This is a genomic window from Nonomuraea monospora (assembly GCF_039531895.1).
Classification (GTDB): Bacteria; Actinomycetota; Actinomycetes; order Streptosporangiales; family Streptosporangiaceae; genus Nonomuraea; species Nonomuraea monospora.
Window position 1 is genome coordinate 339,624 of sequence record NZ_BAAAQX010000008.1, and the last position, 53,380, is coordinate 393,003.

The 53,380-nt window shown below is 71.9% G+C and carries 63 protein-coding genes, 4 tRNA genes and 1 pseudogene (2 of these 68 only partly in view); 31 read left to right on the forward strand and 37 right to left on the reverse strand.

From position 1 onward, the window contains the following. The 3 genes from ABD331_RS18730 to thrC all read right to left on the reverse strand — a co-directional run. A protein-coding gene (locus ABD331_RS18730; RefSeq protein ID WP_344476340.1) for a biotin transporter BioY crosses the window boundary here: on the reverse strand, positions 1–233 show its 5' portion. The gene continues 367 nt to the left of window position 1, outside the view; the window shows 233 of its 600 coding nt (coding positions 1–233); its start codon is at positions 231–233; its stop codon lies off the left edge, out of view. 65 nt (positions 234–298) lie between these two features. Beyond that, positions 299–940: a DNA/RNA non-specific endonuclease gene (locus ABD331_RS18735; protein ID WP_344476342.1), complete on the reverse strand. Its 642-nt coding sequence runs from the start codon at positions 938–940 to the stop codon at positions 299–301. A gap of 160 nt (positions 941–1,100) precedes the next feature. Next, positions 1,101–2,165, reverse strand: coding sequence for a threonine synthase (gene thrC, locus ABD331_RS18740; protein WP_344476345.1), 1,065 nt, complete (start codon positions 2,163–2,165; stop codon positions 1,101–1,103). Between the two features lie 64 nt (positions 2,166–2,229). Between thrC and ABD331_RS18745 the strand changes: the two genes are divergently transcribed. Continuing rightward, positions 2,230–3,045, forward strand: coding sequence for a MurR/RpiR family transcriptional regulator (locus tag ABD331_RS18745; protein WP_344476347.1), 816 nt, complete (start codon positions 2,230–2,232; stop codon positions 3,043–3,045). Positions 3,046–3,128: 83 nt separating this feature from the next. On the opposite strand, the gene ABD331_RS18750 is transcribed toward ABD331_RS18745, so the two are convergent. From ABD331_RS18750 to ABD331_RS18790, 9 genes are all read right to left on the reverse strand, one after another. Beyond that, positions 3,129–4,685, reverse strand: a complete 1,557-nt coding sequence (locus ABD331_RS18750) for a carboxylesterase/lipase family protein (protein WP_344476349.1) — start codon at positions 4,683–4,685, stop codon at positions 3,129–3,131. Between the two features lie 77 nt (positions 4,686–4,762). Next, the gene (locus ABD331_RS18755; protein ID WP_344476351.1) at positions 4,763–5,287 is read right to left on the reverse strand and encodes a GNAT family N-acetyltransferase; all 525 of its coding nucleotides are present in this window, start codon (positions 5,285–5,287) and stop codon (positions 4,763–4,765) included. Positions 5,288–5,298: 11 nt separating this feature from the next. Continuing rightward, positions 5,299–5,847, reverse strand: a complete 549-nt coding sequence (locus ABD331_RS18760; RefSeq protein WP_344476353.1) for a helix-turn-helix domain-containing protein — start codon at positions 5,845–5,847, stop codon at positions 5,299–5,301. Positions 5,848–5,908: 61 nt separating this feature from the next. Beyond that, positions 5,909–6,736, reverse strand: a complete 828-nt coding sequence (locus tag ABD331_RS18765) for a hypothetical protein (RefSeq protein ID WP_344476355.1) — start codon at positions 6,734–6,736, stop codon at positions 5,909–5,911. Continuing rightward, positions 6,736–7,290 carry an RNA polymerase sigma factor gene (locus ABD331_RS18770; protein ID WP_344476357.1) on the reverse strand — a complete coding sequence of 185 codons (555 nt, stop codon included), beginning with the start codon at positions 7,288–7,290 and terminating at the stop codon, positions 6,736–6,738. Before ABD331_RS18770 ends, ABD331_RS18765 begins: the two co-directional genes overlap by 1 nt. 61 nt (positions 7,291–7,351) lie before the next feature. Continuing rightward, positions 7,352–7,627 carry a DUF6204 family protein gene (locus tag ABD331_RS18775; protein WP_344476359.1) on the reverse strand — a complete coding sequence of 92 codons (276 nt, stop codon included), beginning with the start codon at positions 7,625–7,627 and terminating at the stop codon, positions 7,352–7,354. 12 nt (positions 7,628–7,639) lie between these two features. Beyond that, positions 7,640–8,278 (reverse strand): TetR/AcrR family transcriptional regulator, encoded by a 639-nt coding sequence (locus ABD331_RS18780; RefSeq protein WP_344476361.1) that lies wholly within the window; start codon positions 8,276–8,278, stop codon positions 7,640–7,642. 29 nt (positions 8,279–8,307) lie between these two features. Beyond that, the gene (locus ABD331_RS18785) at positions 8,308–9,072 is read right to left on the reverse strand and encodes a MerR family transcriptional regulator (RefSeq protein ID WP_344476363.1); all 765 of its coding nucleotides are present in this window, start codon (positions 9,070–9,072) and stop codon (positions 8,308–8,310) included. A 33-nt stretch (positions 9,073–9,105) separates the two neighbouring features. Continuing rightward, positions 9,106–9,702 (reverse strand): TetR/AcrR family transcriptional regulator, encoded by a 597-nt coding sequence (locus tag ABD331_RS18790; RefSeq protein ID WP_344476365.1) that lies wholly within the window; start codon positions 9,700–9,702, stop codon positions 9,106–9,108. A 127-nt stretch (positions 9,703–9,829) separates the two neighbouring features. Here ABD331_RS18790 and ABD331_RS18795 point away from each other — a divergent pair, with 127 nt between their 5' ends. From ABD331_RS18795 to ABD331_RS18835, 9 genes are all read left to right on the forward strand, one after another. Then, a complete protein-coding gene (locus ABD331_RS18795; RefSeq protein WP_344476367.1) occupies positions 9,830–10,645 on the forward strand; it encodes an SDR family NAD(P)-dependent oxidoreductase in 816 nt (271 codons plus the stop codon). Between the two features lie 225 nt (positions 10,646–10,870). After that, positions 10,871–10,943, forward strand: a tRNA-Leu gene (locus ABD331_RS18800). Positions 10,944–10,947: 4 nt separating this feature from the next. Continuing rightward, positions 10,948–11,020, forward strand: a tRNA-Glu gene (locus ABD331_RS18805). A gap of 1 nt (position 11,021) precedes the next feature. Further along, a tRNA-Arg gene (locus tag ABD331_RS18810) sits at positions 11,022–11,097 on the forward strand. A gap of 10 nt (positions 11,098–11,107) precedes the next feature. Further along, positions 11,108–11,181 (forward strand) — tRNA-Cys (locus ABD331_RS18815). Positions 11,182–11,449: 268 nt separating this feature from the next. Continuing rightward, entirely contained in the window at positions 11,450–12,274 is an 825-nt protein-coding gene (locus ABD331_RS18820; protein ID WP_344476370.1) for a nitroreductase/quinone reductase family protein, read from the forward strand. Between the two features lie 171 nt (positions 12,275–12,445). Continuing rightward, positions 12,446–13,840: an alpha/beta fold hydrolase gene (locus tag ABD331_RS18825; protein ID WP_344476373.1), complete on the forward strand. Its 1,395-nt coding sequence runs from the start codon at positions 12,446–12,448 to the stop codon at positions 13,838–13,840. A 7-nt stretch (positions 13,841–13,847) separates the two neighbouring features. Further along, on the forward strand, positions 13,848–14,924 hold the full coding sequence (locus tag ABD331_RS18830; protein WP_344476375.1) for a sensor histidine kinase: 1,077 nt from the start codon (positions 13,848–13,850) through the stop codon (positions 14,922–14,924). Further along, positions 14,918–15,577, forward strand: a complete 660-nt coding sequence (locus ABD331_RS18835) for a response regulator (protein WP_344476377.1) — start codon at positions 14,918–14,920, stop codon at positions 15,575–15,577. Before ABD331_RS18830 ends, ABD331_RS18835 begins: the two co-directional genes overlap by 7 nt. Here ABD331_RS18835 and ABD331_RS18840 read toward each other — a convergent pair. The 3 genes from ABD331_RS18840 to ABD331_RS18850 are packed head-to-tail and all read right to left on the reverse strand — an operon-like array spanning position 15,558 to position 18,009. Next, on the reverse strand, positions 15,558–16,550 hold the full coding sequence (locus tag ABD331_RS18840) for an aldo/keto reductase (protein ID WP_344476379.1): 993 nt from the start codon (positions 16,548–16,550) through the stop codon (positions 15,558–15,560). The two genes, ABD331_RS18835 and ABD331_RS18840, sit on opposite strands and share 20 nt — an antisense overlap. A 14-nt stretch (positions 16,551–16,564) precedes the next feature. Continuing rightward, complete coding sequence (locus ABD331_RS18845; RefSeq protein WP_344476515.1) at positions 16,565–17,440, reverse strand: aminoglycoside phosphotransferase family protein; 876 nt, start codon at positions 17,438–17,440, stop codon at positions 16,565–16,567. A 2-nt stretch (positions 17,441–17,442) separates the two neighbouring features. After that, the gene (locus ABD331_RS18850; RefSeq protein ID WP_425566010.1) at positions 17,443–18,009 is read right to left on the reverse strand and encodes a GNAT family N-acetyltransferase; all 567 of its coding nucleotides are present in this window, start codon (positions 18,007–18,009) and stop codon (positions 17,443–17,445) included. Between the two features lie 160 nt (positions 18,010–18,169). Between ABD331_RS18850 and ABD331_RS18855 the strand changes: the two genes are divergently transcribed. Further along, complete coding sequence (locus ABD331_RS18855) at positions 18,170–18,691, forward strand: hypothetical protein (RefSeq protein ID WP_344476383.1); 522 nt, start codon at positions 18,170–18,172, stop codon at positions 18,689–18,691. Between the two features lie 444 nt (positions 18,692–19,135). Here the strand turns inward: ABD331_RS18855 and ABD331_RS18860 are convergent, their stop codons facing one another. After that, positions 19,136–19,639 carry a MarR family winged helix-turn-helix transcriptional regulator gene (locus ABD331_RS18860; RefSeq protein ID WP_344476385.1) on the reverse strand — a complete coding sequence of 168 codons (504 nt, stop codon included), beginning with the start codon at positions 19,637–19,639 and terminating at the stop codon, positions 19,136–19,138. Positions 19,640–19,699: 60 nt separating this feature from the next. Here ABD331_RS18860 and ABD331_RS18865 point away from each other — a divergent pair, with 60 nt between their 5' ends. Further along, positions 19,700–20,242 carry a GNAT family N-acetyltransferase gene (locus ABD331_RS18865; protein ID WP_344476387.1) on the forward strand — a complete coding sequence of 181 codons (543 nt, stop codon included), beginning with the start codon at positions 19,700–19,702 and terminating at the stop codon, positions 20,240–20,242. Here ABD331_RS18865 and ABD331_RS18870 read toward each other — a convergent pair. The 3 genes from ABD331_RS18870 to ABD331_RS18880 are packed head-to-tail and all read right to left on the reverse strand — an operon-like array spanning position 20,205 to position 22,344. Then, the gene (locus ABD331_RS18870) at positions 20,205–20,447 is read right to left on the reverse strand and encodes an SDR family NAD(P)-dependent oxidoreductase (RefSeq protein ID WP_344476389.1); all 243 of its coding nucleotides are present in this window, start codon (positions 20,445–20,447) and stop codon (positions 20,205–20,207) included. The genes ABD331_RS18865 and ABD331_RS18870 overlap by 38 nt on opposite strands. Next, a complete protein-coding gene (locus tag ABD331_RS18875) occupies positions 20,444–21,424 on the reverse strand; it encodes an alpha/beta fold hydrolase (RefSeq protein WP_344476391.1) in 981 nt (326 codons plus the stop codon). The genes ABD331_RS18870 and ABD331_RS18875 overlap by 4 nt, the downstream gene beginning before the upstream one ends. After that, entirely contained in the window at positions 21,421–22,344 is a 924-nt protein-coding gene (locus ABD331_RS18880; protein ID WP_344476393.1) for a zinc-binding dehydrogenase, read from the reverse strand. Before ABD331_RS18880 ends, ABD331_RS18875 begins: the two co-directional genes overlap by 4 nt. A gap of 88 nt (positions 22,345–22,432) precedes the next feature. Here ABD331_RS18880 and ABD331_RS18885 point away from each other — a divergent pair, with 88 nt between their 5' ends. Further along, on the forward strand, positions 22,433–23,380 hold the full coding sequence (locus ABD331_RS18885) for a LysR family transcriptional regulator (RefSeq protein WP_344476395.1): 948 nt from the start codon (positions 22,433–22,435) through the stop codon (positions 23,378–23,380). Between the two features lie 220 nt (positions 23,381–23,600). On the opposite strand, the gene ABD331_RS18890 is transcribed toward ABD331_RS18885, so the two are convergent. Then, entirely contained in the window at positions 23,601–24,827 is a 1,227-nt protein-coding gene (locus ABD331_RS18890; RefSeq protein ID WP_344476397.1) for an MFS transporter, read from the reverse strand. A 136-nt stretch (positions 24,828–24,963) separates the two neighbouring features. Between ABD331_RS18890 and ABD331_RS18895 the strand changes: the two genes are divergently transcribed. Further along, positions 24,964–25,464: a MarR family winged helix-turn-helix transcriptional regulator gene (locus ABD331_RS18895; protein ID WP_148437391.1), complete on the forward strand. Its 501-nt coding sequence runs from the start codon at positions 24,964–24,966 to the stop codon at positions 25,462–25,464. Between the two features lie 194 nt (positions 25,465–25,658). Then, the gene (locus ABD331_RS18900; protein ID WP_344476399.1) at positions 25,659–26,147 is read left to right on the forward strand and encodes a CAP family protein; all 489 of its coding nucleotides are present in this window, start codon (positions 25,659–25,661) and stop codon (positions 26,145–26,147) included. 127 nt (positions 26,148–26,274) lie between these two features. Here ABD331_RS18900 and ABD331_RS18905 read toward each other — a convergent pair whose 3' ends face one another. Further along, complete coding sequence (locus tag ABD331_RS18905; RefSeq protein ID WP_344476401.1) at positions 26,275–27,195, reverse strand: aldo/keto reductase; 921 nt, start codon at positions 27,193–27,195, stop codon at positions 26,275–26,277. 188 nt (positions 27,196–27,383) lie between these two features. On the opposite strand from ABD331_RS18905, the gene ABD331_RS18910 reads away from it, so the two are divergent. Then, on the forward strand, positions 27,384–28,778 hold the full coding sequence (locus ABD331_RS18910) for a cytochrome P450 (protein ID WP_344476403.1): 1,395 nt from the start codon (positions 27,384–27,386) through the stop codon (positions 28,776–28,778). Between the two features lie 9 nt (positions 28,779–28,787). Next, positions 28,788–29,366: a TetR/AcrR family transcriptional regulator gene (locus tag ABD331_RS18915; RefSeq protein ID WP_344476405.1), complete on the forward strand. Its 579-nt coding sequence runs from the start codon at positions 28,788–28,790 to the stop codon at positions 29,364–29,366. A 6-nt stretch (positions 29,367–29,372) separates the two neighbouring features. On the opposite strand, the gene ABD331_RS18920 is transcribed toward ABD331_RS18915, so the two are convergent. Next, a complete protein-coding gene (locus ABD331_RS18920; RefSeq protein ID WP_344476407.1) occupies positions 29,373–30,035 on the reverse strand; it encodes a hypothetical protein in 663 nt (220 codons plus the stop codon). 70 nt (positions 30,036–30,105) lie between these two features. On the opposite strand from ABD331_RS18920, the gene ABD331_RS18925 reads away from it, so the two are divergent. Then, positions 30,106–30,672, forward strand: coding sequence for a TetR/AcrR family transcriptional regulator (locus ABD331_RS18925; protein ID WP_344476409.1), 567 nt, complete (start codon positions 30,106–30,108; stop codon positions 30,670–30,672). A 58-nt stretch (positions 30,673–30,730) separates the two neighbouring features. Continuing rightward, positions 30,731–32,581: an alpha/beta fold hydrolase gene (locus ABD331_RS18930; protein WP_344476411.1), complete on the forward strand. Its 1,851-nt coding sequence runs from the start codon at positions 30,731–30,733 to the stop codon at positions 32,579–32,581. Here the strand turns inward: ABD331_RS18930 and ABD331_RS18935 are convergent. The 5 genes from ABD331_RS18935 to ABD331_RS18955 all read right to left on the reverse strand — a co-directional run bounded on the left by ABD331_RS18935 (position 32,578) and on the right by ABD331_RS18955 (position 36,914). After that, complete coding sequence (locus ABD331_RS18935; RefSeq protein WP_344476413.1) at positions 32,578–32,970, reverse strand: hypothetical protein; 393 nt, start codon at positions 32,968–32,970, stop codon at positions 32,578–32,580. The genes ABD331_RS18930 and ABD331_RS18935 overlap by 4 nt on opposite strands. Before the next feature lie 19 nt (positions 32,971–32,989). Beyond that, the gene (locus ABD331_RS18940; RefSeq protein ID WP_344476415.1) at positions 32,990–34,114 is read right to left on the reverse strand and encodes a hypothetical protein; all 1,125 of its coding nucleotides are present in this window, start codon (positions 34,112–34,114) and stop codon (positions 32,990–32,992) included. 73 nt (positions 34,115–34,187) lie between these two features. Beyond that, entirely contained in the window at positions 34,188–35,333 is a 1,146-nt protein-coding gene (locus ABD331_RS18945) for an FAD-dependent monooxygenase (RefSeq protein WP_344476417.1), read from the reverse strand. A gap of 52 nt (positions 35,334–35,385) precedes the next feature. Continuing rightward, entirely contained in the window at positions 35,386–36,489 is a 1,104-nt protein-coding gene (locus tag ABD331_RS18950) for a winged helix DNA-binding domain-containing protein (protein ID WP_344476419.1), read from the reverse strand. Continuing rightward, positions 36,486–36,914 (reverse strand): VOC family protein, encoded by a 429-nt coding sequence (locus ABD331_RS18955; protein WP_344476421.1) that lies wholly within the window; start codon positions 36,912–36,914, stop codon positions 36,486–36,488. Before ABD331_RS18955 ends, ABD331_RS18950 begins: the two co-directional genes overlap by 4 nt. A gap of 97 nt (positions 36,915–37,011) precedes the next feature. Here ABD331_RS18955 and ABD331_RS18960 point away from each other — a divergent pair, with 97 nt between their 5' ends. Then, complete coding sequence (locus ABD331_RS18960) at positions 37,012–37,974, forward strand: helix-turn-helix transcriptional regulator (protein WP_344476424.1); 963 nt, start codon at positions 37,012–37,014, stop codon at positions 37,972–37,974. Here the strand turns inward: ABD331_RS18960 and ABD331_RS18965 are convergent. Continuing rightward, complete coding sequence (locus ABD331_RS18965) at positions 37,958–38,218, reverse strand: tetratricopeptide repeat protein (RefSeq protein WP_344476426.1); 261 nt, start codon at positions 38,216–38,218, stop codon at positions 37,958–37,960. The two genes, ABD331_RS18960 and ABD331_RS18965, sit on opposite strands and share 17 nt — an antisense overlap. On the opposite strand from ABD331_RS18965, the gene ABD331_RS18970 reads away from it, so the two are divergent. Next, positions 38,199–38,426: a carboxymuconolactone decarboxylase family protein gene (locus ABD331_RS18970; protein WP_344476428.1), complete on the forward strand. Its 228-nt coding sequence runs from the start codon at positions 38,199–38,201 to the stop codon at positions 38,424–38,426. The two genes, ABD331_RS18965 and ABD331_RS18970, sit on opposite strands and share 20 nt — an antisense overlap. A gap of 31 nt (positions 38,427–38,457) precedes the next feature. Next, positions 38,458–39,711, forward strand: a complete 1,254-nt coding sequence (locus ABD331_RS18975; protein ID WP_344476430.1) for an MFS transporter — start codon at positions 38,458–38,460, stop codon at positions 39,709–39,711. On the opposite strand, the gene ABD331_RS18980 is transcribed toward ABD331_RS18975, so the two are convergent. After that, complete coding sequence (locus ABD331_RS18980) at positions 39,690–40,487, reverse strand: helix-turn-helix transcriptional regulator (protein WP_344476432.1); 798 nt, start codon at positions 40,485–40,487, stop codon at positions 39,690–39,692. The two genes, ABD331_RS18975 and ABD331_RS18980, sit on opposite strands and share 22 nt — an antisense overlap. Positions 40,488–40,570: 83 nt before the next feature. Here ABD331_RS18980 and ilvD point away from each other — a divergent pair, with 83 nt between their 5' ends. From ilvD to ABD331_RS18995, 4 genes and pseudogenes are all read left to right on the forward strand, one after another. Continuing rightward, entirely contained in the window at positions 40,571–42,418 is a 1,848-nt protein-coding gene (gene ilvD / locus ABD331_RS18985) for a dihydroxy-acid dehydratase (RefSeq protein WP_344476435.1), read from the forward strand. A 107-nt stretch (positions 42,419–42,525) separates the two neighbouring features. Then, a pseudogene (locus ABD331_RS60955) lies at positions 42,526–42,660 on the forward strand (helix-turn-helix domain-containing protein); the annotation flags it as partial. Then, the gene (locus tag ABD331_RS18990; RefSeq protein WP_425566011.1) at positions 42,649–43,257 is read left to right on the forward strand and encodes a GbsR/MarR family transcriptional regulator; all 609 of its coding nucleotides are present in this window, start codon (positions 42,649–42,651) and stop codon (positions 43,255–43,257) included. The pseudogene ABD331_RS60955 and the gene ABD331_RS18990, both read left to right, overlap by 12 nt. Positions 43,258–43,338: 81 nt before the next feature. Then, positions 43,339–43,854: a DinB family protein gene (locus ABD331_RS18995; RefSeq protein WP_344476440.1), complete on the forward strand. Its 516-nt coding sequence runs from the start codon at positions 43,339–43,341 to the stop codon at positions 43,852–43,854. On the opposite strand, the gene ABD331_RS19000 is transcribed toward ABD331_RS18995, so the two are convergent. Together ABD331_RS19000 and ABD331_RS19005 are read right to left on the reverse strand one after the other, a co-directional pair. Next, entirely contained in the window at positions 43,855–44,967 is a 1,113-nt protein-coding gene (locus ABD331_RS19000; protein ID WP_344476443.1) for a PQQ-dependent sugar dehydrogenase, read from the reverse strand. A gap of 73 nt (positions 44,968–45,040) precedes the next feature. Next, positions 45,041–45,529, reverse strand: coding sequence for a hypothetical protein (locus tag ABD331_RS19005; RefSeq protein ID WP_344476445.1), 489 nt, complete (start codon positions 45,527–45,529; stop codon positions 45,041–45,043). A gap of 82 nt (positions 45,530–45,611) precedes the next feature. On the opposite strand from ABD331_RS19005, the gene ABD331_RS19010 reads away from it, so the two are divergent. After that, positions 45,612–46,067, forward strand: coding sequence for a MarR family winged helix-turn-helix transcriptional regulator (locus ABD331_RS19010; RefSeq protein ID WP_344476447.1), 456 nt, complete (start codon positions 45,612–45,614; stop codon positions 46,065–46,067). A 31-nt stretch (positions 46,068–46,098) separates the two neighbouring features. Here the strand turns inward: ABD331_RS19010 and ABD331_RS19015 are convergent, their stop codons facing one another. Next, a complete protein-coding gene (locus tag ABD331_RS19015) occupies positions 46,099–47,121 on the reverse strand; it encodes a zinc-dependent alcohol dehydrogenase family protein (protein WP_344476449.1) in 1,023 nt (340 codons plus the stop codon). Between the two features lie 206 nt (positions 47,122–47,327). Continuing rightward, positions 47,328–47,753, reverse strand: a complete 426-nt coding sequence (locus ABD331_RS60960; protein ID WP_425566012.1) for a hypothetical protein — start codon at positions 47,751–47,753, stop codon at positions 47,328–47,330. Here ABD331_RS60960 and ABD331_RS19025 point away from each other — a divergent pair. Next, complete coding sequence (locus ABD331_RS19025; RefSeq protein WP_344476452.1) at positions 47,676–48,002, forward strand: hypothetical protein; 327 nt, start codon at positions 47,676–47,678, stop codon at positions 48,000–48,002. The two genes, ABD331_RS60960 and ABD331_RS19025, sit on opposite strands and share 78 nt — an antisense overlap. A 295-nt stretch (positions 48,003–48,297) precedes the next feature. Here the strand turns inward: ABD331_RS19025 and ABD331_RS19030 are convergent, their stop codons facing one another. Then, on the reverse strand, positions 48,298–48,438 hold the full coding sequence (locus ABD331_RS19030; protein WP_344476454.1) for a hypothetical protein: 141 nt from the start codon (positions 48,436–48,438) through the stop codon (positions 48,298–48,300). Positions 48,439–48,892: 454 nt separating this feature from the next. Here ABD331_RS19030 and ABD331_RS19035 point away from each other — a divergent pair, with 454 nt between their 5' ends. Together ABD331_RS19035 and ABD331_RS19040 are read left to right on the forward strand one after the other, a co-directional pair. Continuing rightward, complete coding sequence (locus tag ABD331_RS19035; protein ID WP_344476456.1) at positions 48,893–49,120, forward strand: hypothetical protein; 228 nt, start codon at positions 48,893–48,895, stop codon at positions 49,118–49,120. 60 nt (positions 49,121–49,180) lie between these two features. After that, a complete protein-coding gene (locus tag ABD331_RS19040; RefSeq protein ID WP_344476459.1) occupies positions 49,181–49,867 on the forward strand; it encodes a hypothetical protein in 687 nt (228 codons plus the stop codon). 73 nt (positions 49,868–49,940) lie between these two features. Here the strand turns inward: ABD331_RS19040 and ABD331_RS19045 are convergent, their stop codons facing one another. The 3 genes from ABD331_RS19045 to ABD331_RS19055 form a co-directional block, all read right to left on the reverse strand. Then, entirely contained in the window at positions 49,941–50,810 is an 870-nt protein-coding gene (locus ABD331_RS19045) for a serine/threonine protein kinase (RefSeq protein ID WP_344476461.1), read from the reverse strand. A 151-nt stretch (positions 50,811–50,961) separates the two neighbouring features. Then, positions 50,962–52,068, reverse strand: a complete 1,107-nt coding sequence (locus ABD331_RS19050) for a glycosyltransferase (RefSeq protein ID WP_344476463.1) — start codon at positions 52,066–52,068, stop codon at positions 50,962–50,964. 1 nt (position 52,069) lies between these two features. Beyond that, the gene (locus ABD331_RS19055; protein WP_344476465.1) at positions 52,070–52,780 is read right to left on the reverse strand and encodes a TetR/AcrR family transcriptional regulator; all 711 of its coding nucleotides are present in this window, start codon (positions 52,778–52,780) and stop codon (positions 52,070–52,072) included. Between the two features lie 69 nt (positions 52,781–52,849). Here ABD331_RS19055 and ABD331_RS19060 point away from each other — a divergent pair, with 69 nt between their 5' ends. Continuing rightward, positions 52,850–53,380: the 5' portion of a recombinase family protein gene (locus ABD331_RS19060; RefSeq protein ID WP_344476467.1), read on the forward strand. The gene runs 3 nt beyond the window's last position; 531 of the gene's 534 nt are visible here — the first part of the coding sequence; the start codon lies at positions 52,850–52,852; the stop codon falls past the right edge of the window.

Here is a 53,380-nt window from a genome sequence, read left to right on the forward strand (position 1 = left end):
GCCGCCAGCGGCAGCCCGGCGGCGATCAGCACGAGCAGCACCAGGACGGCCAGCGCGGCCCGCCACGTGCCCAGGATCACCCCGGCCAGCATGACGCCCATCGTCTGGAGCGTGATGGGAACGGCGGCCCCGAAGACGTTCAACGTGCCCGGCACGCCGAGGACGGCGATGAGCGCCGCGAACACGGCCACCCTCGCCAGGGTCTGCGTCGCGATCCCGCGCTGTTTCTTCATGGAGTCGATCCCACACCACGCGGGTCACGGACGGGCATGGAGGGATCCCACAACTTTCCGGCGGATCATCTGCGAGTGATTGATACCGTCCGCACAGTGCAGCGGGCCTCCTGGAACGCCTTGGTGATCTTTTCCTGCCTGGCCTCGAAGTCCTTGACGGGCAGCGCGCGGTTCGGCAGGTCGAACTCCAGCTTCGCGGGGGCCGACAGGCTGATCGTGATCTGGTCGGGGGCGAGGGTGTCGCGGTCGGGGTAGCGCAGGCGCACCCGGTAGTCGGCCACGGTGCCCTCGCCGTCCAGGCAGGAGCGGGCGCCGTCCTCGACGCTTTTCATCAGGCCCTGGTTGATCTGCCTGCCCTGCATGGGGACGAGGTTGTAGCGCATGCCGACGCCGTCGAAGGAGGCGGCGATGAGGTGGCCGCCGTTCCAGTCGCCGCTGCCGCCCCAGTTGCCGACGATGCCCTGGCAGCCGGTGCGGGCGGCGCTCCTGTCGGCGAGCTTCCTGGCCAGGGCCTCGACGGGGCGCCCGGCGTCGTCGGTGGTGAAGGTGTGGTGGTGGGCGTGGTAGGTGTGGGCCGGCTTCAGGTGGCGCTCGCAGGGAGCGGTCTCCGGTGCGTACGCGGGTGCCGCCGCCCCGGCGGTGAGCAGCAGGGCGGCGGCGCTCGCGCGTCGCAGGGCAGGCAGGATCGGGGGCAGGATCGGGGGCACGGTGGCGTTCCTCTCGGGAAGGGAAGATCGCCGGCCAGGCGCGATACGCCGATGGAGGGGCAGGCATATGGCCGTATCGGCCGCCTCGTCGGCTTTGTCGCGACATTCGTGCCCGTGACCGTAGTCACATAACGTTGCCTAACGGTTACTGTTAGTTGTTTCAGGCGGCCAGGCGCAGGGCGCGGGCCACGTCGGAGGTGGCGGCCGAGGTCTCGGTGGCGGTGTAACCGTCACGCAGGGACGCGTCGAGGTCCTTCAGCCCGTTGCCGCTGAGCGTGATCACGATGCGCAGCCCGGGCTCCAGCCCGCCTCTGGCGTGCAGGTCGAGCAGGCCCGCCACGCCGGCCGCGGAGGCGGGCTCGGCGAAGACGCCGTCACGGCGGGCCACCAGCCGGTACGCCGCGAAGATCTGCTCGTCGGTCACCGCGGCGATGAACCCGTCCGACTCGTCGCGGGCGGCCAGCGCGCCGTCCCAGGTGGCCGGGTGGCCGATGTTGATCGCGGTGGCCGCCGTGCGGGGCGCGGCGACGGGCTCGCCGCGGACGAACGGGGCCGCGCCCGCCGCCTGGAAGCCCCACAGGCGCGGCAGCCGCGACGACAGCCCGGCCTCGCGGTAGTTGCGGTAGCCGCCCCAGGTGGCAGTGATGTTGCCGCCGTTGCCCACCGGCAGGCAGTGCACGTCGGGCGCGTCGCCGAGGGCGTCCACGATCTCGTACGCCACCGTGCGCTGCCCGGACAGGCGCAGCTCGTTGCCGACCGAGTTGACCAGCGCGATCGGGTGGTGGGCGGCCAGCTCGCGGGCCACCCGCAGGCAGTCGTCGAAGGTGCCGTCGATCTCCACGATCTCGGCGCCGTACCGGACGGCCTGGCTCAGCTTGCCCAGCGCGACGCCGCTCCTGGGCACCAGCACGGCGGCGCTCAGCCCGGCGCGGGCGGCGTAGGCGGCGGCCGAGGCGCTGGTGTTGCCCGTGGAGGCGCAGATGACGACCTCGGCGCCGGCCTCGGCGGCGCGGCTGATCGCCACCGTCATGCCGCGGTCCTTGAACGAGCCCGTCGGGTTCGCGCCCTCCACCTTCAGCCAGACCTCGCATCCCGTCAGCTCCGACAGGTGCGCCGAGCGCAGCAGCGGCGTGTTGCCCTCGTTGAGCGAGACGGACGGGGTGTCGGGGGTGACCGGCAGCCAGCGCCGGTACGGGCTGTCGATGAGGCCGTGCCAGGTAGTCATGGCGGCACCGTAACACCCGTTTCGTATATGTCGTCAAACGAGGGCTGATGTAACATTTGTCATTGTGGAGAACGATCCGATCGCGGCCCGCCTCGGCGCCGTCTATCCCGAGCTGCCGCCCGGGGAGCGCGCCGTCGTGCGCGTGCTGCTCGACGACTACCCGTTCGCGGCGCTCGGCTCGCTGCGCGCCCTGGCCGAGCGGGCGGGGGTGAGCCCGCCGACGGCCTCGCGGCTCTTCGACCGGCTCGGGTTCGGCGGGTTCGCCGCGTTCCAGGCGGCCGTGCGGCACGGCGCCCGCGACCGTTCCCAGCTCCTGGAGCACGTCGCGGGGCCCACGAACCTCGGGCAGGCGGCGGAGGACCTGCGGGCCGGGCTTGACGGCACGCTGGCCGCCGTCCCCGAGTCGCTCTGCGACAAGGTCGCCGCGCTGCTGGCCGAGGCGCGCACCGTGTGGGCGCTCGGCGGCCCGCTCAGCGAGCTGGCGGCCGAATACCTGATCCGCCAGCTCGCCAGCCTGCGGCCCGGCGCGCACCGGGTGCCCGGCCCCGCGCCCGCCCGCGCCCGTACGGTGCTGGACCTGGGGCCGTCCGACGTGGTCGTGGCCTACGACTTCCGCCGCTACTCCCCCGGCACCGCCCGCTTCGTGCGCGCCGCGCACGAGCGGGGCGCGCGCCTGGTGCTCGTCACCGACGCCTGGGGATCACCGCTGGCCGCCCAGGCGGAGGTGCTGATCAGCCTGCCGCGCGAGGCGAGCGGCCCGATCGCGCCGCTCGCCCACGAGATCGCGGTCACCGAGCTGCTGCTCGTCGCCGCCGCCGCGCTGCTCGCGCCCACCCGGCGCCTCGCCGACCTCGAAGAACTCACCCGCTCCCTGTCCTGAGCCGACCTCGACGAGCTCACCCGCTCGCCGTCCTGAGCCTGGACGAGCTCGCCCAGTCCCGTCCTCAGCCGACTGCGCCCAGCTCACCCGATCCCTGTGCTGAGGCGCGGCGTGGTGCCCAGCGACGCCCAGAACGCGCAGTTGCTCGCCTTCGCCGGGTCCACCGTGCGGATGCCGCCCGGCCCCGGCGCCAGGCTCAGCACGTCGCCCGTCGAGCGGTAGCGCGGCCAGCCCGCCGCCTTGGGACGGCCGGTGGCGGCGAACGACGTCCAGAAACCGACCATGGCGTCCGACAGCCGCTCCTGCTCGGCATTCAGCCCGGTGCCCGGCAGCAGGCCGGGGAACAGGTACTCCAGCTCCGAGGCGTGGTAGGCGCCCTCCTCGAACCCCGGCACGTCGATCAGCGACGGCGCCGTCCTGTCGGCGAACTGGTAGCCCCAGACCGGCACGCCGGAGCGCGCGAACAATCCGAGCGCGTCCAGATGGCCGCAGGTGGACAGGGGCGAGCCGAAGTCGGTCAGCAGCGTCGCGACCGCGATCCGCAGGTCCGGATAGGCCGAAGCAGGGTAGCGGGCCAGCACGGCCTCGGCGTCGTCGCCGTAGGTGGCGCGCACGAACCCCTCGTACTCCTCCACCGTGATCGGCTGCGGGAACTGCAGCGACAGGAACAGCCGCATCTCGTCCAGGGTGTTGCCGTGGATGATCGGCATGCGGTTGTAGCGCCCCGAGGCGAACGCCTCGTACGGCTGCGCGGGCAGCACGTGATCGGCCCCCGCGACGGCGTACGGGTTCTGCTCCTGGTAGCTCTCCAGCATCGTCGGCACGGGCAGCGCGCGCAGGCAGGCGGCGTCGGAGCAGCCCACGGCCGCCGCGAATTGGGCGCCCGCCGTCTCGGCCTCCTGCTCGGTCCTGGTCGGCCAGGCGCAGCTGTAGCTCTGCGGGATCGCGCGGTGGAACAGGCCCGCCGCCGTCGGCGAGGCCAGGTTGGCGCAGGTGTCGGCGCCGCCGGCCGACTCGCCGAACAGGGTCACGTTGCCGGGGTCGCCGCCGAAGGCCGCGATGTTGCGGCGCACCCAGCGCAGCGCCGCCTGCTGGTCGAGCAGCCCGTAGTTGCCGCTCTGGTAGCGCTCGCCGGCCTCCAGCGCGGGGTGGGCCAGCCAGCCCAGCACGCCGAGCCGGTAGTTGACGGTGACGACCACGACGCCGCCCTCGACGGCCAGCTTGGCGCCGTCGTACAGGGCGCTGTCGCCGGTGAGGTTGCCGCCGCCGTGCACCCAGACCATCACGGGCAGCCGTCCCGCGCGGCGCGGGACGGTGACGTTGAGGTAGAGGCAGTCCTCGGCGTACGTCGCCACGGGGCTGCCGAAGGGGTTGGCGGGTTGCGCGCACTGGCTGGCGAAGGCCGTCGCGTCACGCACGCCCCGCCACGCCTCGGCCGGTCGCGGCGCCTTCCAGCGCAGCTCGCCGACGGGCGGCGCGGCGTACGGGATGCCCTTGAACTCCCGGCGGTCGTCCAGCACCTGGCCCTTGACCACGCCCTTGTCCGTCCGCACCTGGTCGGGGGACCCGGCTTCGGCGGCGGCGGGGGCGGCGAGGAGGGTGGTGAGGAGCAGAATCGCTGCTGCGGGAATGAGTCGCACGGAGATCTCCTTCCGGCGGAGCGCCCTGACCGTACACGTGTGGGCGCCCTGACCGTACACGCGGGCGGCGCACGCGCCTAGGTGTCCGTCAGCCGCTTGAAGAAGAAGCTGCAGTCGCGCAGGGTGCCGTCAGGTGAGGCGGCGTAGTCGGGGACGATGCCGAAGCGCGTCCAGCCGCCGGACAGGTAGACGTGCTCGGCGGTGCTGCCCGTCTCGGTGTCCAGCATCAGCAGGCTGACCCCGGCGTCGAGGGCGGCCTGCTCGGCCGTAGCCAGCAGGGCGCGCGACAGGCCCTGGCCGCGTGCGGCGCGGTGCACCATCAGCTTGACGACCTCGGCGCGGTGCCGGGAGTTGGCCTTGACGGCCGGGATCAGGCTGACGGTGCCGGCCAGGACGCCGTCCACCCGGCACACCCACACGAGCTGGCCGCCCGCCGCCACCGCCGGCGCCTGCGCCCGCCACCACGCCGCCGCGGCCTCGTGGCGGAACGGGGTCACGAACCCCAGCGAGGCGCCGTCGTCCACGGCGTCGACCAGCAGGTCCGCCAGCTCCTTGACGCTGTGCTCGAACTCCTCCGCGGACAGGCGGGCGATGGTGCGCATGTGATCCCTTCTCACGGCAGGACTACGAAGATCGCGTAACGGGCCTGAACAGGGCCTGGGCAGCGGAAGCGGGAGGCGCCCCACAGGCGGAAGCGCAGGCAGTCGCCCGCCTCCAGCAGGTGCGTGCGGCCGTTCGCGGTGATCTCCACCGCTCCCTCGAGCGCCCAGATGTGCTGCTCAAGCCCCGGTACGGGCGGCGCGTCGTAGGAGATGTCGGCGCCCGGCCGCAGTGTCGCCTCGACGACCTCGCCACGCAGCCCGGGGTGCGGCGGGGAGAGCGAGCGGCGGACGAACCCCGACTCCTCGTCCCGCCACACCGGCTGCGCCCCGGCGGTCACGACCTGCGGCGGCTCTTCCTCGACCTCGGCCAGCAGCCGGGACATCGTCCGCCCGTACACTTCGCACAGCTTGCCCAGCAGGGCGGCCGTCGGGCTGATCTCACCGCGTTCCAGCCTGGACAGCGTCGAGCGGCTGATGCCCGAGCGGTGCGCCAGCTCCTCCAGCGGCCAGCCCCGCTCGACGCGCAGCTCGGCGAGACGGTCGGCGAGCCTCGCATCCATGTCTCCCACATTTGGGATGATATCCCATATCTGGGATGACAGATGGCCGCATGGATGGGGATCAGCAGCGGGACTCCGGCTTGCGCCGGGTGGCGGGCTCGGCGGCGACCAGCAGGAGCGCCTGGCCGTCGGCGCTCATGACGCCGTCGTGCACGAACCAGTCGCCGGGCGGCGCGAAACCCGGGAGCTTGCCGTAGGCGGTGTACGACGGCGTGACGCCACGCTCGCGCAGCAGGGCCGAGACCTCGGTGACGCTCTCGTTGACGAACTCCACGCAGTGCAGCGGCTCGCCGGGCAGGGCGATGCCGGGCGGCATCCTGTACCGCTCGCCGGGCAGGGCCCGCCTGCCGAGCGTGATCTCGGCCTTCTTGTCGAAGTCGACCGGCACCTTCACCCCGATGGGGCAGCCCGCGAACCGCTCGCAGGCGCCGGGGGCGTCGATCGTGGTGATCGGCCCCTCGACAGGCACTGCCTTGCCGGACATCAGCCGTTCCATGTCGTTGATCACGATGATCCGGCCCGTCATGCTGGGGGAGGTCGGCGCCAGGTCGAGCGTGATGTCCAGGCCTCTGGCCCGCAGCTCGCGCTGGTAGACCTCGGGCTCGGCCATCAGGTCCTTGACGGTGATCACGTAGTGGTCGTCGACCACCTCGATGTCCAGCGCGGCGGAGGCGGGCGCCTGCGCGACGCCCACGGACAGCAGGGCCGTCAGCGCGGCCAGCACCGGCACGGCCGCCCACCTGCGCGGCCGGGGCAGCGCCTGCCACCTGCGGCGGCGCTCGGGGACCGGAACGGAGACGATCTCCTCCAGCAACTCCCTGGCGATCGGCGTCGTGCCGGGGCCCGGATCGGGCGCGATGCCGGCCACCAGCCGGTCGATCTCGTGCATCACAGGATCCCCCTCGTCATGGCGACGGCGCGCAGGCCGATGCGGGCCAGGTCGATGCCGGCCGCGTCCAGGTGCCTGGCCAGCCGTTTGCGGGCCCGGTGCAGCCGCAGCCTGGCGTTGGGGCGCGAGCAGCCGAGCACGGTGGCGATGTCGTCGGAGCCCAGCCCCTCCCAGCCGGCCAGCGCGAGGATCTCCCGGTCGTCCGGGCTCAGCCGCCCGAACGCCTCCCGCACGCCCGCCAGGCTCTCGCGGGCCTGGGTGTGCTCCGCCCACACGGCGAGCTGCCGTCCGAGCCGCTCCACCAGCTCGCCGCGCCGTGACTCGGCGCGCCGGCCGTTGGCCAGCACGCGCCGGGCCACGCCGAACAGCCACAGGCGCGCGTCCGGTCCCTGCGGGAGGTCGTCCAGGCGGCGCCAGGCGGTGGCGAACGTCTCGGCGAGCGCGTCGGCGGCGTCCTCCGCGGACGTCGTACGGCGCCGGATGTAGGCGAGGATGTCGGCGTAGTGGGCAACGTAGATCACCTCGAAACGCTGCTTGCGGTCATGGTGGTGCACGCTGCCTTCTTTCATCCGATCGGTCCGACATCCCGTACCTGTCCGGACCGATCGGATAGTTTCACCCCGACTTGCGGCGAATTTTGATGTCCCGCAGGTCGGTCACCGCGAGCTTCAGGATCTCGTACGGGACCTGGTACGCCTCCAGGGCCGCCATCGCCCCGAGACCCGCGTCGTCCTCGTCGCCGTCGACCGGCACCTGGCAGCGGAAGGTGAACACCGACACGGTCGCGTCGTGCGTGAACGTCCCGGCCTCGGTGTACGCGGCTCCGGACGCCGCCAGCACGGCGGCCCTGCCCTTCTCGTCGAGCCCGTTGAACTTTCCTCTGATCGTCACCCTGAACACGATTCACTCCCCTCGTACGCCATAGGACAGGACCCGCTCGCCCAGCACGCTCTCGGCCGCGTCCAGCAGCTCCAGCACCGCCCGCGCGATCTCCTCGGGCCGCTCCCCCGCCGCCGTGCGCCGGCCGATCTCGGTCAGCACCAGCGCGTGCAGGCAGCCGATGTGCCAGGCCACCACGCGCGGCAGCGGATCGCCGGGGGCCGCGCCGCTCTCCTCGGCCAGCAGCTCGGCCAGCGCGTCGGTCATCTGGTGGCCGAGCGACTCCAGCCGGGCGGTGAGCGTGGGCGCCGCCCGCATCATCTCCAGCACCCGCCCGAACCCGGCCGTCAGGCCCACCCGGCGCTCGCGCCCGCGCACCTCCTGGCGCAGCCGGGCCAGCACCGCGCCGGCCGCCGACTGGCCGGGGGCGCGCTCGCGCACGATGTCGGCCAGGCGGTGCGGCGAGGCCTCCTCGGGCGGCAGCACCAGGTCCTCCTTGGCCTGGAAGTAGTTGTAGACGGTGTTCACCGACACCTCGGCGGCGGCGGCGACCTCGGCGATCGTGACGTGGTCGAAGCCGCGCTCGACGAAAAGGCCGATCGCCACCTCGCAGATGCGCTGCCTGGTCTGCCGCTTCTTGCGCTCGCGCAGTCCTTCGGTCATGAAGGTGAACTGTACTGCAATTTTGGAGTCTATTGCAGTTTTCTGCTCGCGATGAGGTGGGTGGCGCGGCGGACGACCTCCGCCTGCGCCGGGGCCAGCCCTTCCAGGAACGGCTCCAGTTGCGCCGGGTCCCAGCCGGGGCCCGGCCGCATGTCGTGCAGCACGTGCTCCACGCTGTAGTCCGCCAGCTCGGCGGCCAGCGGATCCACCCGGGGGTCGCCGGGCTCGGCGTCGGCCAATTCGTCCAGCCGGCGGTAGAACTCCTGGCCGCGCGCCGCCGTCGCGGGGTCGGCCGCCAGCGTGTCGAGCATGGCGAGCGTCCGCTCCCGGTTGTCCGCCGCCGACGTGCTGTCCATCAGCACCAGCAGGTCGCGGTCCCAGGCGGCGCTCCTGGACGCGGGCACGTCCACCACCCGCAGGAAGGCCACCAGGTCGGGCGAGGCGGTGTCGTCGGGGCCGAGCGTCCCGTCCTCGGCGCGGGCCAGCACCTGCGCCAGGCGGGCCCGGCGGCGGCCGATCTGCCGCTCCTGCGCGGCGAGGTCCGCGTCGATCTCTGCGAGGATCTCGGGCAGGTCCCTGGAGCGGTCCTCGGCGATGACGTCGCGGGCCTCGTCCAGGCTCAGGCCCAGCTCGACCAGGCGCCGGACGCGGGCCAGGGCGACGGCGTCGCGCATGCCGTACTCGCGGTAGCCGTTGGCCAGGCGCGGCGGCTCCGGCAGCACGCCCTGGTGGTGGTAGTGGCGCACGGTCCGGGTGGACACCCCGAGCAGCGCGGCCAGCTCTCCGATCCGCATGCACCCAGTTAAGACGTTGACGCGGCGTCAACGTCAAATCGGGCGCAGGGCCTTGAGGAAGAGGTCCACCAGCGCGTCGGCGTACTCGGGGGTCAGCGGGCCCGAGCGGTGCAGCCAGCGCTGGTAGAGGGGCGCGTACAGGATCTCCAGAGCCAGGTCGAGATCGGCGTCGGCGGCGATCTGACCGGCCCGCTGCGCGCTGCGCAGCCGGGCCTTCTTGGCCTCGTCCACCGGCGCGGCCAGCCGTTCCCGGTACTGCGCGGCCAGGTCGGGATCGTTGATGATCTCCGTGTTGAGCGCCCTGATCGGCGCCTCGAACGCCGGATCGGCGAACTCCGCCGCCGTCGCCCGCATGACGAGCTTCAGGTCGGCCTCGAGGTCGCCGGTGTCGGGCAGCGCCATGTCGCCGTCCGCGCCCGCCTCGCTCAGCGCGAGGAACGCGTCGAAGACCACCGCCCCCTTCGAGCGCCACCAGCGGTAGATCGTCTGCTTGCCCACGCCGGCCCGGGCGGCGATGGCCTCGATGGACACCTTGGCATAACCCACCTCGGAGACCAGCTCGCGGGCGGCTTCGAGGATGGCCTGGCGGGAGCGCTCGTTGCGGCGGGCGGGATCGGGGTGCTTCGGCATGCGAAGCAGCATAGCAGCCTGACGAGACGAGACGGTCCGTCTTGACAACGTGGCGGGCATGGTTCAGAGTTGGGGCATTCCGCGAGACGGTTCGTCTCGTCTCGCTTCTTGACCCAAGGAGAGAATCTTGACCCGAGTATGGTTCGTCACCGGTGCGTCGCGAGGCCTCGGACGGGCGTTCGCGGAGGCGGCGCTGGCCGCCGGAGACCGCGTCGTGGCCGCGTCGCGGAACGTGCAGCCGCTGGAGGAGCTGGCGCAGAAGTATCCCGGCCGGCTCGTACGGCTGCCGCTCGACGTGTCCGACCGCGCCGCCGTCTTCGAGACGGTCGAGCGCGCCGTGGCCGCGTTCGGCAGGCTCGACGTCGTGGTCAACAACGCGGGCAACCTGTTGTTCGGCATGGTAGAGGAAGCCACGGAGGAGCAGCTCAGAGCCCATTTCGACGTCAACTTCTTCGGCGCCGTCTGGGTCGCGCAGGCCGTCGTCCCGCATCTGCGGGCGCAGGGCTCCGGCCACCTCCTCCAGGTGACCTCGATGGGCGCGGGCGGCGGCTTCGCCTCGACCGGCATGTACGCGGCGGGCAAGGCGGCCCTCGACTCCGTCAGCGAGGCGCTGGCCATGGAGGTCGCGCCGTTCGGCGTCAAGGTCACCATCCTGCAGATGGGCGGCTACGACACCGGCCTGTTCACCACGGGCACCGTCACGACCGAGCCCGACCCGGCCTACGCGGAGCTGCGCGCCAAGCTGGCCGAGATGTGGGGCGACGAGGCCGGCCCCGACCCGAGCACCGCCGCGCCCGTCATCATGGAGCTGGTCGACCTGCCGGAGCCGCCGGTAAGGCTGATCGTCGGTAGCGCCTCCTACGACATCGTGCTGCAGATGGAACAGGCCCGTACCGAGCAATATCGCGCCTGGGAGCGGCTCAGCCGCGTCGCGGCGGGTTGATTAAAGGAGTGGCACGCCCGGCGGGCGGGTATTAATGTGAATGACAACTCCGGTCGATGAGGAAAGGCCAGCCATGCTTCGCACAGCCCTTGTGACAGAGCGGGAACGACGTCTCCCCGCGCTCGGCTGTGCGCTGCTCGGGACGGCTTCTGGATAAATCCGAGAAGGAGTATTCCGGAGGCCGCCAGGTGACCACCAGGCGGCCTTTTCTCTTTGCCCTGCCCGGCGTCCGTAGCCCAATGGGAGAGGCACCGGCCTAAGGAGCCGGACGGTGCGGGTTCGAATCCCGCCGGACGTACTGAGCCCCGTTCGTCCAGTGGTCAGGACACCCGGCTTTCACCCGGGAAATCGCCGGTTCGAATCCGGTACGGGGTACGGCCCCATAGCTCAATGGGATAGAGCGCCGGCCTACGAAGCCGGGTCTGTCGCAGGTTCGAATCCTGCTGGGGTCACGGTAGCCGTGGCGCAGTTCGCCGGTTGCGGAGGTCGGCCTGCAAAGCCGTGCCGTGCGAGTTCGACTCTCGCCTGCGCTTCCAAGAGTGGTGCCGCTTGACAGGTTCGCGCGGATGTGTGCGTAATAACCGTCGCGTCGCGTGTCGCCGGCCGGGAGGACGGCCGAGGCATGGAGGCGCCGAATCAAGGGGGATGACACCGTGGCCACTCACACTGCCGGTCGTGCCTGAGCGCACTGCGCCCGCGCGTCATCCCATGCCCTCGGCGGTGTCGTAAACCCGCTGCGCGTCGGCATGCCCGCGCGGGTTTCTCCGTTCTTTTTCCGACACCCGCCAGGAGCTTGAAAGCAGCATGCCGATAAACTTCAACCAGCAGATCATCGACGAATTCCGCGCCGGCAAGGGCCAGGTCGGCGGCCCCTTCGAGGGAGCCAGGCTGCTCCTGCTGACCACCACCGGCGCCCGATCCGGCGCCCCGCACACCACGCCGCTGGGCTACCTGCCCGACGGCGACCGCGTCCTCGTCATCGCCTCCGCCGGTGGCTCGCCCCGGCACCCCGCCTGGTACCACAACCTGGTGGCCGATCCGATGGTCACGGTGGAGGCCGGGCTGTTCACGTACCAGGCCAAGGCGGTGATCCTCGACGGAGAGGAGCGCGACCGCCTGTTCGCCCGCGCCGTCGAGCAGGACCCGGGCTGGGCCGCCTACGAGGAGCGGTCCGGGCGGACCCTGCCCGTGGTGGCGCTGCTGACGGTCGGCTTCGGCCCGCCCGCCGCCCGCATGGGCGACGCGCTGATCGCCATGCACGACGGCTTCCGCCGCGAGCTGGCCCTGATCCGCCGCGAGGTCGCCGCCTCCGGCCCGCGCCTGGCCGCCCAGCTCCGGGTCAACTGCCTGACCATGTGCCAGGGGCTGCACGTGCACCACTCGCGCGAGGACACCGGCATGTTCCCCGTTCTGGAGGAGCGTTACCCGGAAGTGGCGCCGGTGATCGCGCGGCTGCGGGACGAGCACGCGGTCGTCGCGCGGCTCCTCGGGGAGCTGCAGTCGCTGCTGCGCGACGACGGCTCCGACGTGGCGCCGGCGGACCTGCTCGCCGAGGTGGAGCGGCTCACCCGGGAGCTGGAGGCTCACCTCGACTACGAGGAGGAGCAGCTCGTCGCGCTGCTGAATTGATCTTTCGGGGTGTCCCTGTGGCAGAAGGGACAGGCGGGGTCGTATCCTGGTATGGCGTCCGGGCCCGGCGCCATATTCAGGGATTTCTCGCGACTTCGTCGCGCGCCCGCACCCCAGGATCCATCGAAGGATGGACGACCGGCGGCATGCCCCTCGGCCAGGCTGAGGGGCATGATCAAGACGATCTTCACCGTGCTCGGCACGCTGCTGCTCCCCATGGCGCCGCCCGCGACCGCGCTCTCCTGGCAGGACTGCGGGGACGGCCTGAGATGCGGCCGGATCACCGTGCCCGCCGACTGGGCCGCCCCCGAGGGTGCTCAGATCACGCTGGGGCTCGCCAAACTGCCCGCCAGGGACCCGGCCACCAGGAAGGGGACGCTCGTCCTCAACCTGGGCGGCCCCGCCCAGCAGATCTCGGTGCTGCGCGTGGCGAAGCAGGCCTTCGCCGAGCTGACCCGATGGTTCGACGTGGTGGTCTTCGACCCGCGCGGATTCGAGGCGAGCACCGGGGTGCGCTGTCCCGGCCGGGCGCCGTGGGCCGCCAACGCGGAGTGGGTGTTCCCCGACCGCGCCGCCTACGCCCGCTACACCGAGCAGAACCGCCGCTTCGGCCTCGGCTGCGCCCAGGCCGCCGGGCCGCTCGCGGGCCATGTCGACTCCGGGCAGGGGGCCCGCGACCTGGAGGCCGTCCGCGTGGCGCTCGGCGAGCGGAAGCTCACCTACTACGGCAACTCCTACGGCACCGTCCTCGGCGTGGCCTACGCCGCGGCGTTCCCCTCCCGCGTCGGACGCATGTACCTCGACAGCCCGATCGACCACACCACCCCGTCCTGGACCGCGTGGCTGCTGGCCAAGGCGAAGGTCAAGGAGGACAACCTGCGCCGCTTCGCCGCCTGGTGCGCCACCGACCCGAGTTGCGCGCTGCACGGCCGCGACGTGCTCAAGGTGTGGGACGAGGTCATGGCCCGCGCCGCGAAGCGGCCGATTCCCGCGCCGGGCGCCGGGGCCGGAGCGACGGCCGGTGCGACGCTGATCGCCTCCCGCGCGACCGTCACCTTCGACGCGACGTGGCCCGAGCTGGCCACGTCTCTGGCCGAGGCGCACGCCGGTGACGCCACCCGGTTCGCCCGGCCGTCCGCCGGGGTGGCCGACCCGGACTTCAGCAGGATCGCCAACTGCGCCGACTTCCCCTACCCGGCCGCGTACAGGCAGGTCAAAGCTCTGGAAGAGCGGCTGCGGCGGGACGCGCCGCGCATCGGCTGGACCGTGGCGTGGCCCATGGCCAACCTCTGCGCCGGGCTGCCCCACGCGATGGCCTTCCCGCCGCGTCCGGTGCGTCCGCGCGGCCTGCCGCCGATCCTGGTCGCGAGCGGTCTGTACGACGACGCGGCGCCGCCCGCCTCCGCCCGCCGGATCACGGCGCAACTGGACGGTGCCCGCCACCTGGCGGCCAAGGGCGGTCACGCGCTCTACCTGGCCGGCGATCCCTGCGTCCGCGAGCACGTCCACCGGTATCTGACCGCCGGGCAGCTCCCGCCCACGGGCACCACCTGCGGTCCGGCATGATCGTGACATGCGCCCGCTGAGGGAGGTCCTGCTCGTCGCCTGCGCCGCTTCGGCCGCGGTGCTGCTGACGGCGCTGCAGTCGTCGGCGCCTGTCGACGTCCCGCTGCTGATCACCTACAGCGTCGGCGTCAGCCTCCCGCTGCTCGTCAGGCGGACGCTGCCGCTGACCGCCGCGGCGCTCTCCGCGGTCGTCGCGCTGGCCGGGATGGCGCAGTCGCACCGCTGGGAGGGGATGCTGGTCACGATGGCCGTGTTCTGCACGGCCGTCTACCACCGGCCGCGGCGGCCCTGGCTGGTGCTGGCGATCTCCACGTGCTGGGTGGTGGGCACCAGCGTGGTGATCGGCGGGGCGACGGTGCCGGTGTTCGCCAACATGGCTCTCATGACCGCCGCCCCCGTGGCCACCGGCTACGCGCTGCGCCTGCACGTGCACCGGGCCGACCAGACGCTGCGCGTACAGCGGGCCGAGGCGGCGCGCGTCCTGGCCGAGGAGCGCACCTGGCTGGCCAGGAACGTGCACGACAGCGTGGGCCACCACCTGACCGCCATCCGGCTGCAGGCCGCGGCGGCCCGCCGGGCCCCCGACGAGACCTCGGCCGCCCGTGCCCTCGAGACGATCTCGGACCTCTCATCGTCGGCGCTCACCGAGGTCCGCGACCTGCTGCGGACGCTCAACTCGCATCCGGCCGCCGCGCAGCCCGGAGTCGCCGACCTGGAGCGGCTGGCCGGGCAACTCGCCTCCGACGACCGCACGATCGTGCTGCGCCGGTCCGGGACGGCGAGTGTCCTGCCGCCTGCGGTCGATCACACCGCTTATCGGGTGGTTCAGGAGGCTCTGACGAACGTCGTCCGGCATTCGACCGCGAGTGAGGTCACCGTCCATCTGCGGCAGGACGAGCGCGGTCTGTGCGTCGAGGTCCTCGACAACGGCGCCCCCGCGGGGGCGTCCGAGGCTGAGGGGCAGGGCATCCGCGGCATGCGGGAACGGGTACGGCTGCTCGACGGCACGCTGTCGGCGGGACCGGCCGAGACGGGCGGGTGGCGGGTTCGCGCCGACCTGCCCAGGGAGGGGAACGCGTGGTGACGATCCGGGTGCTGGTCGCCGACGATCAGGAGGCGGCGCGGGAGGCGCTGCGGCTGATCCTGGACGCCGAACCCGGCATCGAGGTGGTCGCGACGGCCGCCGACGGCGCCGAGGCGGTGCACCAGGCGCTGTGGCTGCGGCCGGACGTGGTGGTGATGGACCTGCGGATGCCCGGCATGGACGGCATCGCCGCCATCAGCCGTCTGGCCGGAGCCCCGGCCGCTCCCCGGGTGCTCGCGCTGACCACGTTCGACCTCGACGAGTACCTGTTCGGCGCGCTGCGGGCGGGCGCGGCCGGGTTCCTGCTGAAGGACAGCGACCCCGACGTGCTCGTGGCGGCGGTCCGCGAGCTGCACCAGGGCAGGGGGCTGATCGACCCGCAGGTCACCGGCCGCCTGATCAGCCGCTTCGCCGAGCTGTCACCCCGCCCCGCCACCCCCGAGCTCGACCTGCTGACACCCCGCGAGCACCACGTGCTGCGCCTGCTGGGCCAGGGGCTGACCAACGGCGAGATCGCGGCGGCGTGCACCATCGAGGAGGGCACGGTGAAGACCCACGTCAACCGCATCCTCACCAAGCTCGGGCTGCGGAGCCGCGTGCACGCCGCCATCTACGCCCACGAACACGGCCTCGTCACCCGTGACGCTCCATGAGCGGGGCGCGTTCGTCCAGCAGCTTCTCCCCGCGCAGATCAGACCACAACCCCGCAGGAACGCCGCCCGAGAACGCGGCGACATTGCGCACCACCTCCTGCTCCGACCGCATGCCGACCACGATGCCCGCGACCACCGGGTGGAGCAGCGGGAACGCCATGGCGGCCTGCGGGACGGTCACGCCGTGCGCCTCACAGACGTCGGCGATCCGGTTCACCCGTTCCAGCAGTTGCGCGTCGGCGGGCGCGTAGTCGTACCGCGCCCCCTCGACGGGCCGGTCGGTCGCCAGCAGGCCGGAGTTGAAGATGGAGGCGGCCAAGATCGACACTCCGCGTTCGGCGCAGACGGGCAGCAGCTCGTCCAGGGCGGACTGGTCGAGCAGCGTGTAGCGGCCCGACAGCATGACCACGTCCGCGTCGGTCTCCCGTACCAGGCGGGCCAGCTTGCCGGGGTGGTACATGCCCGCGCCGACCGCGCCGACCGTGCCCTCGGCACGCAGCTCTGCCAGCGCCGGATAGCCGTCGCGCAGGGCGTCCTCGAAGTGCTCCTCGGCGTCGTGCAGGTACAGCACGTCGATCCGGTCGACGCCCATGCGGGTCAGTGAGTCCTCCACGCTGCGGCGGACGCCGTCGCGGGAGAAGTCCCACACCCGGCGGTGGGTGGCGGGGACGGCGAAGCCCTCGTCCATCCGGCCCTGCGGATCCTGCGGCACCAGCAGCCGGCCGACCTTCGTCGACAGCGTGAACTCCGCCCTCGGCTTGCCGCGCAGCAGCTCACCGATCCGGCGTTCGGAATGACCGATGCCGTAGTGCGGCGAGGTGTCGAAGTAGCGGATCCCCGAGTCCCAGGCGGCTTCCAGCGCCCCCGCCGCGGTGTCGTCGTCCAGCGGTTCGAACAGGCCGCCCAGCGGCCCGCCTCCGAAGCCCAGCTCGGTGACCCGCACCGGGGTGCGTCCGAGGCGATGAGTGCGCATGCGGTGTGTCTCCTTCATGTCATGATGCGGTCGAGTGTCCGGCGGCCCATCGCGCTCATCGTGGGGTTGCTGTCGGCGTAGTACCAGACCAGCCCCATGGCCTGGACGAAGGCCCAGGCCCTGCCGCGTTCCCACTCCAGGTCATCGCTGCCCAGAGCCCGCCGGAGCACCTCGCGCGGCTGTGCCTCCAGCAGGTGCCAGGCGCCGACCAGATCCAGCGCGGGATCGGCCGGGGCGAAACCGCCGCCGTCCAGGACGCCCGCCAGGCGGCCCGCCGAGACCAGGACGTTGCCGGGGATCAGGTCGCCATGCGTCATCACGTCGTCGCCGTCGCGCGGCAGCTCTCGCAGGCGGCTCCAGAGGTGGCGGAGCCTGGGCACGTCCAGCAGCTTCTCGCTGCGCTGGAAGCACTCCTCCATCCAGGGGTCATGACGGGTGAGCTCGCCGCCCCGCCCTTCGCCGCTGAATCGCCGGCCCCCGGTCTCGGCCTTACGCAGAGCCGCGATGAAGGCCGCGAGGTCTTCGGCGAAGGCCTCCGAGCCGCTCGGGTCGGCGTCCGTGGCGGCCGTTCCCCGCAGCCACGTCTGCACCGACCAGGGCATGGGGTAGCCCGCGCCGGGCTCGCCCAGGGCCACGGGCTCGGGGGTGGGGAACGGTGAGATCCGCGCCAGCTCGGCGCTCGCTTCGGCTTCCCGTTCCAGAGCCGATCGGGTGGTGGCTGCCATGCGCAGGGGGAAGCGGGCGGCGAGGTCGTCCCCGATGCGGAAGATGGTGTTGACCGTTCCCGTCGAGCGCACCAGGCGGATCTTCAGGCCCCTCCACTGCGGGAACTGCTCCTCGACCAGGATGGCGACCGTCTCGGCCGTCACGTCCACCTGGTCGTCATGCATGGTCACGTCGTGCGCCTTTCGTAAGAGGGACACCACAATGATCGCCTTGGCGCCGGGGGCGTCGCACGCGGTTTTGCACCGGCCTCCTCACGCGGCCCTCTCCACGCGGCCCTCTCCACGCGGCCCTCTCCACGCGGCCCTCTCCACGCGGCGCGGTGGGGTGAGAAGGCAGGGAAGGCCCAGCCGGGGGGAAGCGCAGCGCCGTCCGCCAGCCGGGCGTCCCAGAACCCCTCCGTACGGTCCGCCCACCCGACCGCCGTGCCGCGGACGGCGTCGTAGACCTTCTCCAGCAGCGGCCGGGCCTCCTCACGGCCGAGCAGGCGGATCCCACCTTCGCCTTCGCCCTCGCCCTCGCCCTCGCCGAAGTCGGTGCCGGGGCGCAGGCCCATGAACCTCTTGTCTCCCTGGATCTCGGCGACGTGGCTGGCGATGCCGTAGCCGAAGCGGCCATAGATCGTCGCCTCGGCGGCGTTGAGCGCCGCGATCGGCTCGCCGCCCTGTTCGTGCCGGTCGGTGAGTTGCGTGCGCATCATCGCGGTGAGGATGCCGCGGCAGCGGTGCGTGGGCAGGACGGGACGGCGACGAGCGTGATGCCGGCGACGGGCAAGGTGGGGGTGCGGTGAGGGGTGCCGTCGCGCCGGGGATCGTCATGACGCGACCGTAGATCGACGCGCCGCCGAAGCATCCACAGGCGTTCAGGAAAAGGACGCGTTCACGTCAGGAGTTCTCGTGCGAAAGATCTTGGCAGTCCTGTGCACGCCGGCCCTCGCCGGCGCCGTCGTCGCGGCCACACCCACCGCCGCGTCGGCGACCCTCACCTTAGTCAACTGCGCCGGAACCACCACGGTGGAGTTCTCGCCCGCGCTCACCGACACCACGCAGACGGTCGCGGTCAGCGGCGCGGACGAGGGCGGCTGCGTGAGCCTCACCCATCCGGGCCTGAACGCCTTCACCGCCCCGTTCTCCGGCACCGCGACCCAGTCGTGCACCTCGTTCTTCGCCGGCGGCTCCGGCACCGAGACGCTGTACTGGAACGACAGCACCACCAGCGCCTGGAACTACACCAACAGCTTCTCCAACGTCAACGGCACCAAGGTCGGCACCTCGACCGGCACCATCGCCTCCGGAACCCTGGCCGGCGCCGATGTGACGCAGACGATCACGTTCGTCAACCTCAACCTGACCGCCTGCTCCACCACCGGACTGAGCGACATCAGCGGCACCTCCGCCTGGACATTCTCCGACCTGTGAGTCCGGTTCTGGCCGTTCCGCAGCACCCGCACCGATGCCTGCCGCGGCCTGCCTCCGGCCATTGAGGTTCGCGCATGGAAGCGCTGCAGGCAGTCGACGGTTCTCCTGACGTCACTCCGCCGTGTGCGAAGCCGCCCCGAATCGGCGCATGCGACGGCCACCCCAGAACCTCGCCACGAAATCGGCGACCGCGATCACCGACCCGTCAAACGCAACCATCAGCGCACGTTAGACAGCACTTCTGAGCGCGCGTCAGACGGCACTCCCCAGCGCGTGTCAGACGGCACTCCCCAGCGCGTGTCAGACGGCACTCCCCAGCGCGTGTCAGCCGGTACTTCTTAGCGCGTGTCAGGCCGTATTTCGTAGCGCACGTCAGACCGTCCTTCCTAGTGCACGTCGGACCGTCCTTCCTGGCGAACATCGAACCGTCCTTCGTCGGAGGCCTCAGCCCTCGCCCCCGCGCCCGCCATGTCCGGTCCTGGCAGCCTCGCGCGGGTCGCGCCGCAGGCGCTCCGCGTGATCCCGCTGGTTCCGCAACGCCACATCAAGGAACCTCTCGATCACGGCCAGCTCCGCCAGGCTGAACTTCCCCAGCTCCACCTGCGCATCCTCCACCACAGGCCCCCAGATCTCCGCACTCATCCGCTCCGCCTCCTCAGTCAGATGAACGAGAACGCGGCGGCGGTCGGCGGTGTCGCGGCGCCGTTCGGCCAGTCCGGCCCGTTCGAGCCGGTCGATCACGGTGGTCATGGCTCCGCCGGTGAGCCCGGCGGCGGTCGCCAGCTCGGTGGCCGTCAGTGGCCCTCGCGTGCTCAACCGGCTCAGACAGCGCAGGTCCGTGCGGTTGATGGCGAGGCGGCGGGCGGCGCGCTCGTCGAGGACGTCAGTGGCGTCCTGAAGGTCCTGTACGGCCTTGGCGACGGCCTCGATCAAGCTTTGCTTTGACAATCTAATCCTTAGAAAACTAAAGTAACTCCCGCCAGCATCCTACTCCCCGGGGAGACGAGCATGTCGGACAACCAGCACATCACAGTGCGCCCCGCCACAACGCACGACATCCCCGCCCTGCTCACACTCATGGACTCCGTCCTCACCTGGCTCGTCGCGCGAGGCCGCGCGGAGCAATGGGGCACTGTGCCATTCTCCCGCATCCCAGGCTTCCCCGACCTTTTCACGGGCTGGACCGCGCAAGGAGCCGTCACGACCGCCGAACGCGGCGACACGTGCGTGGGCCTCCTCGCTCTTGCCCCTGCGCCCCCGCCGCGCATCCCACGAGGGCTGATCCCGGACGACGCCGCGTTCATCCACACCGTCATGTCCGTACGGGGGCCGTCGGGGCGGGGCGTGGGCCGCGCCCTCCTGGAGGAGGCCGCCCACCGGGCCGAGGCGTCTGGAGCGCCGGCCTTAGGGCTGGATCATTGGGCCGGAAGCGCTGAGCTTGATCGCGTCTACGATCAGCACGGCTTCGTCAAGGTCGGCACGTGTGAGGACCACGCGAACGGTCGGCCGACGCTCAACACCGTACGCGTCCGCCCCCTCTTACCGAGCTGAAACGCGACGGTGGCAGCGCCGTCGGTGTCTGCCACTGGACCTTGTGGTGCGGGCCGAGCACGGCGGTGGCCTGGTCCACGCGTTGCCGGGTGCGGCCGGTGACGATCGCGTGGGCGCCCTCGGCGATGAGGCGGTGTGCGGCGGCCAGTCCCATGCCGCTCGTGCCGCCGGTGATCAGGGCGGTCTTGTCGGTGAAGCGTGTCATGCGAGTGCTCCGGAGATCCAGTCGGCGGCCATGGCCAGCCAGTCGGGGCGGGCGTTGCCGAGCAAGTGGTCGCCATGTGACAGGCACACGTAGTGCCCGTGCGGTGCCTGACGGGCCAGCGGCTCGCCGTTGGTCACGCCGGGGATGACGTCCTGGCCGCCGTCGATGACCAGCAGCGGGCAGGTGATCTGCGGGGCGAGGGCCGACAGGTCCACCTGGCCGGCGAAGCGGTGGGCCGCTTCCTCGCCACCGGCCCGCTGGATGAGGAGATCCCGTACGGGAGGTGGCAGGGCGTCCCAGTGCAGCCGGAAGGGGCCGCTGACGCTGACGGCGGCCATGACGCGACTCTCCAGGGCGGCGCTTTCGGCGACGTAGTAGCCGCCCAGGCTGAGCCCGACGAGTCCCACGTTCCGCGTGCCGATTGCGTCGATGACCTGGCCGATCACGTGGTGGTAGTCGGCGCGGACGGTGCTGGTGGCAGCGAGCGTGCCCTGTCCCGGCCCGTCCATGGCGAACACGGCAAGGCCCCGGTGCAGCAGGGCGGTGACGACGTCGTGGAATTCCTCCTTGCTGGAGTCCAGCCCCGGAACCACCACCACCGTCGCGGCGGCATCGGCTGGGCCTCGCAACCAGCCGGTGAAGCCCGGTCCTTCGATCCGGCGAGCCTGCGGCTCCAGCAGCTCCAGCGCCCGCCTCATGGCGGTGTCGGCCTCGGCCGCCGCGAGCGCGCTCTGGCGGTTCGGTCCCAGGGTGGCGAAGTGGAACCAGCGCGCCGCCGTCCGGAGGTGCTCGCCCGTGGAGATCGCCGTGGCCGCCTGCTCGGCGCGCGCCAAGTGCTCGCCTGCGGCGCGCATGAAGGTCTCGCCCCACTGGTCCGGGTCCGTCAGTTCGCCGGTGACGCGCAGGTACTCGTGCGGGTCCAGCCCGGCTCCGGTGGCGCGTGACAGGTTGGCGGCGGCGAGGTCCGCGGCGCTCATCGCGATGTTCCGATCGTCAGTACGGCCTTGCCGCGGATCCGGCGTTCCCGCAGGTCGACCAGGACGTCGGCGGTCTGGCTCCAGTCGGTGGTGCGGCCGATCTCGGGGTGCAGCCGCCCGCCGGCCGCCAGCCGTACCAGGGTGGCCAGGTCAGGACCGTACGGCGGGCCCGCGTAATGGAAGTGCCGGATCACGGCGTTCTGCGGCCCGGCCAGCAGGTCGAAGAAGTTCACCGTCGCAGGGGTACGGCTGGCCTGCCCGAACCACACGAGCAGGCCGGCCGGCGCCAGCCGGGCCAGCGCGGCCGGGAGCACGTTGCCGCCGGTGGACTCCAGCACCACGTCGAACGACCCGTCCGTCTCGTCCACGTCGTGCACGATCGCGGCGGCGCCCAGCTCGCGCAGGCGCGCGCCGCGCTCTGCCGTGGCGGTCACCGCGGTCACCTCCGCCCCGGCCGCGGCGGCGAGCTCGGTCAGGTAGTGCCCCACTCCGCCAGAGGCGCCGGTCAGCAGCACCCTCCTGCCCGTCACGGCGCCGGCCGCGCGGAGCAGCCGAAGTGCCGTGATCCCGGCCAGTGGCAGGGCGGCCGCCTGCACGGTGGTGAGCCCGCCGGGCATGACGGCGATCGAGTGGGTGGGCACGGCCGCGTACTCGGCCCAGCCGCCCATGGGTGGATGGCCCACCACCCGGCTGCCGGCCGGTGGGCCCGAGCCGTCGGCGGCGGCCTGCACGATCAGTCCCGCGACGTCCTTGCCCGGCAGCAGGCCGGGCTCCGGCGTCTCCAGCAGGAACGTCTCCCCGCGATTCGGGGAGAACGCGTCAACCTTGATCAGTACCTCGTCCGGGGCGGGCACGGGCTGAGCGGCCTGGGCGAACTCCACCGGCCGCGAGGCATCTCCTGTAGGGATCAATCTACGCATGCGGCCATGAAAGCGGCAGGCGGATCGCGTGATCCAACAACGGACGAGAGGAGCCGACAACCATGGGTTGTCGCCTATGGTGACAGCCGTGGACTTGGACCTGGCGCAGGTGCGCGCATTCGTACAGGCGGCAGAAGAGCTGCACTTCGGCCACGCGGCCGAGGAACTGTCGATCTCCCAGCAGGCCCTCTCGAAGCGGATCGCCCGGCTGGAGTCCACGCTCGGCAGGCGCCTGCTCGACCGCGGCGGCCAGGGGGTGCGCCTCACCGAGGCCGGCCGGCGTTTCCTGGAGCCCGCCCGGCAGGCGCTGGCCGCCGCCGACCTGGCCGTGGTCGCTGTGCTGGCCACGCACCGCCCGCTGCGGATCGACGTGTGGGGCCACCTGTACGCGCCCATGCGCACCCTGGCCCAGGTGGCGACCGGCGAGCCGCGGCTGGAACTCGGGCACGGCCGCGACCTGCCGTCGGTGATCACCGCGCTGCTGCACGGCGACATCGACGCCGCCTTCGGCCGCGTCCACGCGCCGCTGCCCGCCGGACTGACCCATCGCCTGGTACGGCTGGAACCCGTGGACGCCATCCTCCACGCCGATCACCCACTGGCGGACGCGCCCGCGATCCGTCCGGCGCAGTTGCGCGACGGCGTGCTGTGGACGCCCGGCGCGCTCCACCGGCTGGACTTCCTGCACCACTTCGCCATGGCCTTCGGCATCCACGCGCACGCCGAAGGCACGAACCTGGGGCTGGACCACTTCCTGGACGATCTGGCAGCCGACACGCACCGCTTCAGCCTGCTGCCCGCAGACCTACCCCTCCCGCGGCATCCGGCGATCCGCTCGGTCCCGCTGATCGACCCCACACCGCTGTACGCCTGGTCACTGCTCTGGCGCGGCAACGGCGGCCACCCGCTGCTGGACACCTTGACGGGCGCCTTCGTGACGGAGGCCGAGCGCAATCGGTGGCTGGACTACGATCCCACCCGCGATTGGCTACCCGAGGGTCACAGCACGGACGCCGGCGCATCGACGCCATCATGAGGAGCCTGGTCGGCCGGCGGGCCGAACGCGCCGCACGAAGGTTGGCGACGACGCGACCGCTCGGGCGGTAGGCCGCGTCGTACGCGACCGCTCGGGTGGTAGGCCGCGTCGTACGCGACGGGAGGTGGAACCGCAGGCGGGCAGCCATGGCAGGTGATCGCTGCGGTGGGCAGGAACGGCCACAACGTCTCCGGTCGTCGTGGGCGCCGCCGAGCCGGGCTCATCGGCTGGCGACCAGGTCCTCGTCACCGGAGGAAGGGGCGGAGGCGCGCGGGCCCCGCCGTCCGGTGGTGAGCGTCAGGAGGAGCGACGCCGCCGTCAAGGCCACCCCGAACCAGACGACGCTGGTGACGCCCAGGTGGTCGGCGAACAGCCCGCCGAAGAGCGCACCGAGCGCGATGGACGTGTTGTACGCCATCGTGTTCAGCGACATCGCCGCTTCGAAAGTGTCGGGCGCGGCCGTCTGCGTCATGTTGACCTGGCACAACTGCACGACGCCGAACGAAACGCCCCACAGGACCAGCGCCGCGATCGACCCGGCCTGCCCGTGTCCGATGGTGAGCAGCAACAGCAGGGAGACCACGAGCCCCGCGCAGCCGGTGATGAAGCTGCCTCGCAGGCTCCGGTTCACGGTGTGTCCGGCGAGGAAGTTGCCGATGGCGCCGCCGACGCCGTAGACCATCAGCACCACGGTGATGAACGCGGGCGAGGCGGACGTGTTGCCCTCCAGGAAGGGCCGTACGAAGGTGTACGCGCCGAAGTGGCCGAGCACGAAGAGCACGACGGTGCACAGCACCACCCGCAGCGGCACGTTTCTGAACGGCAGCGCGAACACGTCCCTGACCGGGACCGCGTTCGCCGACGGCAGTGACGGGACGGCGGTGGCCACGGCGAGGAGCACCAGCGCGCTGAGGCCGCTCCAGATGAGGAACGTGGTGCGCCAGCCGGTGAGGCTCTCCAGCACCGTACCCAGCGGGATGCCCACGACGGCGGCGATCGAGATGCCGGACATCACGACCGCGGCCGCCCTGCTGGCCTGCCGTTCCGGGACCAGGCGCATCGCCATGCTCACCCCGATGGCCCAGAACACGCCGCTGGCGAACCCCATGACCAGGCGGGTCGTCAGGACGAGCGGGAAGGTCGGCGCGACGGCGGTGACGCAGTTCCCGACGGTCAGGATGGCCAGCAGGGTGGACAGGAGCACGCGCCGGTTGACGCGTCTGGTCCAGGCCACGATGAACGGCACGCCCAGCCCGGCCGAGACGCCGTACAAGGTGACCATCAGCCCGGCGACGCCCACGGAGATGTGCAGGCTGGAGCTGACCGGGGTGAGCAGCCCGACCGGCATGAGCTCGGTGGTGAGAAAGACGAACAGGCTGGCCGTGATGGCCGCGACGCCCAGCCAGCCGCGCAGGGCGGAGTGGGCGGGGCCGTGTGGTGTTCCCATTTTTCCTCCATGTTGATAATCTCAACGTTGAGATAACAGCACGCTTCGAAGCTTAGCGTCAAGTAGATGAACGTTGAGATAGTTAGCGTTGAGAGGTCTGCGAGCGAGTTTGGCGAGCAGGCGTAAGGAGGGACCGTTGGGCGACGCGGTGGACCTGATCCTGGGTCAGTGGCAGCGCGAACGGCCGGACATCGACGCCTGGCCGATGGGCGTCATCGGGCGGATCAGCAGGCTGGCGCGGGTGCTGGATCGGGAGCTGAAGGAGTTCTTCGCCGCGCACGGGCTGGAGCGGTGGGAGTTCGACGTTTTGGCCACTCTGCGGCGGTCCGGCGCGCCGTACGAGCTGACGGCCGGGACTCTCAACCGGGCCGCCATGGTGACCTCGGGAGCGATCACCAACCGCATCGATCGGCTCGCCGCCAAGGGGCTGGTGGAGCGGCTGCCGGATGAGGAGGATCGGCGGTCGATCCGGGTGCGGTTGACGGCGCAGGGGCTGGCGAAGATCGATGAGCTTGTCGGGCCGCATGTCGAGAACGAGGCCCGGCTGCTGGCCGAGCTGGGGCCGCGGGAGCGTGATCAGCTCGCGGGGCTGTTGCGCGGGCTGCTGGAGTCGCTGGGCGACACCTCGCAGGAGTGACTGACGGTCAGGGGCGGCGCCGGTGGCTGCCTGTGTCCGGACGGTGGCTCCGTGTCCGATGTTGGACAGCCGCCGAACCTGGCGGACGCCCGTATTCGGCGGAACATGAGGGAGCAAGCGGCCGCGGCCGGGATGTGATCAGGAGGGATTCCGGTACGCGGCAGGCTCCCCAGCGCTACACGAAGGATGTCCCCATGACGACGACCCGCCCCGCCCTGCCCAACGCCACGACGCCGGAGTTCCAGGCCGAAGCGCTCGCGGAAGCCAACGCCTATCGGGCCAAGCACCACGCGCCGCCGCTGGCCATGGACCCGGAGCTGAACGCCTACGCGCTGGAACGGGCCTCTTCCCGCTCCGAGCAGGAAGGGCTCGCGGCCGGTCACACCGGTCTGCGCGCCCAGACCGGGGAGAACATCTTCTGGGCCGGCGGTTCCGAGGCCCTGCCCGGGTCGGCCGCGGTCAAGAGGTGGTACGACGAGATCAGCGGCTACGACTTCGCCGCGGCCCAGTTCAAGTCCGGCACCGGCCACTTCACCCAGCTCGTCTGGAAGGCCAGCAGCAAGATGGGGATCGCGCGCGTGGCGGGCAAGCCGGGCGAGTACTTCGAGACCTACATCGTGTTCGTCTTCGAGGAGCGCGGCAACATGCAGGGGGATTTCGCCGCGAACGTCCTGCCCGCCTGACCGGACCTGCGCCGGGGCCGGCGTCGGGACCTGCGCCGGCCCCGGCGCCGGGGCCTGCGCCGGGGCCTGCGCCGGGGCCGGCGCCGGGATCTGCGTCGTGGGAGGCGACGGCCCCGGCCAAGGTGTGTCAGCTGATCGCGTCCAGCCGCTTCATCTCGTCCTCCGTCAGCACCAGCGCGCCCGCCGCCACGTTCTCCTCAAGGTGGGCGGGATCGCCGGTGCCCGGGATGGCGAGCACATGCGCCCCCTGCCCCAGCGTCCAGGCCAGCCGTACCTGAGCGGCCGTGACCCCACGATCACGCGCGATGTCCAGCACGGCCTCGGGCTCGCCCGAGCCCGAGCCCGAGGTCGAGCCCGAGGTGGCGCCTGCACCCGCCTCGCGCCCCGCTCCGGCGATCGCGAAGAACGGCACGAAGGCGATCCCCTGCTCACCGCAGAGCCGCAGCAGCTCACGCTGCCCGGCCGGCGAGCCGACGCCGTAGGGGTTCTGCACGCACACCACCGGCGCGATGCCCCGCGCCTCGGCGAGCTGGGCGGGGGTGACGTTGGAGACCCCGAGGTGGCGGATGAGGCCGGCGTCGCGCAGGTCGGCGAGCGCGCCGAAGTGGGCGGCGATCGAGCCGGTCCGCTCGCTGGGCGGGACGCGCAGGTTCACCACGTCGAGACGGTCGCGGCCGAGCTGGCGCAGGTTCTCCTCGACCTGGCCACGGAGTTGCCCGGGGGTGGCCCACCACCACTCGCCGGACGGGTCCCTGCCGGGCCACACCTTGGTGGTGATGACCAGGTCATCGGGGTACGGGGCCAGCGCCCGGTTGATCAGCTCGTTGGCCGACAGGCGTGGCGAGAAGTAGAACGCGGCGGTGTCGATGTGGTTGACCCCGAGCTCCACCGCGCGCCGCAGCACGGCGATCGAGCGGTCGCGGGAGGCGCCGTCGCCGGTGGAGGTGAAGGCGGCGCGGCCGGTCAGCCGCATGGCGCCGAAGCCGACGCGGTTGACGGTGAGGTCACCCAGGGTCCAGGTGCCTGCGGTGTTCGTGTGAGCGGTCATGGGCGTCCTTGGCTGCTGAGGGTTTTCTGGCATGAAAAAAGCCTCCTCGGGCGCCGAATGATGATCGGGGCCGAGAAGGCTCAGCAGTCGGATGAAGACTATCAGGTTCCCGTCATTGACATACTGACCCCAGGTCAATAATAGTGACCTCAGGTCAATAGTGGCTACAAACCTCCGAGGGAGTCCACATGTCGATGGCAACGGACAGCGCGACGTCCGGTCTGCACCTGGTCGGCAAGCTTCTCGACCCCGCGTCGAGGCCCGACCCGTACCCCGTCTACGCCGAGTTCCGCGCCCTCGGCCCCGTCTGGGTCGAGGAGATCTCCGCGCTGGTGGTGCCGGGATACCGCGACTGCGAGACACTGCTGCGCGACCACCGGCTCAGCTCCGAGCGCTGGCGGCACTTCGACGCCGCCCGCGACGCCGACCCCTACCCGCCGGACGCCCCGCCCTCCGTCCGCCAGCCATGGTTTCTGTCGATGGACGCGCCCGACCACACCCGGCTGCGCCGCCTGGTCAGCAGCGCGTTCACCGCCCGCACGGTCGCCCGGATGGAGCCCTACGTGACGCGCCTGGTCGACGACCTCCTCGATGAGGCGTGCGAGCAGGACACGTTCGACGTGGTGTCCGGCCTCGCCTACACCCTGCCCATGACGGTCATCTGCCACCTGCTCGGCGTGCCCACGGCGGACGAGCGGCTGTTCCACGGCTGGTCCGCGCAGCTCACCCGGCAGCTCGACGGCTTCTCCGCGCCGGGCGACGGCGAGGAGGAGCTGTGGGCGGGCGGCATGGTGGAGATGCACCGCTACATCAACGAGCTCGTCGCCGACCGGCGCAGGAGCCCTCGGCGCGACGACCTGATCTCCGAGCTGCTGGCCGCGCGGGACGGTGGCGACGTGCTGAGCCATGACGAGCTGGTGTCCACGCTCGTGCTGCTGCTGGTCGCGGGGCACGAGACGACGGTCAACCTGATCGCGAACGGCGTGCTGGCGCTGCTGCGTCACCCCGGCCACCTCGCCGCGCTGCGCGACGGCCAACCGAAGGCGTCCGTCCTCGTGCAAGGAGATGGCCAAGCGAAGGCGTCCCCCCTCGTGCAAGGAGACGGCCAGGTGAAGACGCCCACCGTCGTGCGAGGAGACGGCCAGGCGAGGACGTCCGCCGTCGTGCGAGGCGGCCGGGTGACGGCGGACGCCGTCGTGGAGGAGGTCCTGCGTTACGACCCGCCCGTCCACCTCACCGCCCGCGTCGCACGCGAGGACCTGCGGGTCGGCGACGCGCAGGCGCCCGCCGGCGCGCTGGTGATCCTGCTGCTGGCCGCCGCCCACCGCGACCCGGAGGTGAACCCGGACCCCGACCGGTTCGACCCGGCGCGCGAGCAGGTGTGGCACCTCGGGTTCAGCGCGGGCCCGCACTTCTGTCTCGGCGCGCCGCTGGCCAGGCTGGAGGGACGGGTGGCGCTGGACGCGTTCGCCCGCCGGGTCCGGGAGCCGAGGCTGGTCGCCGACCCGCCGCCGTACCGGGAGCACATCAACCTGCGCGGCGTCAGCGAGCTGCGCGTCGCTCACGGCGGCCGGGGTCGCTAGCCTGGTGCGGTGGTCACCTCCAGGAGCCGCCGTCGCCTCTCCCCCGAGGCCAGGCGCGCCGAGCTCATCGACGCCGCCGTCCGGCTCCTGCGCTCCGGCCAGGAGGTGACGAACTGGGTCCAGGCCGTCACCGCCGAGGCCGACGCGGCCAAGGGCACCTTCTACGTCTACTTCTCCTCCTGGGAGGAGATGCTCGTCGCGGTCCGCGACCACGTGCTGCGCGGCTACGTCGACCGGTTCCGCCGGCTCGCCGAGTCTACCGAGCCGATCGACTGGTGGGCGACCCTCGACGCCGAGTGCGCGGCGGCCATCGAGGACATCTCCCGGCCCGGCGGGCTGCACGCCGCCGTCTTCCACTCCACGTCTGAGCTCACCGACGAGGGCCCGATCGACACCATCGCCGCGATCGCCGAGGCGCTGCGGCGCGGCATGGACGACGGCGCGTTCCGCCAGGTCGATCCGCACATCGCGGCGACGATCCTGTTCACCGTCGTGCACGGCGCGGCCGACGCGATCGCCGCCGGTGAGCGGCGGGAACGCTGGCTGGAGGCCGTCCGCGACCTCACCCGCCAGTGGCTGGCGCGCTGAGCAGCGTCAGGCCGGACGGCACAGGATCGGCATGGCGGCCATGCCGTGGTCCTTCAGCGCCGGCCGGACGAAGCCGTGGAAGGTCGGCCTGAGCAACTGGCCGAGCAGGAAGGTGAGGGCCGTGCCGGGCAGGCGCGCGTGATTGACGAACGCGTACGGCGCGTCCTGCTCGATCGGCCCCAGCAGCGTGGAGTTGTCCACGCCGGTCTTGGCCGTGTACCAGCCCGCCAGCCCCTCCCAGATCGCGACCGCCGCGTCCGGTTCGGGCGCGGTGAAGTGGTTGAACAGGAAGGTGCCCCGTGTCGTCGCGTCGGTGTCGCCGATGCGCCTGAGGTTGCGGGCCGGTATGACCAGGTCGGCCTGCAGCTTCTCGACCGGTACGGCGGAGAGCTGTTCCGGGGTGCCGGTCTGCAGGAGCATGAGCACGTCGTGGCGCGGGCCGTCCTTGACGGGCGGGATGAGCACGGCCTCGTAGACGGTGGCGCTGACGACCTCGTTCTGCTCGGTCAGGTGCTGCGCCAGCGCCCGCCACTGGGCGAGCACCTGCTCGCGGCGGGCGCTCCGGCGTACGAAGGGGGCGCGGACGGGCGGATCGACGGTCGCGCAGGCGTACAGGTACCCGCGTGGCGACGGGTCGGTGAACCTGATCGGGGGGATTCCTTTCGGCATGACGATCCCCTGCCCGCCGCCCGCGGCACCGAACTTGCAAAAATCGGCAGACCGGTCTATTTTTCTCAGCATGGGACGCAAAGGGGATGAGACGCGCGGGCGGCTGCTCGACGCCACGCAGGACCTGATCGAGGCGGGCGGCTACTACGGCGCCGGGCTCAACCAGGTCATCGCGACCAGCGGGATGCCCAGGGGCTCGCTCTACTTCCACTTCCCCGCGGGGAAGGACCAGCTCGTCGCGGAGACGTTGCGGCGGGCGGGCCGGGAGCTGGGCCAGGCGATGCGCGACCTGGCCGACGCGGCGCCGGACGCGCCCGCGCTGGTGGCCGGGGTGATCAAGCTGCTCGGTGACCGGCTGGAAGGCTCGGCGTGGCGCAAGGGCTGCCCGGTGGCCACCGTCGCGCTGGAGATGTCGGCGGGCAACGACGCGCTGCAGCAGGTCTGCGCCGAGGTGTACGAGGAGTGGGAGGGCGCGTTGCGGGAGCGGCTGATCGCCGACGGGCGGCCGGACGCCGATGACGTCGCCACCACCGTGCTGGCTCTGGTTGAGGGGGCGTTGCTGCTGGCCAGGGCGCGGCGCGGCCGGGAGCCGCTCGATCGGGTGGCCAGGAGCGTCGCGGTGTTGCTCGGCGGCTGAGCGGCGGCGCTTCCGCATGTCTCAAAAATATGTAGACCGGTCTAGAGAGAGTGTGCGTATGGAACCCGATTCGATCGTCTTCGGCGCCTCCGGCCTCATCGGGCGCTTCCTGGTCGCGGAGCTGCTGCGCCGCGGCCGGGCCGTCGCCGCGACGGTCCGCGGCGCCGACCGCCTCACGGCCTGGCTGACCGAGGAGGGTGTGCCGGTGGACGGGCTGACCGTCGTCCGGGCCGACATCACGCGGCCCGGCCTCGGCCTGCCTCCCGGCGAGCTGACCCAGGTCCGTGACGTCTACAACTGCGCGGGGCGGTACGCGTTCGGGCTGGGCGTCGAGGAGGCGCGCGCCACGAACGTGACAGGAGCGCTGCACGTGCTCGACTGGGCCGCCACCCGGCCCGGACTCCGCCGCGTCGTGCACGTCAGCGGTTACCGGGTCGGCGGGGTGGACGGGCCGCCCGACTACCGGCGGCTGGGCGCGTACGAGGCGTCCAAGGCAGAGGGGGACGCGGCCGTGCGGACGCGCGCCCTTGAGCGGGGCATCCCGTTGAGCATCGCCAACCCGTCCACCGTGATCGGCCCAGGGCAGTTCATCGGGCTGGCCTCCGTGGTGTCCGATCTGTGGCATGGGCGGCTGCCTGCGCTTCCCGGAGGGCGGAGGGTGTTCGTGCCCGTGGTGGAGGCCGGATATTTCGCGGCTTTTCTGGCTGGGATGCCTGAGTGGGAGGAGGGGGCGTACTGGGTGCTCGACGAGGGGACGCCGGTGTTGCCGGAGCTTGTCGGGCTGCTCGCGCGGCACATGGGGGTGCGGGCGCCGAAGCGTTCGGTGCCGGTCGGGTTGCTGCGGCGGCTGCCTCGTGCGCTGACCGGGGTCGAGCCCGAGACTTTGGCCTTTCTGTCCACCGATCGGTACGACACCGCGTCTGCTCAAGCCGTTGCAGAGAAGGCCGGGTTGCGGATGCCGCCGGTCGAGAGCGCGCTCACGGACTGGGCCGACGAGCTGGTGGCGGCCCGGTTCGGCGAAGGGTCGACGCCTCGCGGGCCGTACGGGTATCGGCGGGTGGCGGGCATCGCGACCTGGGTCACCGGGGAAGAGCCGGGTCACGTGCTGCTGCACGGGTTGCCGCTGGACTCCGGGTCGTGGCAGGAGGTCGCCGACCGGCTCGACGGGCCCGTGCTGACGGCCGATCTCCCGGGGTTGGGCCGCTCAGGTCCCGCCCACGGGCCCGCCGGTGAGCGGCTCACCGGCAGGGCCGCCGGGAAGTGGCTCACCGGCGGGCCCACGAGCGGGCGCTCCGGGACACGGCTCGCCGACGGTTCCAGGAGCGGGCGCGTTGGGACGCGACTCACCGAGCAGCCTCCGAGCGGGCGCTTGGGAACACTGCTCGCCGACGAGCCTCCGGGCGGGTCCGTCGGGGGGTGGCTTGATGAGCTGGTGGGCGGGGCCAGGCCGGTGCTGGTGGCGCACTCGCTGGCCTGCGTCCCCGCCCTCCGCTACGCGGCGGCGCACCCGGATCGCATCTCGCGGCTCGTGCTGATCGCCCCGCCCTTCCTCCAAGCGCCGACGCCCTGGCTGCGGCGGACGCCACCGGCCGCGCTCCTGCTGCGGCGCATGTCCGCCGCCCGGCTGGCCGGTGCGCTCGGCGTCCCGGAAGGCCCGGCCATCGCCTCCGCTGCCGCCAACCTGGCACGCCCCGGGCAGGCGGGAAGGGTGGTGGGGGCGCTGCGGGCCGCCCATGCCGTACGGGACGAGCTTCGCGAACTTCTTGCCCAAGTGAACGCGGAGATCATCGTGGGCTCGGCCGACCCACTGACCGTGCCGGTGGAGCAGCCCGTGACCACGATCGAAGGGGCCGGGCACTACCCACAGCTCACCCATCCCGACCAGGTGGCCGCCGCCCTGCGCGGTTAGTCCGGGATCAGCGCCCTGACGGCGAGCTGCTCCTCACCGGCGGGGCCGTCCAGGCGGATCGTCAGCTCCCAGACCCCGCTCATCGGAAACAGCTCACCCCCGGCCACGAACCGGCCGGGTTCCCGCTCGGCGGCGGTCAGCTCAGGCGTGGAGTGCCCCATCTCGGCCATCACCGCCGACACGGCCACGCTGTCGGCGTCGCCCCTGCTCACCTGGATCTCCACGGTGACCTGGCCGGGCCGGGGATCGGGGATGAGGACGGTGGCGGTGTAGCGGGTGCCCGCGGTGGTCAGGGTGATCGGCCCGGCGGCCGTGCTCCTGCCCACGACGAACAGCGCCGCCGCCACGGCCGCGAGTAACGCCGCGACCAGGATGTGCCACCTCTTCATCACCGGACCTCCGCTGTGATCACCTTTCCAGTGAAGCGTACGGTGGCGGCGTACCGGGTCCGGGCAGGAACAGCACGCCGAGCGCCAGCCCGATCAGCCCCGCGACGACCGGCGCGCCGGTCCACAGCTCGGGCACGGCGGGCAGGCCGCCCGCGAAGGCGGAGGCGACGGCGAGGTAGAGCGTCCAGGTGGCGAACGCCGACAGCCCGGCGAACGCCCAGTAGGCGCCGCGCCGCTCGCCCGAGGGCCGCAGCCAGCGGATGAGCAGGTCGCTCACGAGCCCGGCGGCCACGAACGCCCCCAGGATCGGCAGGTTGCGGAACGACGTCTGCGCGCCCGGCATGAGCGCGATGATCGCGTACATGACGGTGACCGAGCCGAACGGCAGCAGCCAGCGGCGCGCCAGCAGCAGCACCGGGCTGAGCATGACGACGTTGGTGACGACCATGGCGACGGCCACGCGCTCGGCGCCCACGGCGACCGGCCTGGGGCCGCCGCCCTGCGGCACGGCGGCCGGGCCCTGCCCCATGGACAGCGCCTCGACGATCACCTGGGGCCGGTACTGCAGGGCGCCGCCGTACGACAGGAACAGCGACACCAGGGTGGTGGCGAACGCGAGCCCGATCAGCGCGGGCAGCAGCCGGCCGAGCCGGGGCCGCGCGCCGACGTGCGGCGCACTCCAGGCCGAGCGCAGCGGGGTGGTGATGATGAGCAGCATCGTCACGACGAGGCCGAGGTGGGACGGGCTGAAGAAGATGTTCAGGGTCGTCTCGATGCCGAGGACGGTGTGCCACGTCAGGTCGGCGAGCCCGAAGGCGGCGAACGCCGGGATGGCCACCAGCCCGGCGAGGTAGCCCATCGGCACGGCCGCCACCCCCTGCCGTCCGGTGCGCAGGTTGCGCCACACCTGCCAGATGATCCAGCCGGAGACGACGGCGAACCCCGAGTAGAACACGGCGTGCCACGGGGTGAAGAACGTCTCCAGCTCGGCCAGGTTGGCGTGCGCCCAGGCGTCGATCATCAGCCCGGCCCCGAACCAGACGCCGAGCAGCGCCGTCACCAGGTCCGCCTTGGGGGACGCCCAGTCGCGGGGTTCACCCGTGTTCGTGATGAAACGCCGGGTGCCGGCGGCGTGTGATGCCACGTCGTGCGTCCTCTCGATCAAGCCATCCGGGCCTAACGGTTAGCCAATAGATAGCGGTTAGCTGTAGAGGGTGTCAAAGCAGCCTGGTGCTGACCCCACGGAGAAGCCTGCGCAACATCCAGGTGCCCAGCCCGGCGGGCATGGCGACGGCACCGCGCATCGCCCACTCGCTCTGCGTCAGGACCGCCCGGGGCCCGCCGGTCGCGACGGCCCTCGTGGCCAGCGCCGAGGCCAGCGTCGCGTGGCGTCGCCTGCGCTGCTCGTAAAGGTCCAGTGCCTGGTCCGGCTCCGCTTCGGCCAGGGCGCGCAGGAGCGCGGACACGTCCTCGAGCCCCTGGCCCGCGCCCTGTGCCAGGGTGGGCGGCATGGCGTGCGCCGCGTCCCCGATCAGGACGGTGCGCCCGCGCCGCCAGCGGAGCGGCGCGCGGTGCCGTCGGTGCGGGAACAGCTCGATGTCGTCCGCCGACAGCGCTTCCAGCAGTTCGGGGACGGGCGAGCCCCACGAGCCGTAGCGCCGCCTGAGGGCGGCGAGCGCGCGGTCGCGGCGCTCGTGCACGTCGGCGGGGCGCAGGCGGAAGTCGATGAGCCACTGCAGGGTGCCGTCGCCGGACGGGTTCAGCCCGAAGTCGCCCTGGGGGCCGAGGAACAGCAGGGCGCGCGTGCCAGGGTCGAAGGGCGCCTTGATCAGGCCCTGCCAGGTCGCCGTGCCGGTCGGGTGCGCGGGCGAGGGGCCGAAGAGGGCCGTACGGACCTGGGAGTTCACGCCGTCGGCCCCGATGAGCAGGTCTCCGGTGTGCTCGGCGCCGTCCTCGGTCCGTACGCGCACCGACCGGCCGTCGTCGTGCACCCCGGTGACGCGGGCGCCGAACCGGTAGACGTGCTCCGGCAGCCCCTCGGCCAGCCGGTCGAGCAGCACCCGGCGGGGCAGCGACACCACCGGGGCGCCGAACTCGGCCGCCAGCCGTTCCAGGTCCATGACCATCACCCGGCGGCCCTTGGCGCTGCGGACCTCGACGGCGTCCAGGCGCTGCCCCGCCCCGTCCATGCGGACGCCGAGATCGTCCAGCACGGTCGTGCCGTTGTGCCAGATCATGATCGCGCAGCCGGTCTCGCGTAACGCGGGCGCGCGCTCCAGCACCGTGACCTCGTGTCCGGCGGCGAGAAAGCCCCTGGCCGCCGCCACTCCCGCGAGGCCTGCTCCCGCGATGAGTACGCGCATCCCATCCCCCTACATCTCGTAGTACTACTTGATGTAGAGCATAGGGCTGCCGCTAGGCGGAGATCCGCACGCCGTCGCTCTCGCCGTCCGACAGGAACGACGCCAGCGCCCGCCCCTCCTCCCCCACGGCCTCCCGGTCGTCGCGGGAGAGGGGACGCAGCGGGACGACCGTCACCACGCCGCCCTCGACGGTCCAGGTCGCGGCGACCCTGCCGTCCACCAGGACCACGCGGGCGCCCGCCACCGACAGGCCGCGGTGCGCGTCGTCGATGATCCGGCCGCGGTCGTGGTAGCCGAGGATCGCGTTGTCGAACGCCGGCAGGAACCGTACCGGAGCTGGGGTGTCCGGGTCGGGGCGCGGCGCGCCAGGCAGGTCGAGCAGCACCCTGCCCCGCTCGTCCCGGAAGCTGACCAGCTCGTCGCGGACCGCGGCCACCGCGGCGGGCAGCCCGGCCAGCCCGCTCCAGGCGCGCAGGTCGGCCGCGGCTGCGGGGCCGAACGCGGCGAGGTAGCGGCGCACCAGCTCCTGGCCCACCGGGTCGGAGCCGTCCGCGGGCAGCGGGTCGGGCTCCCGGCCCAGCCAGGCGGAGAGCGGCAGGTTGCGCACCCCCGCCTTGGCCTGCCACAGACCGCGCGGCGGTAGCTGCGCCATCGGGATGAGGGCCGCGACCAGCAGCTCACCGAGCGGCCTCGGCCCCGGCAGTGGTCCCGTCTGCGGAAAGCGCTCGATCACCGCCCGTGCCAGCTCGCTCATCGAGCGGGGCACGCCGTCGGTCATCACCGCCCGGCCCGCCGCCGCCAGCGCGTCGAGGTCCACCCCGGCGAGTTCGCCGCGGTAGGTGCCGAGCACGCGCTGGCGCAGCATGGCGTCGTGCCGGGCGCGCCAGGCGAGGGTGTCCTCGGCGGTGAGCAGGTGGACGGTGCGGCGCATCAGGTGGGTGCGGACCACGTCGCGGCCGGTGAGCAGGCTCGACAGGCCAGCCGGGTCGAAGGCGCGCACCCGGGACCACAGGCCCGCGAACGGCTCCTGCGGCTCCTGTGCCTGCAGGCCGCACAGGTGGGCGACCGCGTCCCGCGCGGGGACGGGGGCGCGGTCGAGCAGGAGCTGGCGGGCCAGCGTCGCCCGGTTCAGCGCCCGGGTCGTGAGAACGGTCATCTCTTCGCACCGGACGCGGCGGCGACGTCGAGGACCCAGACGACGCCGAAGCGGTCCTTGAGCATCCCGTAGAGCGGCGCCCACGGGGAGGGGCCCAGCGGCTGCACGACGGTCGCCCCCTCGGTGAGCCTCTCCCAGTACGCGGTGATCTCCGCCGCGTCCGCACCGCGTACGGACAGGAAGAAGGAGTTCTCGCCCCGCTCGAACGGCATCGCGGACGGCACGTCGTAGGCCATCACGTGGAAGCCGTCATCGGCGAGCACCTGACCCCACGTCACGAGGTCGGCGTCGGCGGGATCCTGCACGTGGCCGGTGTCCTTGTAGGTGACGACGGCGAGGTCGCCGCCGAACACGGACCGGTAGAACTCCAGCGCCGCGCGGGCCTCGCCACGGAAGTTCAGGTGCAGGACGGACTTGACGGACATCTATGGCTCCTGTCATCGAAGACATCTCTTTTGCGCGACCCACAGTGGCAGGGGTAGCGGACAGGTCGTGACCTCTACTCCGGGCACAATGGCACGCATGCCGAAGACCTCCGCCCGGCTGCTGGCGCTGCTCTCGTTGCTCCAGACACGCAGGGACTGGCCGGGCGCGCTGCTGGCCGACCGGCTGGACGTCAGCCCGCGCACCGTGCGCCGCGACGTCGACCGCCTGCGCGAGCTGGGCTACCCGATCACCACCTTCAAGGGCCCGGACGGCGGCTACCGCCTGGACGCGGGCTCGGAGCTGCCCCCGCTGCTGTTCGACGACGAGCAGGCCGTCGCCCTGGCCATCGCGTTGCGGATCGCCACCACCAGCGGCGCCGGCATCGCGGAGGCCTCGGCCCGCGCGCTGAACACCGTCCGCCAAGTCATGCCCGCCCGGCTGCGCCACCGAATCGACACCTTGCAGGTCAGCGCCGTCGAGCGGGCTGAGCCGCAGGTGGAAGCGGGCGTGCTGGTGGCGCTCAGCGCCGCCGTGCACGCCGGCGAGGTGCTGCGCTTCGACTACGGCTCAGGCGACGGCCCGCCGCGCCGGGCGGAGCCGCACCACCTGGTCACCTGGGGCGGGCGCTGGTACCTCGTCGCCTGGGACCTCGACCGCGAGGACTGGCGCACCTTCCGCGCCGACCGCCTCACCCCGCGCACCCCGGCGGGGCCCCGCTTCACCCCGCGCGAGCTGCCCGGGGGCACGGTCGCCGCGTTCCTGGCCGCCAGGTTCCGCGGCGCGGACGCCTCCGGCGACTGGCCCTGCCGGGGCGAGGTGATCCTCGGCCTGCCCGCCTCCGCCCTGTCGCCCTTCGTACGTGACGGCGTGGTCGAGGAGCTGGGCCCCGATCGTTGCCGGCTGGTGCTGGGCTCGTGGTCGTGGACGGGCCTGGCCGCCTCCGTCGGCAGGTTCGACGCCGACATCGAGGTGGTCGGCCCGGCCGAGCTGAAGGACGCGTTCGCGCAGCTCGCCCGCCGCTACGCCGACGCCGCCCAGCCCGTCAGCCAGGAGGGGTGAGCTCCCGGAGGACGGCCTGACCGGCCGCCGCAGCCGGGTCCGTCTCGTCGAGCACGGCCGCGATCCCCTCGCGGGCCAGCGCCTCCTCGTACCTGCCCATCCGGCGCAACGCCACCCCCATGCAGTTCAGGCACCACGCCTCGTTGTGCTGGTGCCCGTCGTCGCGGGCCACCGCGAGCGCCTCGCGCAGGTGCGCCACGGCCTCGTCGGACGCCTCGCGGGCGATGGCGGCACCGTACTTCACCGAGGAGGAGCGGGCGGCGCTCGCGCTGGCCGAGGCCGCGACGCGGCTGGCCGACCAGCCCGACTCGGTCGGCGACGAGATCTGGGACACCGCCGCCACCTACTACGACGAGAAGCAGCTCGCCTCGATCGTCTTGATGATCGCCGTCACGAACCTGTACAACCGGCTCAACGCCACCACACGGCAGATCGCCGGCGCGTGGGGCTGACGGCGCGTCCCGCCGATCGGAGGAGCCTGCTGTGACGACCGCACCGGCCGCGACGAACAGCTCGTACCGCGACGTCCTGCGCCGCGACCGGCGGGTGACCGGCCTGCTGCTGGGCGACCTGCTGGCGCAGGCCGGGACGGGCATGCTGATCGTCGCCATGCCCGTGCAGACGCTGGCAATCCACGGGAATGTACCGGCGGCGGTGGCGATCGGGCTGGTGGAGGCGGCGCCGTTCCTGCTGTCCACGGTGCTCGCCCTGGCCATCAGCCTGGGACGGTTCTCGGCGCCGCCGCGGCTGTTGCTGCTGGCCGACTGCGTGCTGCGCGCGGTCACGTTCACCGGTCTGGGGTTGCTGGCGGTGACGGGGCGGCTGACCCTGCCCCTGCTGATCGGCGGGCTGCTGCTGGGCAGCGTGTTCCGGATGGCGGGCGCCAGCAGCCGCCGCCTGCTGGCCACCTCGATGGTGGGCGAGGCGGACCGGTTCGCCGTCAACGGGCTGCTGGGGGTGGGCGGCAACTTCGCGCTGCTCGTCCTCGGGCCCGTGGCGGGCGGGCTCCTGGTGGCGTCGGCAGGGGCCGGGTGGGCGCTGTTCGCCGATGCGTGCGGGGCGCTGATCCTGCTGGCGGCGGTGTTGTGGTGCGCGCCCCGATCCCCGGCTCCGGCTCGTGAGGTCAAGCCGCATCGGGAGTCCGGATGGCGGATCCTGCGGCGGCGGCCCGTGGCCCGGCGGCTGCTCGTCGTGGTGTTCTTCTTCAACTTCCTCTACATGCCGATCGAGGTGGCCCTGCCGCTGTACGTGCGCGAGACGCTGCACACCGGGGCGTCCGGGCTGGGCCTGCTCTGGACCGCGCTGGGCGTCGGCGCGCTGGTGGGCGCGGCCCTCGTGGACCGGCTCCGCGACCTGCCGCAGCGCCCGTTGCTCATCACGATCGTCGCCCTGTGGGCGTTGTGCCCGATCGCGCTGGCGGGCATCGGGAGCCAGGCCGCCGCCATGGTCGCCTTCGGCATCGGCGGCCTGATCTGGGCACCGTTCACGCCCGTCGCGTACAGCTTCCTGCAGTCGGGCCTGCGGCCGGACGAGCAGCAGCCGGTCGTCACGCTCTGGACGACGGGCTCGACGGTCGCCGCCCCGCTCGGCCTGCTCGCCGGCGGCCCGCTCGTCGCCGCGGCCGGCACCCACCCCAGCCTGATCCTGTCGGGCGTGCTGACGCTGCTGCTGGCGCCGCTGGCCGCGTGGAGCGTGCTGACGGCCCGCGACCCAGGTCAGGGCGCGGCAGGCGTGTAGATCACCACGTGCAGGTCCGGGTGGTCGGCGGGGGCCAGGCGGTGGTGCTCGTAACGCAGCACCCCCTGCGCCGGATGGTGGAAGACGCGCTGCCGGGAGGCGAAGCCCTCGATGCGGTGGTCCTGCCAGGCGTCGCGGAACGGCGCGCTCGCGCGCAGCAGCCGCTGGATGACCGGCGAGCGGGCCAGGTCGCCCAGCCGGGGCCCTGCCTCGGCGCGGAACTCGGCCAGGAAGCGGCGGCTGGTGGTCTCCCAGTCGGGCAGCAGGTCGCGCACGTAGGGGTCGGTGAACACCAGCCACAGCAGGTTGCGGTCGGCCGGGGCGACGCCGGCCACGTTCGGGTAGAGCGCGGCGTAGGCGGCGTTCCAGCCGGTGATCGTCCAGTCGGGGGCGATGGCGTAGGCCGGGAAGCCGGCCAGCGCGTCCAGCAGCCGCCGCACGTGGCCGGGCGCCTCCTGATCGGACGGCTCCGCGGCCGAGGGCAGCGGGGTGTAGCCGGCCAGGGAGAGCACGTAGGCGTGCTCGGTGCCGGTCAGGCGCAGGCAGCGGGCCAGCGCGTCCAGCACCTGGCGGGAGGGCTGGATGTCGCGGCCCTGCTCCAGCCACGTGTACCAGGTGGCGCTCACCCCTGACAGGGTGGCGACCTCCTCGCGGCGCAGGCCGCCCCTGCGGCGCGGCCCCGCCGGGGGCAGGCCGACCGCCGTCGGGTCCAGGCCCGCGCGCCTGGCGCGCAGGAAGCTGCCCAGCTCCGCGCGTCGCTCCGCTGCCGTGCTCACCCGGTCAAGGGTAATGCTGGTAGTGGGACTACTAGCAGTACGGGCGTCTTCGCCGTACGCCCGCCCGCCGCCACCATGGCCGCATGCCACAGTTGAGATCACGAACGGTCACCCACGGGCGGAACATGGCCGGCGCCCGCGCCCTGATGCGCGCCTCCGGCGTCCCCGCCGCCGACATCGGCGTCAAGCCGGTCGTCGCGGTGGCCAACAGCTTCGCCGAGTTCGTCCCCGGCCACACCCACCTGCAGCCGGTGGGCCGCATCGTCTGCGACGCCGTCACGGCGGCGGGCGGCATCGCCCGCGAGTTCAACACCATCGCCGTGGACGACGGCATCGCCATGGGCCACGGCGGGATGCTGTACTCGCTGCCGTCGCGGGACCTGATCGCCGACTCCATCGAGTACATGGTCCAGGCGCACTGCGCCGACGCCCTGGTGTGCGTCTCCAACTGCGACAAGATCACGCCGGGGATGCTGATGGCCGCGCTGCGGCTGAACATCCCCACGGTGTTCGTCTCCGGCGGCCCGATGGAGGGCGGGCGCGCGGTGCTGTCCGACGGCACGGTCCGCACCGGCCTCACCCTGATCACCGCCATGTCCGAGGCGGTCAACCCCGAGGTGGCGGACGGCGACCTGGCCAGGATCGAAGAGGCGGCCTGCCCCACCTGCGGGTCCTGCTCGGGCATGTTCACCGCCAATTCCATGAACTGCCTGCTGGAGGCGCTCGGCCTGGCCCTGCCCGGCAACGGCACCACCCTGGCCACCCACACCGCCCGCCGCGCCCTGTACGAGCAGGCCGGACGCACCGTGGTGGAGCTGGCGAACCGCTACTACGGCGACGACGACGCCCGCGTGCTGCCCAGAGCCGTCGCCTCCCGCGCCGCGTTCGACAACGCCATGGCCCTGGACCTGGCCATGGGCGGCTCCACCAACACCGTGCTGCACCTGCTCGCCGCCGCCCACGAGGCCGGTCTCGACTACACCCTGGCCGACATCGAGACGCGCTCGCGCCAGGTGCCGTGCCTGTGCAAGGTCGCCCCCAACGGCCACTACCTGATGGAGGACGTGCACCGGGCCGGCGGCATCCCGGCCATCCTCGGCGAATTGCACCGCGCCGGGCTGCTGCACAAGGACGTGCACGCCGTCCACGCCGGGTCTCTGGAGGAGTGGCTGGCCGCCTGGGACGTGCGCGGCCACGCCCCTTCGCGCGAGGCGGTCGAGCTGTTCCACGCCGCGCCGGGCGGCGTCCGCTCGTCGGCCGCGTTCTCCCAGTCGGCCCGCTGGGAGTCGCTCGACCTGGACGCCGAGGCCGGCTGCGTGCGGGCCACCGGCCACGCGTACTCGCCGGACGCGGGCCTGGCCGTCCTGCGCGGCAACCTCGCGCCCGGCGGCGCCGTGGTGAAGTCCGCCGGCGTCGAGGACGGCATGCGCGTCTTCACCGGCCGGGCGGTGGTGACCGAGTCGCAGGAGGAGGCCGGGGAGGCGATCCTGTCCGGGCGGGTCACGCCGGGATCCGTCCTGGTCATCCGGTACGAGGGGCCGCGCGGCGGGCCCGGCATGCAGGAGATGCTGTACCCGACCGCGTACCTCAAGGGGCGCGGCCTGGCCGCCTCGGTCGCGGTGGTCACCGACGGGCGCTTCTCCGGCGGCAGCTCAGGGCTGTCGGTCGGCCACGTCTCACCCGAGGCGGCGGCCGGCGGGCCGCTGGCCCTCGTCCGGGACGGCGACACCGTCACCGTCGACATCGCCGGGCGGTCGCTGCACCTCCAGGTGGCGGAGCCGGAGCTCGCCGCCCGGCGCGCGGAGCTGGAGCGGGGCGGCGGCTACCGGCCCGTGCACCGCGACCGTCCCGTCTCCGCCGCGCTGCGCGCCTACGCCTTCATGGCGCAGTCCGCCGACAAGGGGGCCGTGCGGGAGGTCCCCGAGTACTGAGCCTCAGCCGGGGTGACGCTGCTCATCCGCACCCCTTCGGTGTCCGCGCCCAGTCATGATTGTGGTGCAATGAGCAGGCAGCCGAGTGCAACAGGAGAGGAGGGCGCGTGCCAGGTGCCAGGCTGACCGCCGAGGACCGCCGCCGCATCGCCGACGGCCTGACCGCCGGCCTGACGTACGCGGAGATCGCCCGCCGCCTGGGGCGCTCCAGGTCCACCGTCACCCGCGAGATCGCCAGGAACGGCGGCCCGCACGGCTACCGGGCGGCCCGCGCCCAGCACGCGACGAGCTGGCGGGCCCGCCGCCGCAAGCGCGCCCCCCACCCCGGCGTCGCGCCCGCCGCCGACAGCCGCGACGCCCGCACGGCCCGCGAGTTCGAGGAGCAGTTCACCGCCATCATGGTTCAGTCCGGCATGTCGCCCATGACGGCCAAGGTGTTCGCCGCGCTGTTCGTCAGCGAGAGCGGCAGCCTGACCGCCACGGAGCTGGTGCGGCGGCTGCAGGTCAGCCCGGCGACGATCTCGAACGCGATCAAGTGGCTGGAGCAGCGGGAGATGGTCTCCAGGCAGCGCGAGGCCCGCCGGACGCGGTACTTCCTGTCGCCCGACGTCTGGTACCGCACCTGGCTGGCCAGCGCCAGGGCGATGGCGCTGTGGGCCGACACCACCCGGCACGGCGCCGAGATCTTCGGCCCCGACACGCCCACCGGCGACCGGCTCCGCACCACCAGCCGCTTCCTCGAGCTGCTCGGCCACGACATGACGCAGGCGGCCGAGCACTGGCGTCAGGCGATCTCACTGAACCGGCCCGCTACCAGGCAGCGGGATGACGGCCGGTGAGCCGGAACCGGCTTCGAATCGGCCGATGAGCGGGAAAAATCTCATGCGGCCACGCCGCGACGTGCACTAACGTCGGCGCTCATGAGCATCCCTCGCGAACGCCCTCCCTTCGTTGCCGACGAACGCACCCAGCTCGTCGGCTGGCTCGACACGCAACGCGCCATCGCGCTGTGGAAGTGCGAGGGCCTGTCGCAGGACGACACCTACCGGCCGGTCCTGCCGGACTCGCCGCTCATGACAGTCGCCGGGCTCCTCTCCCACCTGCGCTGGACCGAGCACTGCTGGTTCGAGGTGCTGTTCCTGGGCCGCTCACCCGAGGGCAACCCGCAGTTCGACGAGTCCGTCGAGGACGCCGACATGCGCGTGGAGAGCGTCCCGCTCGCCCGGCTCGTGGCGGAGTACGAGGCCCAGTGCCGGCTCTCCAACGAGATCATCGCCGCCCACTCCCTGGACGACGTGGGCAAACACCCCGACTTCCGCTCCGCCCAGGCGAGCCTGCGCTGGATGCTGATCCACATGGTCGAGGAGACCGCCCGGCACGCCGGCCACCTCGACACCATCAGGGAGCTGCTGGACGGCACCAAGGGCTACTACTGATCAGCGGGCTCGGAAGCGCAGGACGCGGTCGTCGCCGTCGCGCAGGTCGCCGCGCCCGTCGGTGTTGGACGTGGTGACCCACAGGGCGCCGTCCGGCGCGACCTGCACCGTGCGCAGCCGGCCGTAGCGCCCGTCGAGCTGCGCGACCGGTTCGCCCAGGTCGTCGCCGTCGAGGGGCAGGGTCCAGAGCCGTTCGCCGCGCAGCGCCGCCACGTACGCGGTGGAGCCCGCGATCGCCATCCCGGACGGGGACGCCTCGCGGACGGGCCAGGTGACCAGCGGGTTGGTGTAGCGGCCACCGGCGGTGTCGCCCTCACCCTCGACCTCGGGCCAGCCGTAGTTGCGTCCCGGCTGGATGAGGTTGACCTCGTCCAGCTCGTTCTGACCGAACTCGGTGGCGAACAGGCGGTCCTGGTCGTCCCAGGCCAGGCCCTGCACGTTGCGGTGGCCGAGGCTGTAGACGGCGGAGCCCGGCGTGGGGTTGCCGGGTGCGGGCTCGCCGTCGGGCGTCAGCCGCAGGATCTTGCCGTTGGGGCTGTCCGGGTCCTGCGAGCTGGCGGTGTTCCCGGCGTCGCCGGTGCCGGCGTAGAGCATGCCGTCCGGGCCGAACGCGATGCGTCCGCCGTTGTGAAAGCCCGCCTTGGCGATGCCGTCGAAGATCACCTCCGGGTCGCCGCCGTCGAGCTTGAACCTGATGACGCGGTTGTCGCCGGCGGCGGTGAGGTAGGCGTACACGAGATTGTCGGTCGCGAAGCCGGGTGAGGCGGCGAGGCCGAGCAGCCCGCCCTCGCCACCCGCGGCGACGCCGGGCACCTCGGCCACCTGCCGTGGCCGGCCGCCCGGCGTCAGGCGCAGGATCCGGCCGGTGTCGCGTTCGGCGATCAGCGCGTCACCGCCGGGCAGGAACGTCAGCCCCCACGGCACGTCGATGCCGCTGGCCAGCTCCTCCGGGGTGCCCAGCTCGTGGGTGGCGGAAGGGGAACCGGTCGTGGCGCCTGTGGTGACGGCGCCGGTGGCCTCGCCGCCGCCCTCCGTACCGCTGCCGCTGCCGCACGCGGCGCCTGCGCTCAGCATCAGCGCCGCTACGGAACCGGCCCACGCTTTCCTGCGCATTCGTCTCCATCTTCCGATCGGTGGCACGGACGTCACTCCACCACAACCACCCGAAACACGGTGTAAAGGCCTCCTACGGCCGGCCGCGCCTGCGCAGGATCACCCGGACGAGCTCGGCGGCGATCGCGGCCACGAGCACCAGGCACGCGATGGGCAACGAGCGGCCCTGCGCGTCCGTCGTCGCCGTCTCCAGGACGGACTGCTCGGGCAGGAAGATCAGCCCGCTCAGGACGACGAGCACGAAGCACGTGACGAACGAGGCCGCCGCGGGGATCAGCGGCCGGAGCGCGCCCACCGGCGACTGCGGGCGGGCGGCCAGCCGCCAGGCGAAGACGATGCCGCCGACGAGCGCGAACGCCATCCACCCGAAGTTGGTCGTGCTGAACCCGCTGATTCCGGCGTAGTCGAACTGGCGCAGGCCGCCGATCACCAGGTTCACGACGCCGGCGGCGATGACGGCTGGGATCCACGGCCAGGTGCGGGCCAGTTCGAGCGGGCCGGGGAACGTCCCGGCGTCCGTGACGGGCTGGGGCCGTGCGTCCGGACGGACGGCTTCTGACATGTCGCGCCTCCCTCTCCTTGACTCCTCCCTGCCAAAGTAACTAGATAATCTAGATACATCAAGTTCTAGTATTCTGGTAATCGTGGATATCGTAGAGGTGACCCCGGCGAGCGTGCAGCAACGGCTGCGCGCCCTGCATGGCGCCGTAGAACGGATCAACCGGCAGGTATCCGAACGGATGGGCATCAACCGCACCGACCTGCAATGTCTGGAGTTGATCGCCCGCCACGGCCCCACCCCGGCCGGAGAGATCGCCAAGTTGATGCGCCTGCCCACCGGCACGATGACGACGGTGATCGATCGCGTCGAACGTGCGGGCCTGGCGGTCAGGCAGCGGTCGGCGTCCGATCGGCGGCGGGTCCTGGTGTCGCTGACCGACCAGGGCGCGCTGCGGCTCCTCGCGATGTACGCGCCGCTGATGGCCACCTCCGCCCAGAACCTGAGCAGGTACGACGCGGCCGAACTGGCCGTGATCGACGACTTCCTGCGCACCAGCGTGCAGCTCACCGAGCAGTACTCACCGCCGGAACCGGACTGACCGTCGTCACGGCCTGGCGTCGGTTACTGGGTCAGGGCTGCAGGAGGACCTTGACGGCGCGGCGTTCGTCCATGGCGCGGTACCCCTCGGCCGCCTGGTCGAGCGGCAGCGTCAGGTCGAAGACCTTGCCCGGGTCGATGGCGCGCTCGCAGATCAGCTCGATCAGTTTCGGCAGGTACTGGCGCACCGGCGCGGGGCCGCCGTGCAGGTGCACCAGCGACATGAACAGCTCGTCCCCCGGCAGCGCCACATCGTGGCTGACACCGACGAACCCGACATGGCCGCCAGGACGGGTGGAACGAATGGCCTGCATCATCGACTCCTGCGTGCCGACCGCCTCGATGACGCTGTGCGCGCCGAGCCCGTCCGTCAACTCCTTGATCCGCTCCACGCCCTCGTCGCCGCGCTCGGTGACGATGTCGGTGGCGCCGAAGAAGCGGGCGAGCTCCTGGCGCGGGGCATGACGGCTCATCGCGATGACCCGTTCGGCGCCGAGCTGCCTGGCGGCCAGGACGCCGCACAGCCCGACCGCGCCGTCACCGACGACCACGACGGTCTTACCCGGCCCGGCCTCAGCGGCGACGGCGGCGAACCAGCCGGTGCCCAGCACGTCCGAGGCGGCCAGCAGGCTGGGCACCAGGTCCGCGTCCGGCATGGCGGGCGTCGCCACCAGCGTCCCGTCGGCCAGCGGGATCCGCGCCAGCTCGGACTGGGTGCCGATCGTGCCCATCAGCACCCGCTGGACGCACGCGCACTGGTAGCCGGACCGGCAGATCTCGCAGGTGTTGTCGGAGGCCCAGAACGAGCCGACCACGAACTGGCCGGGCCTGATCGTGCGGACCTCGCTACCCACCTCCTCCACGACGCCCACGTACTCGTGGCCCATGGGCGCGGGACCGTCCAGCTTCTCCACCCCGCGGTAGGGCCACAGGTCGGAGCCGCAGATACAGGTGGCCGTCAGGCGGATGATCGCGTCGGTGGGCTCGATGATCTCCGGGTCCGGACGGTCCTCGACGCGGACGTCACCCGGGGCGTGCAGAACTGCTCCACGCATGGTGGATCTCCTTCTCTGTCAGCTGTCCTGCTTTCCGGGAACGGGCCGAGTGGTCCGGGCCGCAGGAGAATTTGCCCTTCTCCGCGGCGTGGCCTTGCCATGCGTGACCGTCCGCCGCCCGGCAGGACAATGCCCAGGAAACCGGGTGCGTCGCGTGCGCGGGAGGGCGGGCTTATCGGGGGGACAACCTCTACCCCCTTACTCGCCTACCGCGAAACCCCTGGGCCTACGGGCCCCAGGTCCGGCACCGGAGCAGCCTCCCCCGCCGCCAGCCGACCACGCCGATCACCGCGATCCCCAGGCACCACAGCAGCGACAGCGAGGTGAGATAGGCCGCCCGCACAGCACGATCGGGGCGAAGCACAAGCCCGTTCTACCAGCGGAAGCGTCGCGTTCTCGTGGACGAGACGGCTCCGGCGGTATGCGAGGCGGAGGTGGCCCGGCCGGCGGCCTGCGCGGTAGGAGGCGCGGGCTGCTGGGTGAGCAGGGCGGCCAGCAGATGCGCCGCGTGCTGGTCCAGCGGCGACGTAGCGCTGGGTGGTGACCGGGGAGGCGTGCCCCAGCAGCGCCTGTACCTCCTCCACCGCCAAGCCCAGGACCAGGAGCAGGGCGGCGGCGGTGGCGCGCATCATGTTCGGGGTGAGCTTGGCCAGTTCCAGGAGAACTTCGCCCGCCAAGTGGCGATGATCAAACCGCTGATGACCTGGGACCCGCCCACGGCGACCTGGCACGTACGGCTGAGCACCCCTCAAGCCGAGCTCGTCAGCAAACTCATCAACACCCTGCTGGAGGCCGCACGCGTCTACGGCATCACCGCCGCCGTCCAGGTCGTTTCCGGCCGAAACGACGGAGGAGGCACCGACGCCTTCGCCGGCGCGTGAGCAGCAGGCCGCCACCTCCGGCACTTGAGGTGCGCGGTCCCGGCGGCGTCCAGCCAGACCGTGTGACGTCACGCTGGAAGATGTCCGGCGGCTCGGTCATGATCCACGCAGGAACAGGCGGCACCGCGGGGCCCTCAGGGCGCCGCTGAGCGCCGATCTCCGCGTCAGGGTCGGCGGGATTGCGCGGCGGCCGGAAGGTGAGACGTTCGCGGGCCGGTGGCGGCAGCGGCGTGGACCGCACCCGCGCGTGCCAGCGCGCCCAGTTGTCGGGCGTCCAGGCGGCGAGATAGCGCTGCTAGTCGGTGATGGTCGTGCCCTGCCCGATGGGATCGACCATGGCCTCAGCGCCGGCCTGTGAGCACGGATAGAGGCCGCGCAGGATCTGCGCGGCCTGGGCGCGATGCGGCGGAACGGGCTCGGCGAGGCCGTCGGCCACGTCGTGACCGACGTCGCTGTTGTCGTCACCTGCCGAGGTCGCCTTCGCGTTCGTCGGACGCGGTGCCCGGCCGGGGGACTTCCGGCTCAGCCTCCGGCGGCGGGGCGGGCGCGCTCACTGACTGATGACTCTCCTGACGACACTCCCTATTCCCTTGGCCAGGTCGCTGTTCAACGGTTGAACAGGTCGCCGTCTCCCAGCGTCGTCCTGCCCGTCGTCCGGGTGCTCGGCGGCTCTGCCCTGGCCTGGCCGGTGATCTCCTGGCGCGACTCCGAGCTGCAGGGGCGGGAGAGGGAGATCTGGGTCTCCCACCCACCACACGGGCCGTGGTCCTCAACCGCTGCCGGGGATGAAGCCGTTGTGAAGCGGCTGTGAAGCCGCTGGCTGCTTGGTTGATGAGGATGGCGGCCCGGACACCTCCAAGGAGGGCCGCCACAAGCCGAAGGAGAAGACCGTGAAGAAACGTTCCGTTCGGCCCCGCACGACAGCCCGGCGGACCGCCGTCGTACTTGCCGTGGCCGGTGTGCTGTCAGTCGGCGTCACGGCCGCGCCGGCCTCCGCGGACGCCGGCAGCCCGGCGCACAACCTCTGGCACTGGATATGCGGCTGCGATCACGGCATCGCGTCGATCAACCTCGAGGACACCGTGCGGGCCGAGTGGGAGGCCCGGCTCAACCGCTGAGCCGCCTCGTCCCAACGCCTGGCGTCGCGGCTCCGTCAAGGTCCTGCGAGGGAGACTCCCTTGATCTTTTCGCCTTTCGCACGCCGCCTGTGCGTGCTCCTCATCGCCGCCCCAGCAGCCCTGTTGCCTGCGCCTGCGGGGGCAGTATCCACATTCGAGCAGGCCGGACGTGCCGGTACGGCGCACCCGTTCGGGCTGCCGTCCGTGGCGAAGGTCGGGGCCGAGGGCAATCGGGTGACGCTCTCGTGGTTGCCGGCCGGAGATGACTGGGTGGAGCTCGGCCGGTCGGTCGGCGCCTTCGAGAACCTGGCCGCGGCTGCGGCCGCCGGCCTGACCGGCGAGCAGGTGCTGGCCCGCTCCCCCGCCGTCCGGGCCTACCTGCTGGCCCGGGTCAGGGTGAGCCAGGGCGGGCGGGCCTGCGCTTCCGACCTCGCTCCGCTGGAGCGGCTGCTCGCCGAGGGCGCCCGGTTCACCTTCGCGTGCCCGGACCCGGTGCGGGAGGTCGATGTCCGGATCGGGGCGCTGACCGACCTGCACGAGGCGTATCGGACCATGCTCACCGCCGAGTCGCCGGCCGTACCGGAGAAGGCGCTGCTGACCTCGGCGGCCGACACGCGCACGCTGCACTTCGACCCGTCGGCGGCGGGCGGCGCGCCGCCCGTGGTGCCGGCCGTCGCGCTGGTGACCGCGATCGGTGCGCTGGCCGCCTTCCTCGTACGGCGTCGCCGCCCGGAGGTGCGCGTATGAACGGCGTCACCGGCCCGGATGTGACTTTCATGGCTAAATGGCGCTGATTTCGCATGATATTGATGGCGCCCGCTCAGCGGCTGTCGGGGTTGGCGGTAAGCCAGCTCAGCAATTGAGCCGCGCAGGGTCGCGACTGGGGATCTTTCGCCAGGCAGGCCAGTGCGAGCAGTCGCAGGGGTTCGGGTACGCAGGTCAGGTCGGGTTCGCCGGTCATGATGGAATGCATCACGGCGGGCAGCGTTCTGCCGGGGAACGCAGGGCGGCCGGTGGCGGCGAACACCATGGTGGCGGCCCAGGCGAAAAGGTCAGTGGCCGGGCTGAGCGGGCGCTCCGTGAGTTGTTCCGGCGCCATGTAGGAGGGTGTCCCGGCGTTTCTGGATCGGGTGTTGACGTGATCCAGCAATTGGGCGATGCCGAAGTCGATGACGACGGGGCCTTCCGAGCTCATGATCACATTGGCGGGTTTGATGTCGCGGTGAATGACGCCGGCGCGGTGGATCGCCATGAGCGCGGACAGCGTGGCGACCGCCAGCCGATGTAAGCCGCTGCCGCTACGCGGTCCGTCGCGGCGCACTAGATCTCGTAGCGATGGGCCGGCGATGTACTCGCTGACGATATATGGACAATCCCGGATCAGGCCCGCCTCGAGGAGGGTAGCGGTGCAGAACGGAGCCAGTTTCCGGACCAGGTTGGCCTCGCGCAAGAACCGGTGTTGTTCGGGCGCGTCCATCGCCTCCCATGCGTGCGGGACTTTGATGGCCACGTTGCCCATGCTCTTCGACATTCCGAGGTAGACCCTGCCCTGGCCGCCTTCGCCGAGCACGCCGAGAACTCGATAGTTGCCGATCCACGCCGGTCTGGCACAGTTTCGACGGGATAGTACGCGGGTGGTGTCGTTCGTGACCATGGTGTGCATCGGTTGCATGCCGTCCTCCTGGAACACCGCGTGAGTGGTGTGTCTTCGTAGGGCCGCCGGCCCGGTGCGGGGGCCGATCTGATTCGGAATGCGCGGCCGGCCTGATCGGCCCACGGCACAGCAGCGCTGGCCAGAGGAGACGATGAGCCATGACGTGCCGCTGGGGAGGTAGCGGGCGTCAGGCGTCCGCGACGGTGAGAGAGCGGATCAGGTCTGCGCCGACCAGGGCGCCGTTGCCGCTGCGGATGCGTGTGCCGAGGCGAGCGGCGGCTTGCTGGTGCGGGCCGGGCCTGAGCATGCCTTTGATCACCTCGCGTACGTGCTCTGGGCGTGCCGTTCTGCGTACCATCGTGGCCGCTTCCTGCTGCTGCAGGATCCGCCCGATCATGGGCTGGTCGAGCATGGGGTGCATCGGCATGATCACTAGCGGCAGGTTGTGAGCGAGAGCCTGCATGGCGGTGCCGTGACCTCCATGGCTCACCACGAGACTGACCTGTGGCATGACCTCGCTGTGGGGTAGGTACCGGTGCAGGTCGACGTTGCCGGGCACACGTAGACGTGTGGGGTCCACGGCTTCGCCGGTCGTCACGATGGCCTCTACGGGCAGGGCGGACACCGCGTCCAGAAGCAGTTGCAGGGCGGCGGTCTGGCCGTTGTAGTGGACCGTACTGAGACTGATGAGGATTCGATGCCCGTCCAGTGCGGCCGCTGTGGGAGGAGCCGCGTCTGCAGGCCAGGTGACTCCGGTGTGGGTGAGTGTTGCCGGTAGCCGGCGTCGGTCGATCGGATCAATGTCAGGTAAACCGGCGACCAACAGAGATTGGGCCGATGACCAGAGCCTGGCCGGGCGCTGTCCGTGGAGGGTGGCGATGAGGCCCACTGGTCCGCGACTCCAGCGGTGGCGCAGATAGGCGTAGAGGGTGTGGGCCAGGACGGCGTACCTTATCCCGTTCGCGTGGGCGGCCTGCAACGCGCCCAGGCACATGCAGTCGATCACCACCAACTGAGGGTGTTCCTTGGCCACCACGGCCAGCAGATCCTTGCCTGGGCCGACGTCGGTGAACATGGCGAAGATCTTCACCGTTGAGGCGGGCTCGGTCGCGGACCACGGCCGCGCGTGCCGGTATGGGGTGAACCGGAGCCCTGCCGTCTCGATGCGCTCGCGCTGCTGCGGATGACCGAGAAAGGTGACCGTGTTTTCCCTGCGGCGTAACTCGGCGGCGATGGCGAGCGCCGGCGGTAGATTGCCGCCGCCGTCCCAGGTGACGAACAAGATCTTGGCCATTTCACTGCCCCTTTGGTGCGGACGCCAGGATCGCGCCAATGAGGTACATGACTCGCATCCGCGCCACATCGCGTTCCAGCCCTTGATCCCGGCGAAGCAGCTTCCAGGTGTAGATGTCCGTCGCGACGACGAGCAGATCCGTCAGCATGTCGTGAGCATCGACGGGATGAGGCTCAAGCTGAGGTGCGAACACCTGCTCAACCCACTTTCGGTGGCTTAGCCGGCCACGCTCACTGATCGCGCGGGCCCGTTCGTCGCTGAACTCCTGAGCCAGCAGGCGCAGCACCATGTCGCCGCGCCTTTCGTAGTGCTCGACGATGACATCGAGCGCGGCCTCGGCATCACCGACGGGAGTGGCCCGCTCGTCCGTGACCTCGTCGCGGGCGAACTGGTCGAGAGCATCGAACAAGCCATCTCGGCTGCCGAAATGGCGCAGCAGCGTCTGCACGCTGACTCCTGCACGCTCGGCGACATCACTCAGCACGATCTCCAACGACATCTTCTCGTGGGACAGGTCGAAGGCGGCCTGCAGAATGCGCCGGCGTGTGCGGGCCGTCGCCTCTGCCCTTGCTGTCATCCGGTAGCTTCTAGACGTATTCATGATAACGATAGTTAACGTGAAAAATGATTTCGCGTCAATAGCAAGTAACGCGAAATTGGCGGTCGATGATCCGCTGGCCGCCGAACCCGCCAACCCCTCCGGCGCCCTCATCGGTTACGCCCGCGCACCGCCGGCCAACTTCTCGACCGCCAGATCACCGCGCTCAAGGCGGCCGGGTGCATGCGGATCTTCTCCGACAAGAAGTCCGGCAAGAACGCCGAACGCGACGAACTGGCCAAAGCGCTGGACTACCTGCGCGAAGGCGACACCCTTGTGGTTCCCTCCCTCGACCGGCTCGGCCGCTCCCTGCAAGACCTCATCGCGATCGTCGCCGGCCTGCGCAAGCGTGGCATCGGCTTCCGCTCCCTGCACGAGGCCCTGGACACCACCACCCCTGGCGGCCGGCTGGTCTTTCACGTCTTCGCCGCCCTGGCGGAGTTCATCCGCGAACTTATTGTCGAAGGCACCCGCGAGGGCCTGGACGCCGCTCGCGCTCGCGGCCAGCGCCTGGGCCGCCCGCCAGCCATGACGCCCGAGCAGATCCGCCACGCCCGTGACCTGCTCACCCACCCGGGCAACAGCGTCTCCAGCATCGCCCGGCTGCTTGGCGTCAGCCGCTCCACCATCTATAAATACGTGCCCGAGCTCACCACCGGCGACCGGCCCACGCTGACCGAGCCCGCGAGCCGGGGCCCATTGCCGAGCGGCCGG

Bases quoted from the DNA above. Each gene is read 5' to 3' on its own strand.
- thrC (WP_344476345.1), bottom strand. From the start codon at position 2,165: ATGACTACCTGGCACGGCCTCATCGACAGCCCGTACCGGCGCTGGCTG.
- ABD331_RS18755 (WP_344476351.1), bottom strand. From the start codon at position 5,287: ATGCGCACCATCGCCCGCCTGTCCGCGGAGGAGTTCGAGCACAGCGTC.
- ABD331_RS18760 (WP_344476353.1), bottom strand. From the start codon at position 5,847: ATGGATGCGAGGCTCGCCGACCGTCTCGCCGAGCTGCGCGTCGAGCGG.
- ABD331_RS18765 (WP_344476355.1), bottom strand. From the start codon at position 6,736: ATGCACGAGATCGACCGGCTGGTGGCCGGCATCGCGCCCGATCCGGGC.
- ABD331_RS18780 (WP_344476361.1), bottom strand. From the start codon at position 8,278: ATGACCGAAGGACTGCGCGAGCGCAAGAAGCGGCAGACCAGGCAGCGC.
- ABD331_RS18785 (WP_344476363.1), bottom strand. From the start codon at position 9,072: ATGCGGATCGGAGAGCTGGCCGCGCTGCTCGGGGTGTCCACCCGGACC.
- ABD331_RS18790 (WP_344476365.1), bottom strand. From the start codon at position 9,702: ATGCCGAAGCACCCCGATCCCGCCCGCCGCAACGAGCGCTCCCGCCAG.
- ABD331_RS18820 (WP_344476370.1), top strand. From the start codon at position 11,450: ATGCCGATAAACTTCAACCAGCAGATCATCGACGAATTCCGCGCCGGC.
- ABD331_RS18825 (WP_344476373.1), top strand. From the start codon at position 12,446: ATGATCAAGACGATCTTCACCGTGCTCGGCACGCTGCTGCTCCCCATG.
- ABD331_RS18830 (WP_344476375.1), top strand. From the start codon at position 13,848: ATGCGCCCGCTGAGGGAGGTCCTGCTCGTCGCCTGCGCCGCTTCGGCC.
- ABD331_RS18840 (WP_344476379.1), bottom strand. From the start codon at position 16,550: ATGCGCACTCATCGCCTCGGACGCACCCCGGTGCGGGTCACCGAGCTG.
- ABD331_RS18845 (WP_344476515.1), bottom strand. From the start codon at position 17,440: ATGCATGACGACCAGGTGGACGTGACGGCCGAGACGGTCGCCATCCTG.
- ABD331_RS18865 (WP_344476387.1), top strand. From the start codon at position 19,700: ATGTCGGACAACCAGCACATCACAGTGCGCCCCGCCACAACGCACGAC.
- ABD331_RS18870 (WP_344476389.1), bottom strand. From the start codon at position 20,447: ATGACACGCTTCACCGACAAGACCGCCCTGATCACCGGCGGCACGAGC.
- ABD331_RS18875 (WP_344476391.1), bottom strand. From the start codon at position 21,424: ATGAGCGCCGCGGACCTCGCCGCCGCCAACCTGTCACGCGCCACCGGA.
- ABD331_RS18880 (WP_344476393.1), bottom strand. From the start codon at position 22,344: ATGCGTAGATTGATCCCTACAGGAGATGCCTCGCGGCCGGTGGAGTTC.
- ABD331_RS18890 (WP_344476397.1), bottom strand. From the start codon at position 24,827: ATGGGAACACCACACGGCCCCGCCCACTCCGCCCTGCGCGGCTGGCTG.
- ABD331_RS18900 (WP_344476399.1), top strand. From the start codon at position 25,659: ATGACGACGACCCGCCCCGCCCTGCCCAACGCCACGACGCCGGAGTTC.
- ABD331_RS18905 (WP_344476401.1), bottom strand. From the start codon at position 27,195: ATGACCGCTCACACGAACACCGCAGGCACCTGGACCCTGGGTGACCTC.
- ABD331_RS18910 (WP_344476403.1), top strand. From the start codon at position 27,384: ATGTCGATGGCAACGGACAGCGCGACGTCCGGTCTGCACCTGGTCGGC.
- ABD331_RS18920 (WP_344476407.1), bottom strand. From the start codon at position 30,035: ATGCCGAAAGGAATCCCCCCGATCAGGTTCACCGACCCGTCGCCACGC.
- ABD331_RS18925 (WP_344476409.1), top strand. From the start codon at position 30,106: ATGGGACGCAAAGGGGATGAGACGCGCGGGCGGCTGCTCGACGCCACG.
- ABD331_RS18930 (WP_344476411.1), top strand. From the start codon at position 30,731: ATGGAACCCGATTCGATCGTCTTCGGCGCCTCCGGCCTCATCGGGCGC.
- ABD331_RS18935 (WP_344476413.1), bottom strand. From the start codon at position 32,970: ATGAAGAGGTGGCACATCCTGGTCGCGGCGTTACTCGCGGCCGTGGCG.
- ABD331_RS18945 (WP_344476417.1), bottom strand. From the start codon at position 35,333: ATGCGCGTACTCATCGCGGGAGCAGGCCTCGCGGGAGTGGCGGCGGCC.
- ABD331_RS18950 (WP_344476419.1), bottom strand. From the start codon at position 36,489: ATGACCGTTCTCACGACCCGGGCGCTGAACCGGGCGACGCTGGCCCGC.
- ABD331_RS18955 (WP_344476421.1), bottom strand. From the start codon at position 36,914: ATGTCCGTCAAGTCCGTCCTGCACCTGAACTTCCGTGGCGAGGCCCGC.
- ABD331_RS18960 (WP_344476424.1), top strand. From the start codon at position 37,012: ATGCCGAAGACCTCCGCCCGGCTGCTGGCGCTGCTCTCGTTGCTCCAG.
- ABD331_RS18970 (WP_344476428.1), top strand. From the start codon at position 38,199: ATGGCGGCACCGTACTTCACCGAGGAGGAGCGGGCGGCGCTCGCGCTG.
- ilvD (WP_344476435.1), top strand. From the start codon at position 40,571: ATGCCACAGTTGAGATCACGAACGGTCACCCACGGGCGGAACATGGCC.
- ABD331_RS18995 (WP_344476440.1), top strand. From the start codon at position 43,339: ATGAGCATCCCTCGCGAACGCCCTCCCTTCGTTGCCGACGAACGCACC.
- ABD331_RS19000 (WP_344476443.1), bottom strand. From the start codon at position 44,967: ATGCGCAGGAAAGCGTGGGCCGGTTCCGTAGCGGCGCTGATGCTGAGC.
- ABD331_RS19005 (WP_344476445.1), bottom strand. From the start codon at position 45,529: ATGTCAGAAGCCGTCCGTCCGGACGCACGGCCCCAGCCCGTCACGGAC.
- ABD331_RS19015 (WP_344476449.1), bottom strand. From the start codon at position 47,121: ATGCGTGGAGCAGTTCTGCACGCCCCGGGTGACGTCCGCGTCGAGGAC.
- ABD331_RS60960 (WP_425566012.1), bottom strand. From the start codon at position 47,753: ATGATGCGCGCCACCGCCGCCGCCCTGCTCCTGGTCCTGGGCTTGGCG.
- ABD331_RS19050 (WP_344476463.1), bottom strand. From the start codon at position 52,068: ATGGCCAAGATCTTGTTCGTCACCTGGGACGGCGGCGGCAATCTACCG.
- ABD331_RS19055 (WP_344476465.1), bottom strand. From the start codon at position 52,780: ATGAGGGCGCCGGAGGGGTTGGCGGGTTCGGCGGCCAGCGGATCATCG.